55 protein-coding genes and 1 pseudogene (2 of these 56 running past the window's edge) are annotated in these 55,587 nt (G+C 70.6%); 26 read left to right on the top strand and 30 right to left on the bottom strand.

The window, feature by feature from the left end; all coding sequences use genetic code 11:
- Positions 1-1,098 carry the 5' portion of an aspartate aminotransferase family protein gene (locus MAA44156_RS18630; protein WP_009978831.1) on the bottom strand. The gene continues 234 nt to the left of window position 1, outside the view, so only the first 1,098 of its 1,332 coding nucleotides appear in the window; it begins with the start codon at positions 1,096-1,098; its stop codon lies off the left edge, out of view.
- Between the two features lie 46 nt (positions 1,099-1,144).
- On the opposite strand from MAA44156_RS18630, the gene MAA44156_RS18625 reads away from it, so the two are divergent.
- Positions 1,145-2,053: a sigma-70 family RNA polymerase sigma factor gene (locus tag MAA44156_RS18625; protein WP_029248593.1), complete on the top strand. Its 909-nt coding sequence runs from the start codon at positions 1,145-1,147 to the stop codon at positions 2,051-2,053.
- On the opposite strand, the gene MAA44156_RS18620 is transcribed toward MAA44156_RS18625, so the two are convergent.
- From MAA44156_RS18620 to sdhC, 5 genes are all read right to left on the bottom strand, one after another.
- Complete coding sequence (locus tag MAA44156_RS18620; protein ID WP_009978828.1) at positions 2,028-2,642, bottom strand: carboxymuconolactone decarboxylase family protein; 615 nt, start codon at positions 2,640-2,642, stop codon at positions 2,028-2,030. The two genes, MAA44156_RS18625 and MAA44156_RS18620, sit on opposite strands and share 26 nt — an antisense overlap.
- A 186-nt stretch (positions 2,643-2,828) precedes the next feature.
- Entirely contained in the window at positions 2,829-3,632 is an 804-nt protein-coding gene (locus tag MAA44156_RS18615) for a succinate dehydrogenase iron-sulfur subunit (protein WP_009978827.1), read from the bottom strand.
- A complete protein-coding gene (gene sdhA, locus MAA44156_RS18610; RefSeq protein WP_029248592.1) occupies positions 3,633-5,387 on the bottom strand; it encodes a succinate dehydrogenase flavoprotein subunit in 1,755 nt (584 codons plus the stop codon).
- 7 nt (positions 5,388-5,394) lie between these two features.
- Entirely contained in the window at positions 5,395-5,865 is a 471-nt protein-coding gene (locus tag MAA44156_RS18605) for a succinate dehydrogenase hydrophobic membrane anchor subunit (protein ID WP_009978825.1), read from the bottom strand.
- Positions 5,862-6,200, bottom strand: a complete 339-nt coding sequence (gene sdhC / locus MAA44156_RS18600; protein WP_009978824.1) for a succinate dehydrogenase, cytochrome b556 subunit — start codon at positions 6,198-6,200, stop codon at positions 5,862-5,864. Before sdhC ends, MAA44156_RS18605 begins: the two co-directional genes overlap by 4 nt.
- Positions 6,201-6,471: 271 nt before the next feature.
- On the opposite strand from sdhC, the gene MAA44156_RS18595 reads away from it, so the two are divergent.
- The 3 genes from MAA44156_RS18595 to MAA44156_RS18585 are packed head-to-tail and all read left to right on the top strand — an operon-like array spanning position 6,472 to position 9,253.
- On the top strand, positions 6,472-6,873 hold the full coding sequence (locus tag MAA44156_RS18595; protein ID WP_003874481.1) for a cytidine deaminase: 402 nt from the start codon (positions 6,472-6,474) through the stop codon (positions 6,871-6,873).
- Positions 6,873-8,156 carry a thymidine phosphorylase gene (locus MAA44156_RS18590; protein ID WP_009978823.1) on the top strand — a complete coding sequence of 428 codons (1,284 nt, stop codon included), beginning with the start codon at positions 6,873-6,875 and terminating at the stop codon, positions 8,154-8,156. The genes MAA44156_RS18595 and MAA44156_RS18590 overlap by 1 nt, the downstream gene beginning before the upstream one ends.
- Complete coding sequence (locus tag MAA44156_RS18585) at positions 8,153-9,253, top strand: adenosine deaminase (protein ID WP_009978822.1); 1,101 nt, start codon at positions 8,153-8,155, stop codon at positions 9,251-9,253. The genes MAA44156_RS18590 and MAA44156_RS18585 overlap by 4 nt, the downstream gene beginning before the upstream one ends.
- 151 nt (positions 9,254-9,404) lie before the next feature.
- Here the strand turns inward: MAA44156_RS18585 and MAA44156_RS18580 are convergent, their stop codons facing one another.
- Together MAA44156_RS18580 and MAA44156_RS18575 are read right to left on the bottom strand one after the other, a co-directional pair.
- Positions 9,405-9,866: a DUF2834 domain-containing protein gene (locus MAA44156_RS18580; RefSeq protein ID WP_009978821.1), complete on the bottom strand. Its 462-nt coding sequence runs from the start codon at positions 9,864-9,866 to the stop codon at positions 9,405-9,407.
- A 108-nt stretch (positions 9,867-9,974) separates the two neighbouring features.
- A complete protein-coding gene (locus MAA44156_RS18575; RefSeq protein WP_050427688.1) occupies positions 9,975-11,222 on the bottom strand; it encodes an HNH endonuclease signature motif containing protein in 1,248 nt (415 codons plus the stop codon).
- A gap of 125 nt (positions 11,223-11,347) precedes the next feature.
- Between MAA44156_RS18575 and MAA44156_RS18570 the strand changes: the two genes are divergently transcribed.
- Positions 11,348-12,355, top strand: a complete 1,008-nt coding sequence (locus MAA44156_RS18570; RefSeq protein WP_009978819.1) for a VWA domain-containing protein — start codon at positions 11,348-11,350, stop codon at positions 12,353-12,355.
- 18 nt (positions 12,356-12,373) lie between these two features.
- On the opposite strand, the gene MAA44156_RS18565 is transcribed toward MAA44156_RS18570, so the two are convergent.
- The 3 genes from MAA44156_RS18565 to MAA44156_RS18555 are packed head-to-tail and all read right to left on the bottom strand — an operon-like array spanning position 12,374 to position 15,559.
- Positions 12,374-13,357, bottom strand: a complete 984-nt coding sequence (locus MAA44156_RS18565) for a VWA domain-containing protein (protein ID WP_003878991.1) — start codon at positions 13,355-13,357, stop codon at positions 12,374-12,376.
- Between the two features lie 32 nt (positions 13,358-13,389).
- Positions 13,390-14,703 (bottom strand): protein export chaperone SatS, encoded by a 1,314-nt coding sequence (satS, locus tag MAA44156_RS18560; RefSeq protein WP_023860885.1) that lies wholly within the window; start codon positions 14,701-14,703, stop codon positions 13,390-13,392.
- Positions 14,704-14,728: 25 nt separating this feature from the next.
- Positions 14,729-15,559 (bottom strand): alkaline phosphatase family protein, encoded by an 831-nt coding sequence (locus tag MAA44156_RS18555; RefSeq protein ID WP_009978816.1) that lies wholly within the window; start codon positions 15,557-15,559, stop codon positions 14,729-14,731.
- A gap of 164 nt (positions 15,560-15,723) precedes the next feature.
- On the opposite strand from MAA44156_RS18555, the pseudogene upp reads away from it, so the two are divergent.
- A pseudogene (upp, locus tag MAA44156_RS18550) lies at positions 15,724-16,341 on the top strand (uracil phosphoribosyltransferase); the annotation flags it as partial.
- A 7-nt stretch (positions 16,342-16,348) separates the two neighbouring features.
- On the opposite strand, the gene MAA44156_RS18545 reads toward upp, so the two are convergent.
- The gene (locus MAA44156_RS18545) at positions 16,349-17,929 is read right to left on the bottom strand and encodes a phospho-sugar mutase (RefSeq protein WP_009978812.1); all 1,581 of its coding nucleotides are present in this window, start codon (positions 17,927-17,929) and stop codon (positions 16,349-16,351) included.
- A gap of 4 nt (positions 17,930-17,933) precedes the next feature.
- Complete coding sequence (locus MAA44156_RS18540) at positions 17,934-18,749, bottom strand: purine-nucleoside phosphorylase (RefSeq protein ID WP_009978811.1); 816 nt, start codon at positions 18,747-18,749, stop codon at positions 17,934-17,936.
- 137 nt (positions 18,750-18,886) lie between these two features.
- On the opposite strand from MAA44156_RS18540, the gene MAA44156_RS18535 reads away from it, so the two are divergent.
- From MAA44156_RS18535 to MAA44156_RS18525, 3 genes are read left to right on the top strand one after another with little or no spacing between them, the layout of a single operon-like run.
- A complete protein-coding gene (locus MAA44156_RS18535) occupies positions 18,887-19,504 on the top strand; it encodes a cutinase family protein (protein ID WP_003878985.1) in 618 nt (205 codons plus the stop codon).
- Positions 19,505-19,549: 45 nt separating this feature from the next.
- Positions 19,550-20,752 (top strand): M20 family metallopeptidase, encoded by a 1,203-nt coding sequence (locus tag MAA44156_RS18530; RefSeq protein ID WP_009978810.1) that lies wholly within the window; start codon positions 19,550-19,552, stop codon positions 20,750-20,752.
- Positions 20,749-21,927 carry a M20 family metallopeptidase gene (locus tag MAA44156_RS18525; RefSeq protein ID WP_009978808.1) on the top strand — a complete coding sequence of 393 codons (1,179 nt, stop codon included), beginning with the start codon at positions 20,749-20,751 and terminating at the stop codon, positions 21,925-21,927. The genes MAA44156_RS18530 and MAA44156_RS18525 overlap by 4 nt, the downstream gene beginning before the upstream one ends.
- A 22-nt stretch (positions 21,928-21,949) precedes the next feature.
- Here the strand turns inward: MAA44156_RS18525 and MAA44156_RS18520 are convergent, their stop codons facing one another.
- Entirely contained in the window at positions 21,950-22,417 is a 468-nt protein-coding gene (locus tag MAA44156_RS18520) for a gamma-glutamylcyclotransferase family protein (protein WP_003874496.1), read from the bottom strand.
- Positions 22,418-22,570: 153 nt separating this feature from the next.
- Here MAA44156_RS18520 and MAA44156_RS18515 point away from each other — a divergent pair, with 153 nt between their 5' ends.
- The 7 genes from MAA44156_RS18515 to MAA44156_RS18485 all read left to right on the top strand — a co-directional run bounded on the left by MAA44156_RS18515 (position 22,571) and on the right by MAA44156_RS18485 (position 30,271).
- Complete coding sequence (locus tag MAA44156_RS18515) at positions 22,571-23,986, top strand: NAD(P)H-quinone dehydrogenase (protein ID WP_009978807.1); 1,416 nt, start codon at positions 22,571-22,573, stop codon at positions 23,984-23,986.
- Between the two features lie 56 nt (positions 23,987-24,042).
- Positions 24,043-25,797, top strand: a complete 1,755-nt coding sequence (locus tag MAA44156_RS18510; protein WP_003874498.1) for a glycerol-3-phosphate dehydrogenase/oxidase — start codon at positions 24,043-24,045, stop codon at positions 25,795-25,797.
- Positions 25,794-26,666, top strand: a complete 873-nt coding sequence (locus MAA44156_RS18505; RefSeq protein ID WP_029248588.1) for a pseudouridine synthase — start codon at positions 25,794-25,796, stop codon at positions 26,664-26,666. Before MAA44156_RS18510 ends, MAA44156_RS18505 begins: the two co-directional genes overlap by 4 nt.
- 39 nt (positions 26,667-26,705) lie before the next feature.
- Positions 26,706-27,302: a hypothetical protein gene (locus MAA44156_RS18500; RefSeq protein WP_011725979.1), complete on the top strand. Its 597-nt coding sequence runs from the start codon at positions 26,706-26,708 to the stop codon at positions 27,300-27,302.
- Between the two features lie 67 nt (positions 27,303-27,369).
- On the top strand, positions 27,370-27,657 hold the full coding sequence (locus tag MAA44156_RS18495; protein WP_003874501.1) for a CDGP domain-containing protein: 288 nt from the start codon (positions 27,370-27,372) through the stop codon (positions 27,655-27,657).
- A gap of 231 nt (positions 27,658-27,888) precedes the next feature.
- Positions 27,889-29,025 carry a PPE family protein gene (locus MAA44156_RS18490; RefSeq protein ID WP_009978803.1) on the top strand — a complete coding sequence of 379 codons (1,137 nt, stop codon included), beginning with the start codon at positions 27,889-27,891 and terminating at the stop codon, positions 29,023-29,025.
- Positions 29,026-29,134: 109 nt separating this feature from the next.
- Positions 29,135-30,271, top strand: a complete 1,137-nt coding sequence (locus MAA44156_RS18485; protein WP_009978802.1) for a PPE family protein — start codon at positions 29,135-29,137, stop codon at positions 30,269-30,271.
- Positions 30,272-30,345: 74 nt separating this feature from the next.
- On the opposite strand, the gene MAA44156_RS23740 is transcribed toward MAA44156_RS18485, so the two are convergent.
- Entirely contained in the window at positions 30,346-30,558 is a 213-nt protein-coding gene (locus MAA44156_RS23740) for a hypothetical protein (RefSeq protein ID WP_023879509.1), read from the bottom strand.
- Positions 30,559-30,643: 85 nt separating this feature from the next.
- Positions 30,644-30,997 carry a DUF732 domain-containing protein gene (locus MAA44156_RS18475; RefSeq protein WP_009978801.1) on the bottom strand — a complete coding sequence of 118 codons (354 nt, stop codon included), beginning with the start codon at positions 30,995-30,997 and terminating at the stop codon, positions 30,644-30,646.
- Between the two features lie 191 nt (positions 30,998-31,188).
- Between MAA44156_RS18475 and MAA44156_RS18470 the strand changes: the two genes are divergently transcribed.
- Entirely contained in the window at positions 31,189-32,106 is a 918-nt protein-coding gene (locus tag MAA44156_RS18470; RefSeq protein WP_009978799.1) for an extracellular catalytic domain type 1 short-chain-length polyhydroxyalkanoate depolymerase, read from the top strand.
- On the opposite strand, the gene nei2 is transcribed toward MAA44156_RS18470, so the two are convergent.
- Genes nei2 through hglS form a run of 5 tightly spaced genes read right to left on the bottom strand, consistent with a single transcriptional unit; the run spans position 32,103 to position 41,023 of the window.
- Complete coding sequence (nei2, locus tag MAA44156_RS18465; protein WP_009978797.1) at positions 32,103-32,855, bottom strand: endonuclease VIII Nei2; 753 nt, start codon at positions 32,853-32,855, stop codon at positions 32,103-32,105. The genes MAA44156_RS18470 and nei2 overlap by 4 nt on opposite strands.
- A 2-nt stretch (positions 32,856-32,857) precedes the next feature.
- On the bottom strand, positions 32,858-37,489 hold the full coding sequence (locus MAA44156_RS18460) for an ATP-dependent helicase (protein ID WP_065370812.1): 4,632 nt from the start codon (positions 37,487-37,489) through the stop codon (positions 32,858-32,860).
- Positions 37,490-37,531: 42 nt separating this feature from the next.
- Entirely contained in the window at positions 37,532-38,191 is a 660-nt protein-coding gene (locus tag MAA44156_RS18455) for a TetR/AcrR family transcriptional regulator (RefSeq protein ID WP_009978793.1), read from the bottom strand.
- A 46-nt stretch (positions 38,192-38,237) separates the two neighbouring features.
- Entirely contained in the window at positions 38,238-39,767 is a 1,530-nt protein-coding gene (gene amaB, locus MAA44156_RS18450) for an L-piperidine-6-carboxylate dehydrogenase (RefSeq protein WP_009978792.1), read from the bottom strand.
- Positions 39,764-41,023, bottom strand: a complete 1,260-nt coding sequence (gene hglS, locus MAA44156_RS18445) for a 2-oxoadipate dioxygenase/decarboxylase (RefSeq protein WP_009978791.1) — start codon at positions 41,021-41,023, stop codon at positions 39,764-39,766. Before hglS ends, amaB begins: the two co-directional genes overlap by 4 nt.
- A 30-nt stretch (positions 41,024-41,053) precedes the next feature.
- Between hglS and MAA44156_RS18440 the strand changes: the two genes are divergently transcribed.
- From MAA44156_RS18440 to usfY, 4 genes are all read left to right on the top strand, one after another.
- Positions 41,054-41,506: an Lrp/AsnC family transcriptional regulator gene (locus MAA44156_RS18440; RefSeq protein WP_003874513.1), complete on the top strand. Its 453-nt coding sequence runs from the start codon at positions 41,054-41,056 to the stop codon at positions 41,504-41,506.
- A gap of 51 nt (positions 41,507-41,557) precedes the next feature.
- Positions 41,558-42,898, top strand: coding sequence for an L-lysine 6-transaminase (gene lat / locus MAA44156_RS18435; RefSeq protein ID WP_009978790.1), 1,341 nt, complete (start codon positions 41,558-41,560; stop codon positions 42,896-42,898).
- Between the two features lie 196 nt (positions 42,899-43,094).
- The gene (locus MAA44156_RS18430) at positions 43,095-43,478 is read left to right on the top strand and encodes a hypothetical protein (RefSeq protein WP_003874515.1); all 384 of its coding nucleotides are present in this window, start codon (positions 43,095-43,097) and stop codon (positions 43,476-43,478) included.
- Between the two features lie 60 nt (positions 43,479-43,538).
- Positions 43,539-43,850, top strand: coding sequence for a protein UsfY (gene usfY, locus MAA44156_RS18425; RefSeq protein WP_003874516.1), 312 nt, complete (start codon positions 43,539-43,541; stop codon positions 43,848-43,850).
- A 188-nt stretch (positions 43,851-44,038) separates the two neighbouring features.
- On the opposite strand, the gene MAA44156_RS23355 is transcribed toward usfY, so the two are convergent.
- Complete coding sequence (locus tag MAA44156_RS23355; protein ID WP_009978788.1) at positions 44,039-44,188, bottom strand: hypothetical protein; 150 nt, start codon at positions 44,186-44,188, stop codon at positions 44,039-44,041.
- Between the two features lie 107 nt (positions 44,189-44,295).
- Between MAA44156_RS23355 and MAA44156_RS18420 the strand changes: the two genes are divergently transcribed.
- Both MAA44156_RS18420 and MAA44156_RS18415 read left to right on the top strand, forming a co-directional pair.
- Positions 44,296-44,733 carry an ATP-binding protein gene (locus MAA44156_RS18420; protein ID WP_003878970.1) on the top strand — a complete coding sequence of 146 codons (438 nt, stop codon included), beginning with the start codon at positions 44,296-44,298 and terminating at the stop codon, positions 44,731-44,733.
- On the top strand, positions 44,730-45,518 hold the full coding sequence (locus MAA44156_RS18415) for an RNA polymerase sigma factor SigF (RefSeq protein WP_003878969.1): 789 nt from the start codon (positions 44,730-44,732) through the stop codon (positions 45,516-45,518). The genes MAA44156_RS18420 and MAA44156_RS18415 overlap by 4 nt, the downstream gene beginning before the upstream one ends.
- On the opposite strand, the gene MAA44156_RS18410 is transcribed toward MAA44156_RS18415, so the two are convergent.
- The 7 genes from MAA44156_RS18410 to MAA44156_RS18380 all read right to left on the bottom strand — a co-directional run bounded on the left by MAA44156_RS18410 (position 45,489) and on the right by MAA44156_RS18380 (position 52,030).
- Entirely contained in the window at positions 45,489-45,923 is a 435-nt protein-coding gene (locus MAA44156_RS18410) for an STAS domain-containing protein (protein ID WP_010949949.1), read from the bottom strand. The two genes, MAA44156_RS18415 and MAA44156_RS18410, sit on opposite strands and share 30 nt — an antisense overlap.
- A 184-nt stretch (positions 45,924-46,107) precedes the next feature.
- Positions 46,108-47,904, bottom strand: coding sequence for an acetyl/propionyl/methylcrotonyl-CoA carboxylase subunit alpha (locus tag MAA44156_RS18405; protein ID WP_009978786.1), 1,797 nt, complete (start codon positions 47,902-47,904; stop codon positions 46,108-46,110).
- A 123-nt stretch (positions 47,905-48,027) separates the two neighbouring features.
- The gene (locus tag MAA44156_RS18400; protein ID WP_003874522.1) at positions 48,028-48,450 is read right to left on the bottom strand and encodes a SufE family protein; all 423 of its coding nucleotides are present in this window, start codon (positions 48,448-48,450) and stop codon (positions 48,028-48,030) included.
- 10 nt (positions 48,451-48,460) lie between these two features.
- Positions 48,461-49,357, bottom strand: a complete 897-nt coding sequence (locus MAA44156_RS18395; RefSeq protein WP_003878966.1) for a sulfurtransferase — start codon at positions 49,355-49,357, stop codon at positions 48,461-48,463.
- Positions 49,358-49,503: 146 nt separating this feature from the next.
- On the bottom strand, positions 49,504-50,136 hold the full coding sequence (locus tag MAA44156_RS18390; protein WP_009978785.1) for a Maf family protein: 633 nt from the start codon (positions 50,134-50,136) through the stop codon (positions 49,504-49,506).
- Positions 50,133-50,393 carry an acyl-CoA carboxylase subunit epsilon gene (locus tag MAA44156_RS18385; protein WP_009978783.1) on the bottom strand — a complete coding sequence of 87 codons (261 nt, stop codon included), beginning with the start codon at positions 50,391-50,393 and terminating at the stop codon, positions 50,133-50,135. Before MAA44156_RS18385 ends, MAA44156_RS18390 begins: the two co-directional genes overlap by 4 nt.
- Complete coding sequence (locus tag MAA44156_RS18380; protein ID WP_009978782.1) at positions 50,390-52,030, bottom strand: acyl-CoA carboxylase subunit beta; 1,641 nt, start codon at positions 52,028-52,030, stop codon at positions 50,390-50,392. The genes MAA44156_RS18385 and MAA44156_RS18380 overlap by 4 nt, the downstream gene beginning before the upstream one ends.
- A gap of 39 nt (positions 52,031-52,069) precedes the next feature.
- Here MAA44156_RS18380 and MAA44156_RS18375 point away from each other — a divergent pair, with 39 nt between their 5' ends.
- Genes MAA44156_RS18375 through MAA44156_RS18365 form a run of 3 tightly spaced genes read left to right on the top strand, consistent with a single transcriptional unit; the run spans position 52,070 to position 55,025 of the window.
- The gene (locus MAA44156_RS18375; protein ID WP_009978780.1) at positions 52,070-53,623 is read left to right on the top strand and encodes an FAD-binding protein; all 1,554 of its coding nucleotides are present in this window, start codon (positions 52,070-52,072) and stop codon (positions 53,621-53,623) included.
- 17 nt (positions 53,624-53,640) lie between these two features.
- The gene (locus MAA44156_RS18370; protein WP_029248587.1) at positions 53,641-54,465 is read left to right on the top strand and encodes a biotin--[acetyl-CoA-carboxylase] ligase; all 825 of its coding nucleotides are present in this window, start codon (positions 53,641-53,643) and stop codon (positions 54,463-54,465) included.
- A gap of 41 nt (positions 54,466-54,506) precedes the next feature.
- Positions 54,507-55,025, top strand: a complete 519-nt coding sequence (locus tag MAA44156_RS18365) for a PH domain-containing protein (protein ID WP_009978777.1) — start codon at positions 54,507-54,509, stop codon at positions 55,023-55,025.
- On the opposite strand, the gene MAA44156_RS18360 is transcribed toward MAA44156_RS18365, so the two are convergent.
- Positions 54,980-55,587 carry the 3' portion of a GtrA family protein gene (locus MAA44156_RS18360; protein WP_003874529.1) on the bottom strand. 58 nt of this gene lie beyond the right edge of the window, so the window shows 608 of its 666 coding nt (coding positions 59-666); its start codon lies off the right edge, out of view; it ends in the stop codon at positions 54,980-54,982. The two genes, MAA44156_RS18365 and MAA44156_RS18360, sit on opposite strands and share 46 nt — an antisense overlap.

Genomic DNA, 55,587 nt, shown 5'->3' with positions numbered 1-55,587 from the left:
GCCGTAGAAGAAGCCCTCGCCGCGGACGTCGCCGACGATGGGCAGGTCGTACAGCTTTTCCAGGGTGGCGCGGAATGTCGGCGCCAGGGTCCTGACCCGGTCGTTGAGCCCCTCGCGCTCGAAGATGTCGAGGTTGACCAGCCCGACCGCCGCCGAAACCGGGTGGCCGCCAAAGGTATAGCCGTGCGGGAACATGGTGTCGCCGTCGGCGAACGGCTCGAACAACCTCTCGCTGGCGATCATCGCGCCGATCGGCGAGTAGCCCGACGTCATGCCCTTGGCGCAGGTGATCATGTCGGGCACATAGCCGAAGTCGGCACAGGCGAACATCGAGCCGATCCGGCCGAACGCGCAGATCACCTCGTCGGAGACCAGCAGCACGTCGTAGCGGTCGCAGATTTCGCGGACCCGCTCGAAATAGCCTGGGGGCGGCGGGATGCTGCCGCCCGCGTTCTGCACCGGTTCGACGAACACCGCGGCCACGGTGTCGGGGCCCTCGAACTCGATCGCCTCGGCGATCCGGTCCGCCGCCCACAGCCCAAAACCCTTGGGGTCGTTGGCGAATGCTTCGGGTGCCCGGTAGAAGTTCGTGTTGGGCACCCGGAACCCGCCGGGCGTCACCGGCTCGAACGGCGCCTTGTAGCGCGGCAGGCCGGTGATCGCCAGCGCGCCCTGGGTGGTGCCGTGGTAGGCGACCGCGCGCGAAATCACTTTGTGCTTACCGGGTTTGCCGGTGAGCTTGAAGTACTGCTTGGCCAGCTTCCACGCCGTCTCGACGGCCTCGGTGCCTCCGGTGGTGAAGAACACCCGGTTCAAATCGCCCGGGGCGTAGCCGGCCAGCCGCTCGGCGAGCTCGATCGCGGGCGGCGTGGCGTACCCCCACAGCGGGAAGAACGCCAGCGTGCCCGCCTGCCGGGCGGCGGCCTCGGCGAGTTCGGCGCGGCCGTGGCCGACCTGCACGGTGAACAGCCCGGACAGGCCGTCGAGGTAGCTGTTGCCGCGGTCGTCGTAGATGGTGACGCCGTGGCCGCGGGTGATGATCGGCGGCGTGATACCCGGGCCGTGCCGGGCGAAGTGCAGCCAGAGGTGATCCGTCATGTCGTTGGTGAGCCTAACGCCCGGCCCGATGGCCTACGCTCGCTTCATGACCTCCGCGCAGCAGGTCAGCGAGTTCGAGTCGCTGCGGCCCCATCTCATGTCGGTCGCCTACCGGCTGACCGGTACGGTCGCCGACGCCGAGGACATCGTCCAGGACGCGTGGCTGCGCTGGCACGGGCAGGACGGCGCCATCACCGATCTACGAGCGTGGCTGACCACGGTGGTCAGCAGGCTGGGCCTGGACAGGTTGCGCTCGGCCACGCACCGCCGCGAGACCTACACCGGCAACTGGCTGCCCGAGCCGGTGGTCACCGGGTTGGGCCCGCATTCCGGCGCCGATCCGCTGGCCGCCGTGGTGGCCGGCGAGGACGCCCGGTTCGCGGCGATGGTGGTGCTGGAGCGGTTGTCGCCCGATCAGCGGGTGGCGTTCGTGCTGCACGACGGGTTCGCCGTGCCGTTCTCGGAGGTGGCCGAGGTGCTGGGCACCAGCGAGGCCGCCGCCCGGCAGCTGGCGTCGCGGGCGCGCAAGGTCGTCAGCGCGCAGCCGCCACCCGAGCCCGACCCGTCGCACGACGAGGTGGTGGGACAGCTGATGGCCGCCATGGCCGCCGGCAACCTGGAGGCCGTGGTGGCGCTGCTGCACCCCGATGTGATGTTCACCGGCGACTCGAATGGCAAGGCGCCCACCGCCGTTCAGGTCATCCACGGCGCGGACAAGGTGGTGCGGTTCATGCTCGGCCTGGCCCGCCGCTACGGCCCCGGCTTCTATTCCGCCTACCAGCTGGGGCTGGTCAACGGCGAGCTGGGCATCTACACGGCGGGCCTGCCGGGCGGTGACGGCTATCGGGAGATGTGCCCGCGGATCATGGCGATGACGGTGCGCGAGGGAAAGGTCTGCGCGCTCTGGGATATCGCCAATCCGGACAAGTTCACCGGTTCGCCGCTGGGTCGCTAGTTTCCGTGTCGCCCGTGGCCCACGGGATGCGGCACGCGTCACCGGAATTGAAGCCCTGCTCGGTGATGCCCAGCGCCGCATTCACCCGCGCCCGCATGTTCTCCAGCCCGATCTGATAGGTCAGCTCGAAGGTGCCCGCATCGCCGAACCGGGCGCGCAGATCGTCGACCTGCTCGTCGGTGACAGTGTGCGGGTCGGTGGTGATCGCGACGGCGTACGCGATGGCGGCGCGCTCGTCGTCGGTGAACGCCGGTGAGGTGGCGTAGTCGTCGATCTCGGTGAGCCGCTGGATGTCCAGGCCGTCGAGGCGCTGCAGCATGGACCCGAAGTCGACGCACCACGAGCAGCCGATCTGGCGGGCGGTCCAGTACACCGCGAGCTCGCGCACGCTGGCCGGCAGCGTCTTGGACGCCCGGTCGACCAGGGTTTCGTGCACGGCGCTGGCGACCATCAGCTTGCGGTGATGCGCGGCGACGGTGAACGGTTCGGGAACCTGGCCGTAGCGCCGCTTGGCGATCCGGTACATGGCCCGGGTCAGCAGCCCGGCGCGCTGAGGGGGCAGGGGTTCGATGCGAGTTTTCTGTGTCATACCGATCAGACGAGGCAGGCCCGCGATGTGTGACGGCGCCTGGAACCTTCTGGCCGCGGCGCGGGCGTCACGCTGGCGTGACGCCCGGCGTCGACCGCCACGCTGGCGTGACGCTCGTGGGCAGAACGTGACGCTCGCGGGCAAAACGTGACGCTCGCGGGCAGAAGGGGGCAAAAGCTCGAGCGATCAGCGGGAGAACATGATGGCGCGCTTGACCTCTTGGATGGCCTTGGTCACCTCGATGCCGCGCGGGCAGGCGTCGGTGCAGTTGAACGTGGTGCGGCAGCGCCACACCCCGTCGACCTCGTTGAGGATGTCCAGCCGCTCGGCGGCGCCCTCGTCGCGGCTGTCGAAGATGAACCGGTGCGCGTTGACGATCGCGGCCGGGCCGTAGTAGCTGCCCTCGTGCCAGAAGATCGGGCAGCTGGTGGTGCACGCCGCGCACAAGATGCACTTGGTGGTGTCGTCGTAGCGGGCCCGGTCGGCCGGACTCTGGATGCGCTCGCGGGTGGGCGGATTGCCGGTGGTGATCAGGTAGGGCTTGACCGCGCGGTAGGCGTCGAAGAACGGCTCCATGTCGACCACCAAGTCCTTTTCCACCGGCAGCCCGCGGATCGGCTCGACCGTGATGGTCAGCGGCTTGCCCGGCTTGCCCTTCTTGGGCTCGGGCAGCAGATCGCGCATCAGCACCTTGCACGCCAGCCGGTTGACGCCGTTGATGCGCATGGCGTCCGAGCCGCACACCCCGTGCGCGCAGGAACGCCGGAAGGTCAGCGTCCCGTCCAGGTAGCTCTTGATGTAGATCAGCAGGTTGAGCATCCGGTCACTGGGCAGGCACGGCACCCGAAAGCTTTGCCAGCCACCGGTTTCCGCATACGCGTCGGGCTGGTCGGGGTTGAACCGGGCGATCTTGACGGTCACCATCACCGCTTCGTCGGGAACCGGCGGCAGCGGCGGTTCCAAGGTTTCGACGTCCGGCTCGACAGACATTCAGTACTTCCGTTCCTTGGGTTCGTAGCGCGTCTGCACCACGGGCTTGAAGTCCAGCGCGATGTCGCTCAGCAGATCGGTGCCCTGCTTGTAGGCCATGGTGTGGCGCATGTAGTTGACGTCGTCCCGGTTGGGATAGTCCTCGCGGGCGTGGCCGCCGCGGGACTCCTTGCGGTTGAGCGCCCCCACCACGGTGACCTCGGCCAGCTCCAGCAGGAAGCCCAGCTCGATGGCTTCCAGCAGGTCGCTGTTAAATCGTTTTCCCTTGTCGTGGATGCGGATTCGCGAGTACCGCTCCTTGCAAGCGTGGATGTCCGTCAGCGCCTGCTTGAGCGTCTCCTCGGTGCGGAACACCGCCGCATTGTTGTCCATCGACTGCTGCAGCGTGCCGCGGATGTCGGCGACCCGCTCGTTGCCGTGCTCGGAGAGGATGTCGGCGACCCAGCGCACCACCATCGCCGCCGGGTCAGGCGGCATGTCCACGAAGTCGTGGCCCCGGGCGTAGTTGGCCGCGGCGATGCCGGCCCGGCGGCCGAACACGTTGATGTCCAGCAGCGAATTGGTGCCCAGCCGGTTGGCGCCGTGCACCGACACGCACGCGCACTCGCCGGCCGCGTACAGGCCCGGCACGGTGGAGGTGTTGTCCCGCAACACTTGTCCGGTGACCGTGGTGGGGATGCCGCCCATCACGTCGTGGCACGTCGGGTACACCGGCACCAGCTCGTGCACTGGGTCCACGCCCAGGTAAGTGCGGGCGAACTCGGTGATGTCGGGCAGCTTGGACTCCAGCACGTCCTCGCCGAGGTGGCGCACGTCGATGTAGACGTAGTCCTTGTGCGGTCCGGCGCCGCGGCCCTCCAGCACCTCCAAAACCATTGAGCGCGCGACGATGTCGCGCGGCGCCAGGTCGACGATGGTGGGGGCGTAGCGCTCCATGAACCGCTCGCCCTCGCCGTTGAGCAGCCGGCCGCCCTCGCCGCGCACCGCCTCGGAGATCAGAATCCCCAATCCGGCCAGGCCGGTCGGGTGGAACTGGTGAAACTCCATGTCCTCCAAGGGCAGTCCCTTACGGAAGACGATGCCGATGCCGTCGCCGGTCAGGGTGTGCGCGTTGGAGGTGGTCTTGTACATCCGGCCCGACCCGCCGGTGGCGAGCACGACGGCCTTGGCGTGAAAGACGTGGATGTCGCCGGTGGCCAGCTCGTAGGCCACCACGCCGCTGGCCACCGGGCCGCTGGGCGTCTGCGTCAAAACCAGGTCCAGCGCGTAGAACTCGTTGAAGAACTGCACGTCGTGCCGCACACAGTTCTGGTAGAGCGTCTGCAGGATCATGTGGCCGGTGCGGTCGGCGGCGTAACAGGCCCGGCGCACCGGGGCCTTGCCGTGGTCGCGGGTGTGGCCGCCGAAGCGGCGCTGGTCGATGCGGCCCTCGGGGGTGCGGTTGAACGGCATCCCCATCTTCTCCAGGTCGAGCACCGCGTCGATGGCTTCCTTGCACATGATCTCCACCGCGTCCTGGTCGGCGAGGTAGTCGCCGCCCTTGACGGTGTCGAAGGTGTGCCATTCCCAGTTGTCTTCCTCGACGTTGGCCAGCGCCGCGCACATGCCGCCCTGGGCCGCCCCGGTGTGGCTGCGGGTGGGGTAGAGCTTGGTCAGCACCGCGGTGCGCACCCGCGGGCCGGCTTCCACGGCCGCGCGCATCCCGGCACCGCCGGCGCCGACGATCACCACGTCGTATCGATGTTGTTGGATCATGACTCGCCTATCCCGAGATGTTCGGGTCGAAGGTCAGCAGCACGTAGGTGCCCAGCACCAGGGTGAAGCCCATCGACAGCAGCAGCAGGCTGTTCAGCCAGAACCGGGTGCTGTCCTTGCGGCTGTAGTCGTCGATGATGGTGCGCAGCCCGTTGCCGCCGTGCAGCTGGGCCAGCCACAGCAGCGCCAGGTCCCAGAACTGCCAGAACGGCGACGCCCAGCGCTGCGCCACGTAGTTGAAGTCGATGCGGTACACGCCGTCGTCCCACATCAGCATGATGAACAGGTGGCCGATCGCCAGCACGAACAGCGCGACGCCGGAGAACCGCATGAACAGCCAGGCGAACTTCTCGAAGTTGGGGATGCCGGCGCGGCGCCGCGGGGAGCGGGGATTGTCCAGGCTGGCCGGGCGGTCGTAGAAGCGCTGTTTGACCGGGGCGATCTGGCCCGGGCCGAGCTGCAGGTCGGGGGTGCTCATCGGAAGTGCCCCACCATGTGGATGACGGTCACCACGCCGGCCGGGACCATCAGCAGCAGGAACACCACGCCGACGATCCAGAACATCAGCCGCTGGTGGCGCGGGCCTTCGGACCAGAAGTCGATCAGGATCACCCGGATGCCGTTCAGCCCGTGGAAGAGCACCGCGGCGATCAGGCCGTACTCCATCACCCCGACGATCGGCATCTGGTAGTCGTGGATCACCGCGTTGTAGGTCTGCGGGCTGACCCGCAGCATCGCGGCGTCGAGGACGTGCACGAACAGGAAAAAGAAGATCGTCGCGCCGCTGATCCGGTGCAGCACCCACGACCACATGCCGGGGTCGCCCCGGTACAGGGTGCGTGGTGGCCTGCGTTTGCGCGCGGGAGCCGATACCGGTGTCGCCGGATCCGCGGTTGTCGGTTGTGTTGTCACCCCTGTGTCACCCCTCACCGCCTTCTTCCGACCTTCTTGCTTGCGACGGTCACGCCGGGCACTTGAGCTTAGCTCGCACGCGGCGCGCCCCGCGCCGATGTCCGTCAAGCGAAATGCCGCTTTCCGGCTAGGGTGACTGTCGGTACAGGCCGTGGCTGAGCGGGGTTTCGTTATGCCGGACATTGACTGGAATGCACTGCGGGACAAGGCAATCGATGTGTCCGCGGGCGCCTATGCGCCGTACTCGCGGTTCCGGGTGGGCGCGGCCGGGCTGGTCGACGACGGGCGGGTGGTGACCGGTTGCAATGTGGAGAACATCTCATATGGCCTTGGTCTCTGCGCCGAGTGCGCGGTGGTGTGCGCCCTGTATGCGAGCGGCGGCGGCCGGCTGGTCGCGCTGGCGTGCGTGGACGGGCGCGGATCGGTGCTGACGCCGTGCGGGCGGTGCCGCCAGGTGCTGGCCGAACACGGCGGCCCCGAGCTGCTGATCGACCATCCGGGCGGGCCGCGCCGGCTCGGCGAGCTGCTGCCGGACGCGTTCGGCCCCGACCAGCTGGCCGCCGGGCGGGACTGATGCGGCCCGGGTTCGACGCGCCCACGGTGATCAGGACCAAGCGCGACGGCGGCCGGCTGTCCGACGCCGCCATCGACTGGGTGATCGACGCCTACACCCGCGGCCTGGTGGCCGAGGAGCAGATGGCGGCCCTGTTGATGGCGATCCTGGTGCGCGGCATGGACGGCGGCGAGACCGCCGCCTGGACGTCGGCGATGCTGGCCTCCGGCGACCGGCTGGACTTCTCCGACCTGGGTGTGCCGACGGTGGACAAGCACTCCACCGGCGGGGTCGGCGACAAGATCACCCTGCCGCTGGTGCCGGTCGTCGCCGCCTGCGGGGCGGCGGTGCCGCAGGCCTCGGGCCGTGGGCTCGGCCACACCGGCGGCACCCTGGACAAGCTGGACGCGATCGCCGGGTTCAGCGCGCAGCTGCCCAGCCGGCGGGTGCGTGAGCAGCTGCGCGAGGTCGGGGCGGCCATCTTCGCCGCCGGTGACCTGGCCCCGGCCGACGCCAAGCTGTACGCGCTGCGCGACATCACCGCCACCGTGGAATCGCTGCCGCTGATCGCCAGCTCGGTGATGAGCAAGAAGCTGGCCGAGGGGGCCGGCGCGCTGGTGCTCGACGTGAAGGTCGGCTCGGGGGCGTTGGTGAAGACCGAGGAGCAGTGCCGCGACCTGGCGCACACCATGGTCGGGCTGGGCGCCGCGCACGGGGTGCCCACCCGCGCGCTGCTCACCGACATGAACCGGCCGCTGGGCGCGACCGTCGGCAACGCGTTGGAGGTGGCCGAGGCGCTCGAGGTGCTGGCCGGGGGCGGACCGCCCGATGTCGTCGAGCTGACGCTGCGGCTGGCCGCCGAGATGCTCGCGCTGGCCGGGGTCGGCGACCGGGACCCCGCCGACACCCTGCGCGACGGCACCGCGATGGACCGGTTCCGCCGTCTCGTCGCCGCTCAGGGCGGTGATTTGTCGGTACCGTTGCCGATCGGTAGGCACTCCGAGACCGTGACCGCTCCCCGGGGCGGCACAATGGGCGATATCGACGCGATGGCAGTGGGGCTGGCGGCTTGGCGCCTCGGCGCGGGAAGATCCCGTCCGGGCGAACGGGTGCAAGCCGGCGCCGGCCTCCGGATTCACCGCCGTCCCGGCGAGCCGGTCGCCGCCGGGGAGCCGCTGTTCACCCTCTACACCGACACCCCGGAACGCTTCGGCGCGGCGCTGGCCGAGCTGGACGGCGGCTGGAACGTCGGCGACGGCGCGCCGGCGCCGCGACCGCTGATCATCGATCGGATCGTCACATGACCGCACCATTGGAGCTCGAGCAGATCCGCAAGGCGCCCAAGGCCCTGCTGCACGATCACCTCGACGGCGGGCTGCGCCCGTCGACCGTGCTGGACATCGCCGGACAGACCGGCTACGACGGGCTGCCCGCCACCGACGTCGAGGAGCTGGCGACCTGGTTTCGCACCCGCTCGCACAGCGGCTCGCTGGAGCGCTACCTGGAGCCGTTCTCGCACACCGTGGCGGTGATGCAGACCCCCGAGGCGCTGCACCGGGTGGCGTACGAATGCGTAGAGGACCTGGCCGAGGACTCGGTGGTCTACGCCGAGATCCGGTTCGCGCCCGAGCTGCACATCAACCGCGGCATGTCCTTCGACGAGATCGTCGACGCCGTGCTGGCCGGGTTCGCCGACGGCGAGAAGGCTTGTGCGGCAGCGGGCCGGCCGATCGTGGTGCGACTGTTGGTGACTGCCATGCGGCACGCGGCGGTGTCCCGGGAGATCGCCGAGCTGGCGATCCGGTGGCGGGACAAGGGAGTGGTCGGATTCGACATCGCCGGCGCCGAGGCCGGCAACCCGCCGACCCGGCACCTGGAGGCGTTCGACTACATGCGAGATCACAACGCGCGCTTCACCATTCACGCCGGGGAGGCGTTCGGCCTGCCGTCCATCCACGAGGCCATCGCGTTCTGCGGCGCCGACCGGCTCGGCCACGGGGTGCGGATCGTCGACGACATCGACGTGCTGGCCGACGGCCCCGACAAGGGCAAGGTACGGTTGGGCAGACTGGCGAACATCTTGCGGGACAAGCGAATTCCGTTGGAACTGTGCCCCAGCTCCAACGTGCAGACCGGCGCCGTCAAAAGCATCGCCGACCATCCGTTCGACCTGCTGGCCCGCACCCGGTTCCGGGTGACCGTCAACACCGACAACCGGCTGATGAGCGACACCTACATGAGCCGCGAGATGCACCGGCTGGTCCAGGCTTTCGGCTACGGATGGAGCGATCTGGAAAGGTTCACCATCAACGCGATGAAGTCCGCCTTCATCCCGTTCGACGAGCGGCTGGCCATCATCGACGAGGTGATCAAACCCCGGTACGCGGTGCTGATCGGCTGAAGCCGGCGGGTTACAGTCCGGCTGACCTACGAACTCGTGCACACTCCCTTCACTTGACGATGCCTCGACCCACGGCGAATCCGGCCGTGTGGGTGATTGTCTGATCGAAACCATTACAGAGGGGCCGGTTTGCTACCGATCCCAACAAACCTCACCCCATGTCGATCCAGACAGTCAGGGCGGCGGTCATGACGCCGACAACTGCGAGCAGGGTCGTATCTGTCATGCGGAGGCGCGGCGTTTCGGACGTGCCCATGCGCAACTCGCGGGCGATCAGGAACAGCGGAAACATCACACTGATGGCAACGAAGAATGACCCGACGACGTAAATCCAGACGAATCGCACGCTGTGCTTCGTTGCTTCAATGACCATCAGAATGACGACGCTAATGGCCAACATCAGGGCGTCGGCCGCCACGAAACGCGAGGCCGACGTGGCCTTGGCATCGCGCCAAAAGGCGCCTAAGAAGTCGGCGGCGCTGTGGACGTACGGGCCACCGTTACTCCATGTTGCAATCAGCGCGGCGAGAGCGATCGCGGCATAGACGGTGCAGAGGATCTTGCGGGACCTTGGGACCGGCGGTGTTCCGTCGGCTTGGTTGGCTGTTGTCACGCCCTTTACGCTAGAGCCACCTCAACCTCTCGGCGCCGGAATTCTTGCAAACGCATTCGATCCGTTTCTCACCCGGACGAATTTCTTGATGCCCCAGCCTGTTTGGGCTCAGTTGTTACTGGGTGGTGGTTGGGGCTGAAAGGGGTCATACCACCACCAGTCGGCGCGTTCGCCGAGGGGCCCGGGGCATGGTGGTACCGCGGGCGGGGGGTGGCTGGGAGGGCGCGCAAGCGACCCCGCGCTGAGTGGTTGCCCGTCGCTGTCGGTGACGCTGAGGGCGTCGGCGGGACCGGTGATGGTGATGATGCCGCGGTGGTGCAGCCGGTGATGGTAGGGGCAGACCAGCACCAGGTTGGCCAACTCGGTCGGTCCGCCGTCTTCCCAGTGCCGCAGGTGATGAGCGTGCAGACCGCGGGTGGCCCCGCAGCCGGGCACCGCGCAGGTGGGGTGGCGGTGCTCGAGTGCGCGGCGCAGCCGCCGGTTGATCACCCGGGTGGTGCGGCCAGCGCCGATGGGCTGACCGTCGCGTTCGAACCACACCTCGCAGGTGGCATCACAGGTCAGGTATTGGCGTTCGGCGTCGGTGAGCAGTGGGCCCAGATTCAGTGCGGCGAGGCGCTGGGCGATGTCGAGATGCATCACCACGGTGGTGTGCTGGCCGTGCGGGCGGCGAGCCGCCTCTGCGTCCCACCCGGTTTCGACCAGACGCATGAACGCATCGAGGCTGTCCGGCAACGGCGGTCGCTGATCGAAAACCCGTTCGGTGTTGTCGCGGTCGTGTTCCCACTCGGCGATCAGCGCATCCAGATGCGACTGCAACGCCGCGTCAAACTTCGCCGCCTCGTCGTGGGCAAGTGTGATTCGGTAGCAACTGCCCTGCTCGGTGCTGGTCCTGGTGAACGCGCGCTCGGGCTCACGCTGCGGTTCGGGTTCGGGGCGCGGTTCCAGCTTGACCGCGGTGCGCAGCTGGCTGACCGTGGCGACCCGCGCCAACTCCACGTAATGCTCATCAGATCCCGCCCCGCCCCGCGCCGCGATGACCCCGACCTGATCCAGCGACAGCCAGCCCTCCCGCATGCCCTGGGCGCAACGCGGGAACTCCGGCAGCCGGGCCGCGATGGTGGCGATCGTGTGCGCGTTTGCCGGCGAGCAGCCGGTCTTCCAGGCCACCAACGCCGGCACCGACCGCGCGCCGGTGATTCCGCACAGTTCGTCACGGTCGATCTCGGCCACAATATCCACGATGCGCCCATCAATCGCATTGCGTTGACCGGTCAACTCCGCCAACTCCTCGAAGAGCACATCTAGACGCCGCGGAACGTTTTCTGCCAGCGGAGGCGCTGCGGGGAAAGGCATAACGTCATAAAAGCAGGGGGGTCCGACATTTAGCGGGTAAACGCCACGCAACCTGGCTGGGCGTCGTTGCTCGCACGGCCGCCGCCATGTGCACGGTCGGTATTTGACGAATACTGTGGCTGGACATGAAGTTGCCGCTTCTGGGCCCGGTGTCGCTGGCGGGCTTTCAGCATGCCTGGTTCTTCTTGTTCCTGCTGGCCGTGCTGCTGGTGATCGGCCTGTACGTGGTGCAGCAATTCGCCCGGCGGCGCCGGGTGCTGCGGTTCGCCAACATGGAGGTGCTCGAGCGCGTCGCGCCGCCCCACCCGAGCCGGTGGCGGCACGTGCCCACCATCCTGCTGGCGACCTCGCTGGTACTGCTGACCACCGCGATGGCCGGGCCGACGTCCGACGTCCGCATTCCGCTCAACCGCGCCGTGGTGATGCTGGTGATCGACGTGTCGGAGTCGATGGCCTCCACCGATGTGCCGCCCAACCGGCTGGCCGCGGCCAAGGAGGCCGGCAAGCAGTTCGCCGACCAGCTGACGCCGGCCATCAATCTGGGGCTGGTCGAGTTTGCCGCCAACGCCACGCTGCTGGTGCCGCCGACGACCAACCGGTCCGCGGTCAAGGCGGGCATCGACAGTCTGCAGCCGGCGCCGAAAACCGCTACGGGCGAAGGCATTTTCACCGCGTTGCAGGCCATCGCGACGGTCGGGTCAGTGATGGGCGGCGGCGAGGGCCCGCCGCCGGCGCGGATCGTGCTGGAGTCCGACGGCGCCGAGAACGTGCCGCTGGACCCGAACGCCCCGCAGGGGGCGTTCACCGCGGCCCGGGCCGCCAAGGCCGAGGGCGTGCAGATCTCCACCATCTCCTTCGGCACCCCCTACGGCACCGTCGACTACGAGGGCGCCACCATCCCGGTTCCGGTGGACGACCAGACTCTGCAGAAGATCTGCGAGATCACCGACGGCCAGGCGTTCCACGCCGACAGCCTGGATTCGCTGAAGAACGTGTACTCGACGCTGCAGCGCCAGATCGGCTACGAGACCGTCAAGGGCGACGCCAGCATGGCGTGGATGCTGCTCGGCGCCGTCGTGCTGGCCGGCGCCGTGCTGGCCGGCCTGCTGCTGAACCGCCGGCTGCCCGCCTGACCAAGCGGTGCTGGCGCGCTAGGTGGGCAGGCGCCGGTTGATGAGCAACGCCAGCGCCGTCGCGATCAGGGCGGTCAGCACGCCGAGCCGCAGCCAGCCCGCGCTGCCCGGTCCCGGCACCGTGCGGTAGCCGATCTCGTTCTCGATCGCGTTGTAGCTCTTCTGCAGCTCGCCCAGATTGGTGGCGGTGTAGGACTGCCCGCCGGACAGCTTGGCGACCATCTTCATCTGGTCGGTCGAGACGGGGACGGCCACCTTCTGCCCGTCCATCTCGATCTCGCCGCCCTTGGTGCCGAACGTGATCGTCGAGATGGGCACGCCCTCGTCCTTGGCCAGGCGCGCCGCGGTGTAGACGCCGTCGTGCGGGTCGCTGGGGTTGGACGGCTTGTTCTCGCCGCCGTCGGAGAGCAGCACGATGCGGGCCGGCGGCGGTGTGTCGCCGCCGGCGACCGCGGTGGCGCTGATCGCGTGCAGCGCGGTGAAGATCGCCTCGCCGGTGGCGGTGCTGTCGGCGAAGTCCAGTTTCTTCAGCGCGTCGATGGTCGCCTGGTGTTGCGGGGTCGGCGGCACCAGCAGGTAGGGCGTGCCGGCGAAGCCGACCAGCCCGAGGTTGATGCCGGGGGTCAGCTGGCTGGCGAACTGGCTGGCCGCCTGTTCGGCGGCCTTGAGCCGGTTGGGTTCGACGTCGGTGGCCCGCATGGACTGCGACATGTCGATGACCAGCATGATCACCGCGCGGTTGCGCGGGATGCGCATGTCGTGGGTGGGGGTGGCCAGCGCGATGGTCAGCAACACCAGGCTGAGCAGCGAGACCGCGATCGGTAGATGCCGCCACGGCGACTGCGCCACCGGGGCGTCGGTGTAGCGGTGCAGGCGGCGCCGGCGGCGGGCCTGCACCACGAGGTAGAGGGCGAGCAGCGCCAGCGGCACCAGCCCGAACAGCAGCATGCCCGGACGCTGGAACCCGTAGAGGGGCAACGGGCCGATACCGGGAAGCGACACGACACCCAACCTAGCCCGTCAAACGCAGCGGGCTATTCGCGGCGCAGCCGGCCGTCGACGAATTGCTCCAGCTTCTCCCACTCGCGCACCGCCGCGGCATACGGCGGCGACGGCTTGGCCACCGAGCCGGGCTCGAGGACGGCGGCCACCAGCTTGCCCAGCGGCCGGCCGGGCTCGAGGGCCTTGTCGACGGTGGAATCCTCGGAGTAGTCACCGATGTCGCGCAGCACCTCGACGGCCAGCTCCAGTTGGTCGCGATCCACCGCGTCCGGCCCGTCGGCCAGGTCGTCGGCCAGCCCGCTGAGCACATAGATGTTGTCGTCGGTGATCTCGACCTCCAGCGAGCCGTCGGTGGCGGCGGTGCGGATGTCGTCGTAGGTGCTCAGGTCGGCCAGGTCGTGGTCGTGCTCGTCGGCCAGGTAGCGGGCCAGCGCGCGCTCGGAGGTGAAGACGCTGATGCGTCCGTTGCGGCCCAGGAAGATCGGTTGGTCATCCAGGTAGCAGCGCAGCGTGTAGAAGGTGCCCGAGCTGGTGATGATGCGGATCGGGTCGATGCCGACCTGCAGCCAGAAGTCCTTGTCGCCGCCGAGCACCACGGTGTCGCCGGCCGCGCGGGTCTCGGTTTCGTCGGCGTCGTCGTCCGGTTCGCCGTCGGCCTCGTCGTCCTCGAGGGCCTCCTCGTCCGGCTCGGTCGCGTCGGCCGGCGCCTCGGCGGCCTCGTCCGTCTCGTCGGTCTCCTCGTCGTCGCGCTCCTCGGCCAGCTCGTCTTCGGCCTTGGCCGACAACGTCTCGTCGACTTCGGGGGTGGTGGCGATGTCGTCGATCGCGCCGAGCACGTCGTCCCAGCCGCGCGCGATGATCTCGGCGATCGCATGCCAGCGTTTGGCGCCGGCCTTGCCGGTGAAGTGCTCGATCCCGCCGGACACGGTGCCCAGGGCCGGGTTGCCGTTGAAGAACTTCGACACCGCAGCCAGCTCGCACACCGACCCGATGGACGACACGATGGCCAGGACGCCGGCCAGCGCGGTCACCGACTCCTCGGTCGGCTTCTCCGACACCAGCTCCTCGACCGCGACCAGATCGAACTGCTTGTCCTTCGCGGGCTCGAACTTGTGCGCGTGCGCCGTGCGCAGCCGCGTCCACGCCGGATGGTCGGTCAGGTCGTTGTCCTCGTCCGACCGCACGAAGGCCACCAGGTCGGCGACCGAGGAGAAGACGTACAGATCCTCGTCCTTGCCCAAGAAGGCTTCCCACTCGTCGCCGGAGTCACGCCAACGCGGCGCCCACACCGTGTAGCGGTCGCCGGCGGACAGGCTCAAGCGGATGGGCACGAGGTCAGCAGCCATGCGGCACAGAATAGCGACCTGGCGCTCAGCCCCAGATGTCGGTGATGGGGGCGGCGCCGGCGGCATAGCCCGTCTTGGGCAGCCCGTACATCTGCTCGACGGTGGCAAGCACGTTGTAGTGGTTGATCTGCTCGGCGTAGTTGCCGGGGCGGACGTGGGCGCCGTAGAACACCGTGGGGATCTGGTTGCGGCTGGCTCCGACGTTGGAGTTGTCGTCCTCGTCGAAGGTGACGATCAGCAGGCTGTTGTTGGCCAGCGCCCAATTGGCGTAGCCGGACAGCTGCCGGTTCAGCCAGGCGTCGGCCTGCGCGATCGAGCCGTCGTGCATGTTGTTGTCGTTGTTCGGGATGACGAACGACACCGTCGGCAGGCTGGCGTAGTTGCCCATCGGGAACGCCGAGAACGGCAGCGAGCTCGCCGCCGGCACGTTGGTGAAGTTGGCCCACGGCACATGTTTTCGCGCGTACTTGCCCGCACTGCACACCGGTGAGCCCGGGGACGGCAGGCCCTCGGCGTAGCCGGCGAATGTGTAACCGGCGGCGAGCAATTCGGACCCCAGGTTGGGTGCGGCGCCGGCGTTGACCGGGCACAGGTCCTTGGTCACCCCGAACGTGTTGCCGGCGAACAGCGCCAGGTAATTGGGCTCGCTGGGGTGGGTTTCGGCGAACGACTGGGTCATGTTGGCGCCGGACGCGGCCAGCGCGGTGATGAAGGGCGCCGACTTGTTGCCGATGATGCCGCTCTCGGAACGGTTTTCCTCCACCACGATCACGATGTGCGACGGTTGCGGAATGGCCGCTGCCGCAAGGCTGGTGCGCGGTGTCAACGGGCTGGCCGCCAGCGCCACCGCGGCCATGGCGCCGAGCAGCCGCAGGCTTCGGTATGCGCCGCCGATCAGCCTTCTGCGACTTCGATTTTCGCGCGACACGCCCGCAGTATACGAACGGCGGTAAGGCGTTTGCGGCCGGCGGGCAAGCGTGTCAGCGGGGCTTTGCCCGATCGTTATATACGCTCGACCAGATGGACGTGTGCGTGATCGACCACCCGTTGGCCGCGGCCCGGCTGACGGTGCTGCGCGACGAACGCACCGACACCGCCGGATTTCGGGCCGCGCTGCGCGATCTGACGCTGATGCTGGTCTACGAGGCCAGCCGCGACGTGCCGCGCAAGTCGGTCCGGATCCGCACCCCGGTGGCCGCGGCCGTCGGGACCCGACTGGTCAATCCGCCGCTGCTGGTTCCGGTGCTGCGCGCCGGGCTGGGCATGGTCGACCCGGCGCAGGCCGCGCTGCCCGAGGCCGAGGTGGGCTTCGTCGGCGTCGCCCGCGACGAGCAAACCCACCGGCCGGTCCCGTATTTGGCGGCGCTGCCCGACAAGCTGGCCGGCAGGTCGGTGATGGTGCTGGACCCGATGCTGGCCACCGGCGGCTCGATGGTGCACACCCTGGGGCTGTTGCAGCGTCGCGGCGCCACCGACATCACCGTGCTGTGTGTGGTGGCCGCGCCGGAAGGTCTTGCGGCGGTTGGGGAAACGGCGCCCGACGCGCGAGTGTTCACCGCCGCGGTAGACAAGGGACTCAACAAGGCGGCCTACATCGTGCCCGGCCTCGGCGATGCCGGGGATCGCCAATTCGGGCCGAACCTGTTCACCAGCTCCGCACCGTCGCGACCAGAAGCTCCCGCAGGGCGCGGGCGCGCCGCCGCGAAGACGCCAGGTCGTCGCTCGGCGCGCAGCGAATCTCCAAGTAGCACTTCACCTTCGGCTCGGTCCCGGAAGGCCGCACCACCAGCCTGACCGACGTGTCGTCGTCGCCGCCGGTGAAGATCAGCGCGTCGGTGATGTCGGTGAGCGCCACCCCGAACCCGGCCAGCGTCTCCGGCGGGCTGGTGCGCAGCCGTCGCATCAGCTCGGCAGCCCCGTCGGTCCCGACGCGGCGCGACACCGCGGCGACGTCGTGCACGCCGTGGCGGCGGGCCAGCTCGTCGAGCCGGCCGGACACCGAACCGCCCCGCGCGATCAGGCCGGCCACCAGGTCGCACACCAGCACGGCGGCGCTGATGCCGTCCTTGTCGCGCACCGCGGCGGGGTCCACGCAGTGTCCGATCGCCTCCTCATAGGCGTACACCAGGGTGCCGCCGGGCACCTCGGCGTCGGCGCGTGCCAACCACTTGAAGCCGGTGAGGGTTTCGACGTGCACGGCGCCGTGCCGCGCGGCGATGGCCGACAACATCCGCGACGACACCACCGTGCTGGCCACCACGGGTCGGTCGGCACGCTGCGGCTGGGAGAGCAGGTAATCGCCGAGCAGCCAACCGGTTTCGTCGCCGGAGAGCATCCGCCAGCCGGAGGCGTCGGGTATGCCGACGGCGCAGCGGTCGGCGTCGGGATCCAGTGCGATCGCCACGTCGGCGTCTACATCGGCGGCCAGGGTCAGCAGCGCGTCGGTGGCGCCGGGCTCCTCGGGGTTGGGGAACGCGACGGTGGGAAAGTCCGGGTCGGGCGCGAATTGGCTTGCCACGGTGTGTATTCGGCCGAAGCCGGCGCGGTGCAGAGCGTCGACGGCCACCGTCCCGCCCACGCCGTGCAGAGCGGTGAGCGCCACCCGCGCCGAACCGGTGCCGCGCCGCACCCCGGCCGCCCGCTCGATGTAGCGCTGGACGAGGTCGGTGTGCGCCGGTGGGACGGGTGTTCGGCGGATCTCGTCGGCCGGTGGCGCGTCGGCCATCGCGGCTTCGATCTGGTGGTCGGTGGGGGAGACGATCTGGATGCCGCCGCCGTCGTACACCTTGTAGCCGTTGTCGGTCGGCGGGTTGTGCGAGGCGGTGATCTGGACCCCGGCGGCGGCGCCGGTGTGCCGCACCGCGAACGCGACCACCGGGGTGGGCACCGGCCCGGGCAGCAGCAGCACCGAAAACCCTTGGGCAGCGAGCACTTCGGCGGCCACCGTGGCGAATACCGCGGAGCCGTGCCGGGCGTCGCGTCCCACGATCACCCGCGCGCCGGCCGGGCCGCGGCGCTTGAGCACCTGCGCCAGCGCCCAGCTGGCCCGCGACACCACCGCGACGTTCATCGCGTCGGGGCCGGCGCGGACCGGGCCGCGCAGTCCCGCCGTGCCGAATCGCAAGGGCCGGGCGAAGCGGGCGGTGAGTTCTGCGGCTTCGCATGCGGCGAGCTCGGCGGCCGTGCGGGGGTCGGGATCGTGGGCGATCCATTCCTCGGGCGTCACGGTCCTAGAACCGGGGGAGTTGGCCGAGGATCAGGGCCAGCAGCGCGCCCATCCGGGTGGCCGAGGCGGCGCCGGCGGCCAGCACCTCGGTGTGGCTCAGCGGCTCGCCGCTGATGCCGGCGGCCAGGTTGGTCACCAGCGACACCCCCAGCACCTCGGCGCCGGCCGCCCGGGCGGCGATGGTTTCGTGCACCGTCGACATGCCGACCAGGTCGGCGCCCAGCGTGCGCAGCATCCGGATCTCGGCCGGGGTCTCGTAGTGCGGGCCGGGAAGGCCGGCGTAGACGCCCTCGGCCAGCGTGGGATCGGCTTGGCGGGCCAGCTCGCGCAGCCGCGGCGAGTAGGCGTCGGTGAGGTCGACGAACTGCGGGCCGACCAGCGGGGACCGCCCGGTCAGGTTGAGGTGGTCGCTGATCAGCACCGGTTCGCCGACGGCAAGGTCCGGGCGCAGGCCGCCGGCCGCGTTGGTGAGCACCACCGCGCGCACCCCGGCCGCGCAGGCCGCCCGGACCGGGTGCACGACGTGGCACAGGTCGTGGCCCTCGTAGGCGTGGATGCGGCCGACCAACACCAGCACCCGGTGCTCGCCGATACGCATCGACACCAGCTCGCCGGTGTGCCCGACCGCGGTGGGCGGGCGGAAGCCGGGCAGTTCGGCCTGCGGCAGCACCGCCGTCGGGGCGCCCAGCGCGGCGACCGCCGGCGACCATCCCGACCCCAGGACGATGGCCACGTCGTGTGCGGCGACGCCGGTCCGTTCGCCGATGACCGCGGCCGCCTGGCGCGCGAGCTCGCCTGGGTTGGACGGGGTTTCGGCCACAGCGATCGAGCCTAGCCCGGCGACGGCGAGCGCCGGCCCGGGAGCGGGTGTCGGGGGGGTGTGCCAGGATCTGGCGTATGAATCTGCGTGGGTGGCCGGTGGTTGGCCCGGCCATTGGAATTGTCGTCGCGGTCGCCTTGTCGGTGGTCGCCATCACCTGCGGCCCGGCGCCGCGGGCGGCGGCCGACGGATGTCCGGACGTGCAACTGATTTTCGCCCGCGGCACCGCCGAGCCCCCGGGCTTGGGAGCCGTGGGCGATGCGCTGTTCGCCGCGCTGCAACCGGCGCTGGGCAACCGCAACGTCGACGCCTACGCGGTGAACTATCCGGCCAGCTACAACTTCCTGACCACCGCCGACGGCGCCAACGACGCCCGCGACCACATCGCCGAGATGGTCGACCGGTGCCCGTCCACCCGGCTGGTGCTCGGCGGGTTCTCGCAGGGCGCGGCCGCGGTCTCGATGCTCGCCGGGGTACCGCCGGTCGGGCAGCGGATCGGCAACTTCGGGTCGGCACCCCCACTGGATCCCGGCCTGGCGAGCAAGATCGCGGCGGTGGCGGTGTTCGGCAACCCCGGCAACCGCTTCAACACGCCCCTGTCGACCACCGGGGCGTTCGCCGGTCGCGCCATCGACCTGTGCAGCGACGGCGACCCGGTGTGCGTCGTCGGCGGGCGGGACCGGGACGCGCACCACGTCTACGAGGACCCGCCCTACCCGGCCCAGGCGGCGGGGTTCATCGCCGGGCGGGTATAGCCAGGGGCGTTGGGCCCCGGTCGGATACTGCGACATACTGCGAGAGTGCCCCCCGTCGGATCAGACAGCCCGCTGGACAGCGTCGAGGATGTCGTGCGGCGGCGCGGTGCCGATCTCGTCGAGCTGTCGCACGCCATCCACGCCGAGCCGGAGCTGGCGTTCGCCGAGCACCGCAGCTGCGCCAAGGCGCAGGCGCTGGTCGCCGAGCGCGGCTTCGAGATCACCGCGGCCGCCGGCGGCCTGGACACCGCCTTTCGCGCCGACTTCGGCAGCGGCCAGCTGACCATCGGGGTCTGCGCCGAATACGATGCCCTGCCCGAGATCGGGCACGCCTGCGGCCACAACATCATCGCGGCGTCGGCCGTGGGCACCGCGCTGGCGCTGGCCGAGGTGGCCGACGACCTGGGCCTGCGGGTGGCGCTTGTGGGGACTCCCGCCGAGGAGGCCGGCGGCGGTAAGGCGCTGCTGCTCAAGGCCGGGGTGTTCGACGACATCTCCGCGGCGGTGATGCTGCATCCCGGGCCGGCCGACATCGCCGCGGCCCGCTCGCTGGCCCTGTCCGAGGCGATCGTGCGCTACCGCGGCAAGGAATCGCACGCCGCCGTCGCGCCGCACCTGGGCGTCAACGCCCTCGACGCCGTCACCGTCGCGCAAGTGGCCGTCGGGCTGCTGCGTCAGCAACTGGCGCCGGGCCAACTGGTGCACGGCATCGTCACCGACGGCGGGCAGGCGGTCAACGTCATCCCCGGGCACGCGTCGCTGCAGTACGCGATGCGCGCCGTCGAATCCGACTCGCTGCGCGAGCTGGAGGGCAGGATGTATGCCTGCTTCGCCGCGGGCCCAATGGCCGCCGGCTGCGAATACGAGATCGACAACCCCGCGCCCGCCTACGACGAACTCAAGCCGGACGCGTGGCTGGCCAATATCTTTCGCGAGGAGATGTGCCGGCTGGGCCGGCAGCCGGTGGCCCCGGAGTACGAAGCCGCGCTGCCGATGGGCAGCACCGACATGGGCAACGTGACGCAGGCGCTGCCGGGGATCCACCCGGTGGTCGGGGTCGAATCCGGTGGCGCCATGGTGCATCAGCGCGCCTTCGCCGACGCCGCCGCCGGACCCAGCGCCGACCGCGCGGTGATCGAGGGCGCGATCATGCTGGCCCGCACCGTCGTCGCGCTGGCCCAGACGCCGGCCGAGCGCGATCGGGCGCTGGCCGCGCACGAGCGCAGACGCGGCGGGGCGCACCCATGAGCCTGGCCGACGCCGCCACCTCCTGGCTGGCCGCGCACAACCAAGACCTGATCGAGTGGCGTCGGCACATCCACCGCTATCCCGAGTTGGGCCGCCAGGAATACGCCACCACCCAGTTCGTCGCCGAGCGGTTGGCCGAGGCCGGACTCAACCCCAAGGTGCTGCCCGGCGGGACCGGGCTGATCTGCGACCTCGGCCCCGAGCACGAGCCCCGGATCGCGCTGCGGGCCGACATGGACGCGCTGCCGATGGCCGAGCGCACCGGCGCGCCCTACGCCTCCACCATGCCCAACGTGGCGCACGCCTGCGGGCACGACGCGCACACCGCCATCCTGCTGGGCACCGCGCTGGTGCTGGCGTCGGTGCCGGAACTGCCGGTCGGGGTGCGGTTGATCTTCCAGGCCGCCGAGGAGCTGATGCCCGGCGGGGCGATCGACGCCATCGCCGCCGGCGCCATCACCGGGGTGTCGCGGATCTTCGCCCTGCACTGCGACCCCCGGCTGGAGGTCGGCCAGATCGCGGTCCGGCACGGCCCGATCACCTCGGCGGCCGACCAGATCGAGATCACCCTGTATTCGCCGGGCGGGCACACCTCGCGGCCGCACCTGACCGCCGACCTGGTGTACGGGCTGGGCACCCTGATCACCGGGCTGCCCGGGGTGCTGTCGCGGCGCATCGACCCGCGCAACGGCACCGTGCTGGTGTGGGGCGCGGTCAACGCCGGGGTGGCGGCCAACGCCATCCCGCAGACCGGGGTGCTGGCCGGCACCGTGCGCACCGCCAGCCGGCAGACCTGGGTGGGTCTCGAGGAGGTGATCCGGGAGACGGTGTCCGGGCTGCTCGCGCCGCTGGGCATCGAGCACACGCTGCAGTACCGGCGCGGCGTGCCGCCGGTGGTCAACGAGGACGTCTCGACGCGCATCCTCACCCACGCGATCGAGGCGCTCGGCCCCGACGCCCTGGCCGACACCCGCCAGTCCGGTGGCGGCGAAGACTTCTCCTGGTACCTCGAGGAGATTCCCGGCGCGATGGCGCGGCTGGGGGTGTGGCCCGGGGTGGGGCCACAGCTGGACCTGCACCAGCCGACGTTCAACCTCGACGAGCGGGCCCTGGCGATCGGGGTGCGGGTGATGGCCAACATCGTCGAACAGTCGGCGCTGTTCCAGGTGTTCTAGGCCGCTAGGCCGCGACGGAAAGTCAGGGCCCGATGTTGCGGGCCGGGCGGGTGCGCAGGTCGTGCACGTAATCGGCTGGCGCGCCGGCGATTTCGGCGGCGTCGGCCATCACCCCGAGGTAGCGGGCCGATGGCAGGCCGCCCTCCCAGGCGTCCAGGACGTACAGCCACGCCAGCACCGGGTCGGTGGTGGTGTCGGACGAGATGCGGTCCACACGGCAGCGGATCTTCTTGTGCACGCCGAACTCCGAGCCCTCCCAGCGGTCGAGGTTCTTCTCGTCCGCCGGCGTCATGTCGTAGAGCACGACGAACACCTTGGAACCCGGGTCCTCCACGACCGTGGCCAGCGCGCCCTCCCAGCCGATGTCCTCGCCGCCGAACGTCAGCCGCCAGCCGTGCAGCCAGCCGGTTCCGGCCATCGGCGAGTGGGGTGCGCGCTTCAGCATCTGCTCGGGATCCATGTTCGACCCGTACGCGGCGTAGAGCGGCACGGGGAAAGCTTAGACGTCCGGGCTGCCTCGGTCTTCCCCCGAGCCGGGCGCCGCCGCGCTGCGGCGGGCATCGTCGCCGGGCTAGGTGGGATGGCCCGCCTCCTCCTCCCGCCGCGCTGCGGCGGGCATCGTCGCCGGGCTAGGTTGGGGGTCGTGGTGACCCGCATCGTGATCCTCGGCGGCGGTCCGGCCGGTTACGAAGCCGCTCTGGTGGCCGCCTCCTCCCACCCCGACACCACCCACGTCACGGTGATCGACTCCGAGGGAATCGGCGGCGCGGCCGTGCTGGACGACTGCGTGCCGTCCAAGACATTCATCGCCTCGACCTGGCTGCGCACCGAGCTGCGCCGCGCGCCGCGGCTGGGCTTCGAGATCGACATCGACGACGCCAAGATCTCGCTGCCCCAGATCCACGCCCGGGTCAAGCAACTGGCCACCGAGCAGTCCGCCGACATCACCGAACAGCTGCTCGGCGTGGGCGTGCGAGTGGTCGCCGGCCGCGGCGAGCTGATCGACCCCACCCCGGGGCTGGCCCGCCACCGCATCAAGGCCACCGCCCCCGACGGCAGCAGCAGCGAGTACGAGGCCGACGTCGTGCTGATCGCCACCGGCGCCAGCCCGCGGATCCTGCCGTCGGCCCAGCCCGACGGCGAGCGGATCCTGACCTGGCGCCAGCTCTACAACCTCGACGCGCTGCCCGACCACCTCATCGTGGTCGGCTCGGGGGTGACCGGCGCCGAGTTCGTGCACGCCTACACCGAATTGGGCGTGCCGGTGACCGTGGTGGCCAGCCGCGACCGGGTGCTGCCCTACGAGGACGCCGACGCCGCCCTGGTGCTGGAAGAGGCGTTCTCCGAGCGGGGCGTGCAGCTGGTGAAGAACGCCCGCGCGCAATCGGTCACCCGCACGCCCGACGGGGTGCTGGTCACCCTGACCGACGGGCGCACCGTGGCGGGCAGCCACGCCCTGATGACCATCGGCTCGGTGCCCAACACCGCCGGCCTGGGCCTGGAGCGGGTCGGCATCGAGCTGGGCCGCGGCGGCTACCTGACGGTGGACCGGGTGTCGCGGACCTCGGTGCCCGGCATCTACGCCGCCGGCGACTGCACCGGCCTGCTGCCGCTGGCCTCGGTGGCCGCCATGCAGGGCCGCATCGCGATGTATCACGCGCTCGGCGAGGGCGTCAGCCCGATCCGGCTGCGCACAGTCGCGGCGACGGTGTTCACCCGGCCCGAGATCGCCGCCGTCGGCGTGCCGCAGACCATGATCGACGACGGTTCGGTGTCGGCGCGCACCATCATGCTGCCGCTGCGCACCAATGCGCGGGCCAAGATGTCGGGGCTGCGGCAGGGTTTCGTGAAGGTGTTCTGCCGCAAGTCCACCGGGGTGGTGATCGGCGGCGTGGTGGTGGCGCCGATCGCCTCCGAGCTGATCCTGCCGATCGCGGTGGCGGTGCAGAACCGCATCACCGTCAATGAATTGGCGCAGACGCTGGCGGTTTACCCGTCGCTGTCCGGTTCGATCACCGAGGCGGCCCGGCGGCTGATGGCCCACGACGACCTGGACTAACGGTTAGCCTTGGTGCAGCACGCCCTACTGACGAGTAACCGGACAGGAGCCCTGCAGTGAGCGATCCGATCCACGCACTCGGCGAGCCCGGCTCGCCGGCTTCGGCGCTGGGACCGCGGCAACGCGCGGCGGCCTGGGACAGGCTGGGCGCCGAGCAGTTCGACGTGGTGGTGATCGGCGGCGGCGTGGTGGGATCGGGCTGCGCCCTGGACGCCGCCACCCGCGGGCTCAAGGTCGCGCTGGTGGAGGCCCGCGACTTCGCGTCGGGCACCTCGAGCCGTTCCTCGAAGATGTTCCACGGCGGCCTGCGCTATCTCGAGCAGCTGGAGTTCGGGCTGGTGCGCGAGGCCCTATACGAGCGCGAGCTGTCGCTGACCACGCTGGCACCGCACCTGGTCAAGCCGATGCCCTTTCTGTTCCCGCTGACCAATCGGTTGTGGGAACGGCCCTACATCGCCGCCGGCATCTTTCTCTACGACCGGCTGGGCGGCGCGAAATCCGTTCCGGCGCAAAAACATTTGACCCGCGCCGGTGCGCTGCGGCTGTGCCCGGGCCTCAAACGCAGCGCGCTGATCGGCGGAATCCGCTACTACGACACCATCGTCGACGACGCCCGGCACACCCTGACCGTCGCGCGCACCGCCGCGCACTACGGCGTGGTGGTGCGCAACTCCACCCAGGTGGTCGCCCTGCTGCGGGAGGGCGACCGGGTGACCGGGGTGCGGGTACGCGACTCCGAAGACGGCTCGGTCACCGAGGTCCGCGGGCATGTGGTGGTCAACGCGACCGGCGTGTGGACCGATGAGATCCAGGCATTGTCCAAGCAGCGCGGGCGATTTCAGGTGCGGGCATCCAAGGGGGTGCACGTGGTGGTGCCGCGCGACCGCATCGTCAGCGACGTGGCGATCATCCTGCGCACCGAGAAGTCGGTGATGTTCGTCATCCCGTGGGGCAGCCACTGGATCATCGGAACCACCGACACCGACTGGGATCTGGATCTGGCCCACCCCGCGGCCACCAAGGCCGACATCGACTACATCCTGTCCACCGTCAACACCGTGCTGGCGATCCCGCTCACCCACGCCGACATCGACGGGGTGTATGCGGGGCTGCGGCCGCTGCTGGCCGGGGAGAGCGAGGAAACCTCCAAGCTCTCCCGCGAGCACGCGGTGGCGGTGCCCGCACCCGGCTTGGTGGCCATCGCCGGCGGCAAGTACACCACCTACCGGGTGATGGCCGCCGACGCGATTGACGCTGCGGCGCAATTCATTCCGGCCCGGGTGGCGCCGTCGATCACGGAGAAGGTCAGCCTGCTCGGCGCCGACGGCTACTTCGCGCTGATCAATCAGGCCGAGCACGTCGCGCAGCTGCGCGGGTTGCATCCCTACCGGGTGCGCCACCTGCTGGACCGCTACGGCTCTTTGATCGGTGACGTGCTGGCGCTGGCCGCCGATCGGCCCGACCTGCTCAACCCGATCACGGAGGCGCCCGGCTATCTGCGGGTGGAGGCGCTGTACGCCGTAACCGCCGAGGGCGCTTTGCATTTGGAGGACATCCTGGCCCGCCGGATGCGCATCTCCATCGAATACTCGCATCGCGGCGTCGACTGCGCCCGCGAGGTCGCCGACGTGGTCGCGCCGGTGCTGGGGTGGACGGCCGGCGACGTCGAGCGCGAGGTCGCCAACTACACCGCCCGGGTGCAGGCCGAGATCCTGTCGCAGGCCCAGCCCGACGACGTGTCGGCCGACGAGCTGCGGGCCAGTGCGCCCGAGGCGCGCGCCGAGATCCTCGAGCCGGTGCCGCTCAATTGAGACCGGTGCCGCTGCCGGTTCGCGACGGGCTGGGACCCGCCCGGGTGCGGCTGCGCGGCGGTCCGGTGCTGGCCGAGCTCACCGCCCGGTTCGGCGCCGCGGCCCGCGCCAAAGTCCTTGCCGCCGAAGTGGTTACCGCAGACGGTGCGGTGGTCGACGAGGCCACCGTGTTGCCGGCCGGGGCCAGTGTGTACCTTTACCGCGAGCTGCCCGACGAGGTGGTGGTGCCCTTCGACCTCCCGGTGCTGCACCGCGACGACGACATCGTCGTCGTCGACAAGCCGCACTTTCTGGCCACCATGCCGCGCGGACGGCACGTCGCCCAGACCGCGCTGGTGCGGCTGCGCCGGGAGCTCGGCTTGCCGGAGCTGAGCCCCGCGCACCGGCTGGACCGGCTGACCGCCGGGGTGCTGCTGTTCACCGCGCAGCGCGAGGTGCGCGGCGCCTATCAGACGCTGTTCTCCCGCGGGCTGGTGGACAAGACCTATCTGGCCCGGGCCGCCGTCGACCCGGCGCTGGTGTTCCCGCGGGTGCTGGCCGGCCGCATCGTCAAGCACCGGGGCCGGATGCAGGCGGTCTGCGAACCCGGGCCACCCAACGCGCTGACGGAGGTGGAGCTGTTGTCCCCGGACGGTCTGTACCGGCTGCGGCCACGCACCGGACGCACCCATCAGCTGCGCCTGCAGATGGCCTCGCTGGGCATACCGATCATCGGTGATCCGTTGTATCCCAACATCATTGACGTGCCGGCCGATGACTTCAGCACCCCGCTGCAGCTGCTTGCCCAGCGCATCGAGTTCGACGATCCGCGCACCGGCGCCCGCCGCGTCTTCGTCAGCCGCCGGACCCTCGACGACCCAGGTCCATGACGGAGTTTGGCGCGCCGCTGCGCGGGTACCTGGTGGCGTGTGCGACGGCAATTGCGGATTCCGGAACGGGCCAACGACGCCGAGACCGCGCTGCTGCGGTACCTGCTCTACGGGCTGCTGCCGGCCTGGTTCATCCCGGCCCTGCTGGATTGGAACCAGCACCGGCGCAGCAGGATCGAGATCACCTCGGGCACGCGGGAGTCGCTGATCCATCTGCTGATGATGGCCGAGGTGGGGGTGCCGATCACCCTGGTCCTGCTGTGCGAGATCAACCCGCTGGTGCTCTCGACGATCCTGGCGTCCATCGCCGCCCACGAGGCCACCGCGCTGTGGGACGTCACCGCCGCCGAGCGCAGCGGGCGCCGGGTCACCACCTGGGAGCAGCACGTGCACAGCTTCCTGGAGTCGCTGCCGATCATGGCGGCCTCGGCGCTGGGCTGCCTGCACTGGCGGGAGGTGCGCGAGCTCGCCCGCGGTGCCCGCTCCCGCGACGCCTGGCGGCTGCGCTGGAAGCAGAACCCGCTGCCCGGCGGCTACCTCGCCGCGGTCGCCGCCGCGGTGGCCGCCGCGATCGTCGTCCCCTACGGCGAGGAGCTCTACCGCTGCGTCACCAAGACCGACCGGACGCTGCGCTGAACGGCGACCCACCCGGGCACGGCACGCGGTAGCGTCATAGCCGGCGCCGACGTGACGGGAGGCAACCATGAGGCACGGCACCGTCGCAGCGGCGGCCGCCCTGCTGCTGGCCGCCGGGGTGATCGCCGCGGCCCCGCCGGCCCGGGCCGGCTGCCAGTACGGCGGGCCCGTGCTGAGCAAGTGTGACGGCCCCGTCCAGCCCGACGGCACCTGGCAGCGCTGCGTCGCGGTCACCCGCCTGATCCCCAACGGGGCCAGCTCCTACCTCGTGCCCGACGGGCACTGCGAACAGCTGGGACCCGACCAGCACCCGGCCGATCTCGCCTTCGCCGACCCGCCCGGCCACATCGACTGAGCCGAGACTGCCGGGCGACGGGCGGCGACCGCCGGCACGCCCGCTGGCACACCGCCAGCAAATGTGAAAACGATTTCTGTTATGGGTATAGGGTGGCCTAACATCGGCAGTCGGTCTGGGAGGGACATGACCGCAGGTGACAGGCCTCGACGTGCAGAGTTTCCGCGCTCTTCGCGGCCTGGTCAACGCAAATTTGCTGAGGCGTTCTCAGCGTGGGCATTGTGAGATGTGATGGATCTGTTTGCACCCCCCGAGGTCACCTCGACACTCATCCACACCGGGCCGGGCGCGGGCTCGCTGATTGAGGCCGCCGCCGCCTGGCAGCGCGTCGCCGTCGAGCTGGAGAACTCGGTGTCCAGCTACGCCTCGACGCTGTCGTCGCTGATCGAGTCCTGGGACGGCCCCTCGGCGATGGCGATGCTGCAATCCGTCCAGCCCTACCTGCTGTGGCTGCGCGAGACCGCGCAGCAGTCCGCGCAGCTGGCCAACTCCGCCGAGGCCGCGGCGACGGCGTTCGGCACCGTGCGGTCCACCGTGGTGCACCCGTCGGTCGTCAGCGCCAACCGCACCCGGCTGGCCCAGTTGCTGGCCACCAACCGGTTCGGCACCAACACGGCGGCGATCGCCGAGACCGAGAACGAATACCAGACCATGTGGGCGAACAACTCGGCCGCGCTGAGCCGCTACCAGGCGGCCTCGTCGCAGGCGACATCGCCGCTGACCCAGTTCAATTCGCCGCTGGCCGTCACCGACCCCGGCGGGACCGCCAACCAGCAGGCCGCGGTGATGAAGGCGTCGGTCGACTCCTCGGGTTCGTCGGTGGGCTCGGTGCTCAACGACCTCAACATGCCCGGCGGGTTCGATCCCAACGCCGGCTGGTTCAACTACTTCAGCACCTGGGGCAACCAGTTCATCTCGTCCGGCTTCCCGATCAACCTGCTGGACGTGTGGGCGCAGCTGGCCACCGCCCAGGGGGTCGCATCCGTCGGCGGCGACATCGGCTCCGGCCTGTCCGAGGGCCTGGGCGCGACCACCGCCAGCCTGGCCAACGCGATCAAGGGCATCGGCGCGGGTGCGGTGGCGCCGAGCGGCGCGATGGGCGTCGGGGTGTCGCTGGGCAAACTGACCGCGCCCCCGGCGGTGGTCGGGCTGCTGCCGGGAACCCAGACGGGCGTGCAGCTGGCCTCGGCGGCGTCGCCGCTGCCCGCGGCCGAATCGGGTTTCCCGCTGATGCCGATGATGGTGCCGCCGCCGACCACCTCGGCGGGCACCGGCTGGCGAAAACGTAAACAGCAGAAGTACGAGGACGTCGCCTACGGCCGGGAAGTCAAAGGCAAAGTGATGCCTCGTAATCCGTCGGCCGGATGAATTGACCATGGTGCCCCGCCCTCGCCGCGGACACCGAATCGCCGAACGGGCCCGCCCGCAGCGCGGCCCACACCCACGTTCTTCCCGAATGCAGCCAAGGTAAAGGTTCATGGATTTTGGGATACTGCCGCCGGAGGTCACCTCGGCGCTGATCCACGCTGGACCCGGTGCCTGGTCATGGATCGAAGCCGCCGGGGTGTGGCAGCAGCTGAGCATGGAGCTCGAACAGTCGGCGAGCAGCTACACCGCGGAGCTGGCGGCGCTGTCGACCACCTGGCAGGGGCCGTCCGCGCTCGCGATGACCCGGGCGCTCGAGCCGTACGTGGACTGGTTGCGGATCACCGCCCAGCAATGCCAGGAGATCGCCACCTCGGTGCAAACCGCCACTGCCGCATTCGAATTGACGCACTGGACTGTGGTGCATCCCTCGCTGGTCGCCGCCAACCGCGCCCGCCTGGCAATGTTGTTGGCCACCAACTTCTTCGGGATCAACTATCCGGCCATCGCCGAAACCGAGGCCGAGTACCACGCCATGTGGGTGAACAACTCCGCGGCGATGTACCGCTACGCGGCGACCTCGGCGAGCGCGGTCAGGTTGCCCCGGTTCACCGAGCCGCCCCAGGTGGCCAACCCGTCCGGGGTGAGCACCCAGGCCGCGATGGTGCCCGCGACGAACGCCGCTGATTCCGGCACCCAGACCGGTGTCGCCGGCACCCTGCAGGCCGCCTCCACCGCCTTCTTCGATCCCAACACGGGCTGGTTCAAGTACTGGAGCACCTGGGGCAACCAATTCCTGGCCGCCAGCGGATTTCCGATCAACCTGATCGGGGTGCTGGCCCAGCTGCAGACCGCCAGCGGATTCCAGTCGCTGGGCGCCGACGTCGCCGGCGGCCTGGCCGAAGGCACAGCCGCCCTGTCGGCGGCCGAGGTGCGACTGGTCAGCGCCGTCGGCGCCGCCGGATCGTCCCTGGCGCCGCGGGCGGCGCTGGGCGTGGGCATCTCGCTGGGCAACCTGACCATGCCGCCGGCGACGGTGGGAATGCTGGGGTCGCAGGCGCCCGTGCAACTGGCGTCGGCCGCCTCGCCGCTCGCGACCGGAGCCGGGCAGCCGCCGATGCTGCCGATGACGCCGATGCGCCCGGGCGGCAACGGAACCCGCCGGCGCAACGGGCGCGACTACGACGACATCGAGTACGGCGCGGAGCTTCCCGGCACCGTGATGCAGCGGCCGCCGTCGGCGGGCTAGCGGAAAGACGATGGGGCGCAGACCATTCCGGACAGCCAGGCCCGCGTGTGGCGCGGCCGCCGGTCCGCGGGCGGCTATTCGGCCGCCGGGGGAGCGGAAAGGCCTTGCCGGATGCCCTGATTCATCGCATCCCGCGGCGTCACGCCGCCGGGCGGATCCGGTTGATCGCAGGCGCAATTCAGATGGGCGAACGGGCCGGGGTCGGCGCCGGCCGGCGCCGCGGCCCCGACGGGCGGGCCGAGAGCGATTGCGACACAGGCCATACCGGCCAGCAGTCTCGGAATCATCGTGGCTCTGCGCTTCGTCACCTGAATTCGGATGTTCAGATTTTATCCGCGGTTTCGTCACGAGCCTGTCAACCGGCTGTAAATTTCAGGATCCGGCTGCCGCCGCCGCATACTTCGGGCAGTACGCCTTGATGCTGACGCCCACGAAATAGCCGGCGTGATAGCTGTCCAGGGTGCTGCTGGACAGCACGTTGTTGGCGACCTGCTCCGGGGTCTGGCCCATGTCGAGTTCGTGGCACACGGTGTGGCCGGAGTTGACCGCGGCGTCGGGGGACTCGTAGTTGATGCCCTTGGCCTTCAGCGCGGCCAGGAACGCGTCGTCGGCCGAGGTGGCATACGCCGGCGTCGTGATCACGCCGAGGAGGCCGGCCAGCGGCAGCAGGCCGGCGACCACCAGCGACCGCGGCCGGGCGCGCTTGCGTATCTGGGTGCTCGTCATTTGTGATACTCCCGTGGAACAGAAGTGCCGTTGCTTGCTGGAGGCGGGGCTAGGTCGAATGCTCGCATGTCGCGGCGGCACCGGCTGCCGTATCACCGATAATGCGGTGCGTGCCACACCAGGGTTTGCTCCGGCGTCGACTGCGCGTCACCTGCGGGCCCTGCTCGACGCGGCGCCGGTGATCTGACGAGATGGCGTACGCGCGATGGCTGTGGCTCGCTGTGCTGGCGGTATGCGTGGTCGGCTGCGGTGTGCGGCATGTGTCGGCGGCCAGCGCGCGAGACATTTCCGGCACCTTTCGTTCCGGCGGCATGGACCGAACCTACATGTTGCACGTGCCGGCGGGCGACCCCGTCGGCCTGGTGCTCAGCCTGCACGGCGGCGGCGGAACCGGCATCGCGCAGCGCGGGCTGACCGGCTTCGACGCCGTTGCTGACGCGCACAACCTGTTGGTCGTCTACCCCGACGGCTACGAGAAGAGCTGGGCCGACGGGCGCGGCGCCTCACCGGCGGATCGCCACCACGTCGACGACGTCGCCTTCCTGGTCGGGCTGGTGACCAAGCTGCAAAACGACTACCGCGTCGCGCCCGGCCACGTCTTCGTCACCGGAATGTCCAACGGGGGCTTCATGTCCAACCGGCTCGCCTGCGACCGCGCCGACGTCTTCGCCGCCGTCGCGCCGGTGGCCGGCACCCTCGGCGTGGGCGTGGCCTGCAACCCGTCCCGGCCGGTGTCGGTGTGGGCGGCGCACGGGACCGCCGATCCGCTGGTGCCGTTCAAGGGCGGGGCGGTGCGCGGCCGGGGCGGCCTCAGCCACGCCGTCTCGGCGGAAGCCATGGTGGACAAGTGGCGCAAGGTCGACGGATGCCAGGGCGATCCGTCGATGGAGCTGCTGCCCGACGCCCGCGACGGCACGGTGGTGCACCGCTTCGACTCCACGTCGTGCGCGGCGTCCACCGAGGTGGTCTTCTACCGGATCGACAAGGGCGGGCACACCTGGCCCGGCGGCAAGCAGTACCTGCCCGCCGCGGTCATCGGCCCCACCACGCACACGCTGGACGGGTCGGAGGCCATCGCGGAGTTCTTCCTGGCCCACGCCCGCGATTAGCGCTGGCAGGACGGGCACCAGTAGGTCACCCGGTCCCCGGAGTCGTCGAACTCGATGGGGGTGCCGCAGCGGCGGCACGGTTGGCCGGCCCGCCCGTAGACCCACAGCTGCCGGCCGTTGCGGGTGTCGCCGGTGGTGCACCGGTTCCAACGGAAGCGGTTGAGCCACAACATGTCCCGGGCACGCGAGACGAGCCGCCGCGGGTCGGCGACGGCGCTCACCGGCGCGGTGGGCAGTTGCCCGCTGACAAAGCACAACTCGTTGCAGTAGACGTTGCCGATCCCGGCCAGCACCCGCTGATCCAGCAGCGCCTCGGCGATCGGCCGCTGCGGGCGGGCCACCAGGTTGGCGGCGGCCCGCGCGGGGTCCCAATCCTCGCCGAGCAGATCGGGTCCCAGATGCGCGACGGCCTCGCCGTCGCGATCGCGGTCCAGGATCCGCAGCACGCCCAGATCGACGCCGACCGCGGTCGCGGAGCCGGTTTCCAGGACGATGCGCGCCCGGTGGTCGACCCGCACCCGCGGGCCGACCCGCCAACTGCCCTCCATCTTCAGGTGCGAGTGGATGCTGGCGGCGCCCACCCGGATGAACAGATGCTTTCCACGGCTGAGGATCTCGTCGACCACCTGCCCGGTGAGGTCGACGGTGGCGAACCGCGGCACCCGGATGTCGCAGCGGGTCAGCGTCTCGCCGAGCAGATGCTCGCGCAGCACGGCGGCGGTGTGCCAGACGGTGTCACCCTCGGGCATGGTCAGCGCAGCCGCATTCCGCGCGGGGTGCGGGCGAACCCGGCGTCGGCGAGCGCCGTCAGCGCGTCGTTGCCGGCGGCACCGTCGCCGCGCGGCGCCAACGCCGGCACCCCGTCGATGCGCTCCACCAGGATCGCCGCGACGCGACGGGCCGAGACCAGCCCGGCCAGCGCCGCCGCCGCGGCGTGCTGGGCGGCCGGGTCGTCGGTGAAGGTGAGCAGCGACCGGCCGCCCCGCTCCAGGAACCAGGCCAGCTCGCCGTCCACCAGCACCACCAGCGCCCCGGCCTTGCGGCCGGGCCGGGCCCCGTCCGCGCTCGAGGCCGGCCAGGGCAGCGCGGCGCCGTACGGGTTGGCCGGATCGGCGGCGGCCAGCACGATCGCCCGATACTCGGGCCGTTGCGGGTCGACCCCGTCGGCGAACCCGCGCAGCCGGTCGACGGTGGAGGCGACGGCGAACTGCGCCCCGCCCAGCGATTCGATGAAGTAGCCGCGCTGGCAGCGGCCGGCGTCCTCGAAAGTGCTCAGCACCTTGTACAGCGTGGCGAACCCGCCCGCGACGCCCTCGGCGGCCACCGCGCCCCGGGTCAGCACGCCGTGCCGGCCCAACAACAGTTCGGCCTGGAAGTGGGCGCGCACCGTGGAGTCCGGCTCGGGCGGCGGCAGCACGGACCATCGGCCGGCCACGGTCGTGTCGGCCGGACGGGCCTGCGGGTGCGCCACGCTGTACCGGCTCAGCCGCGGCGGCCGCTGCGCGCGGTGCGCCGGCGCCGAACGCCGGCGCGTTCCGCCGCCGCCGAGCAGGGCGCGCACCGGGGCGAACGTGTCGCCGGTGATCCAGCCGGCCCAAACCAGTTCCCACAGTGCGGCTTTGAGCTCGGCGTCGGACACCCCGTCGGTTGCCAGCTGACGGAAGAAGTAGCCGCCGCCACCGGCCAGCACATCCAGGATGGCGCGGTGCGCCTCGCCCAGCTCGATGTCGGCGGGCCCCTGCAGCGTCAGCGGCGCGGACTCGCTGGGGTGCAGGGCGATCCAGCCGTCGCTGCCCGAGATGGACCCGGCGCCCGACCAGGTGACCTCACCGGTGGCCAGCAGTTCGTCCAGCAGGGCGGGGGAGTAGTCGCGCACCCGCGGGGCCAGCACCAGCGGCTCGAGCGCCGAGGCCGGCAGCCGCACCCCGGCCAGCTGCTCGATCACCGACATCAGCCCGTCCAGCCCGGAATGGCCGGGCGCGCGCGAGGATTCGGCCGCTCCGACCCGGTGCCAGGCGGGCAGGAACCGCCCGTAGGCGGCGGTGCTGACCGGCTCCACCTGGGCGCGCAGCGCGGCCAGCGACCGCCGCCGCAGGATGCGCAGCACGTCGGCGTCGCACCACTGCTCGGCCCCGAGCACTCCGCCCGGCTCCGACGGCCGCGCCGCGACGAAGTCGCCGCGCACCAGCCGGCCCTGCGAAGTGGAGGGGTCGGCGAGCCGGCCCAGGACGTCGGCGGTCACCCGCAGCCCCAGACCGAACCGGGCGGCGGCCTCGGCGGTGCTGAACGGGGTGTGGGTGCGCGCATACCGGCCCAGCAGCTCGCCCAGCGGGTCGGCGACCTCCTCGGTGAACGCGGCCGGCACGCCCAGCGGAACCGCGATGCCCAGGCCGTCGCGCAGCCGGCCGATGTCCTCGATGGCCACCCACCAGCTGCGGCCGGCGAACGACACCGGCACCGCGCGCCGGGCCGCGCGCAGGCCCTCCAGCCAGCCCCTGACCTCGACGGCGTCCGCGCCACCGGCCCGGGCGACCACCTCGTCCTCGGTGAGCGGGCCCAGCAGCCGCAGCAGGTCGGCGACGGCCTCCGCGTCGCGGGCGGCCCGCTCGGGCGCCAGGTGCTGCAGCGCCCGGGCGGTGGCCGCGACCACCTCGGGGTCGAGCAATTCGCGCAGCTCCACCCGGCCCAGCAGCTCGGCCAGCAGCGTGCTGTCCAGCGACAGCGCGGCGGCCCGCCGCTCGGCCAGCGGGCTGTCGCCCTCGTACATGAACGCGCCGACGTAGCCGAACAGCAGCGAGGCCGCGAACGGCGAGGGCCGCTGCGTCTCCACCTCCAGCACCCGCACCCGCCGCTGCGCGATGCCGGCCATCAGCGCGACCAGGGCGGGCACGTCGTAGACGTCCTGCAGGCATTCCCGGACGGTCTCGAGCACCACCGGGAAGTCGGGGTATTTGCGGGCCACCTCCAGCAGCTGGGCGGCGCGCTGGCGCTGCTGCCACAGCGGCGAGCGGCGGCCGGGGTGCCGGCGCGGCAACAGCAGCGCGCGCGCCGCGCACTCGCGGAACCGCGACGCGAACAGCGCCGAACCGCCCACCTCGGCGGTGACGATCGGGTCGATCTCGTCGGCGTCGAAGACGAAAAGCTCTGCGCCGGGCGGGGTGTCGCCACCGTCGGACGCGAAATCGGAAACCGTGTCCGGCAGCCGCACCACCACGCCGTCGTCGGACGCGGTGGGCTTCTCGTCGATGCCGTAGCGCTCCCGCAGCCGGCGGCCCACTGCCAGGGCCAGCGGCCCGTTCACGCCGAGCCCGTACGGCGAGTGCAGGATCACCCGCCAGTCGCCGAGCTCGTCGCGGAACCGCTCGACCAGCAACGTGGTGTCGGTGGGCACCACCCCGGCGGCGGTGCGCTGCTCGTCGAACAGGCCGTACAGATTGTCGACGGCGTACGCGTCGAAACCCAATGCGGCACACCGGGAATCGAATTCCTCTCGGCTCAGGCCGGCGAGTTCGCCGGTGAACGCGCCGAGCGCGGCACCCAGCTCGGCCGGGCGGCCCACGCCGTCACCGCGCCAGAACGGCAACCGGGCCGGCTGCCCGGGCGCCGGGATCACCAGCACCCGGTCATGGGTGATCTCGGTGATCCGCCAGCTGGTGGCGCCCAGCGAGATGACGTCGCCGGGCCGCGACTCGTACACCATCTCCTCTTCGAGTTCGCCTACCCGAGAGGGCTTTTCGGCTTCCGAGGCGAGGTAGACGGTGAATAGCCCGCGGTCCGGGATGGCGCCGCCGGAGGTGACCGCCAGCCGCTGGGCGCCGGGGCGCGCGGTCAGCGTGCCGGTGTTGCGGTCGTAGACCAATCGCGGTCGCAGCTCGGCGAATTCGGTGGACGGATACTTGCCGGAGAGCAGGTCCAGGGTGGCCTCGTAGATGCTGCGCGGCAGCGTCGCGAACGGGGCGGCCCGGCGCACCGTGTCGAACCACCGGTCGGCGTCCAGCGGTTCCAGGGCGGCCGCCGCCACGGTCTGCTGGGCCAGGATGTCCAGCGGGTTGGCCGGCACCCGCATGGTCTCGATCTGGCCGGCCAGCATGCGCTGCACGGTCACCGCGCAGCCGATCAGGTCGGTGCGGTGCTTGGGGAACAGCACCCCGCGCGACACCTCGCCGACCTGGTGGCCGGCCCGCCCGATGCGCTGCAGCCCGCTGGCCACCGACGGCGGCGCCTCCACCTGGATGACCAGATCGACGGCGCCCATGTCGATGCCCAACTCCAGGCTGGAGGTGGCCACCACCGCCTTGAGCAGGCCGCGTTTGAGGTCCTCCTCGACCAGCGCGCGCTGTTCCTTGCTGACCGAACCATGGTGGGCCCGAGCCAGTATCGGCTCCACGCCGTAGGTCTGACCCGAGGCCATGATGTGCGCCGGGGCGCCGCCGGCCACCTTCGGATTGGCGGTCGCGGAGAGCTCGACGCCGCTGCGCTCGGCGTGAATCTCGTTGAGCCGCGCGGTGAGTCGCTCGGCCAGCCGCCGCGAATTGGCGAACACGATGGTCGAACCGTGCGCCTCGATCAGGTCGACCAGGCGGTTCTCCACGTCGGGCCAGATGGTGTTGTTCGCCAGGTTGGCCATGTCGGGCACCGGCACCTGCACGCTCAGCTCGACGGTCTTGGCCGACGGCGGGGCCACCACGGTGGTCCGGGTGCCCGGCGCCGTCCCGGACAGGAAACGGGCCAGCTCCTCGGGCGGCCGCACCGTCGCCGACAGCCCGATGCGCTGGGCGGGCCGGCCCTCGCGCAGCGCGTCCAGGCGCTCCAGCGACAGCGCCAGGTGCGCGCCGCGCTTGCCGCCGGCGATGGCGTGGATCTCGTCGACGATCACCGTCTGCACCCCGGCCAGCGTCTCGCGGGCCGCCGAGGTGAGCATCAGGAACAGCGACTCCGGCGTGGTGATCAGCACGTCGGGCGGCCGGTTGATCAGCTGGCGACGCACCGCCGGCGGGGTGTCACCGGAGCGCACCCCGACGCTGATGTCGGGGGCCGGCAGGCCGGCGCGCTCGGTGATGCGGGTGAGCCCGGCCAGCGGGGTGCGCAGGTTGCGCTCGACGTCGACGGCCAGCGCCTTGAGCGGCGACACGTAGAGCACCCGGGTGCCGGGCGCGCGCTCGGCCTGGCCGGCCAGGCTGTCCAGAGCCCACAGGAACGCGGCCAGCGTCTTGCCCGACCCGGTCGGGGCGATCACCAGCGTGTTGTGGCCGTCGGCGATGGCGCTCCAGGCCTGCGCCTGCGCCGTGGTCGGGGCGGCGAAGGTGCTGGTGAACCACTCCCGGGTAATGGCGCTGAACCGGCCCAGCGGGTCGGACGGCCGGGGCTCGGCGGGAGTGCTCACCTGTCCATGGTGCCAACGGGCACCGACATGGTCGCGGCCCGCTCAGAGCCGCGAGTTGGCCATCGCCTCGCCCAGCTCCTCGGGGATCTCGGGCACCCGGCCGATGGCGTCCAGCAGCGCGTGCGCGCAGGCGTCGGCGAGCTTGTCGGCGTCGGTGGTGGGGTCGATGATGCGCTGCCGGCAGATCTCGAAGGTGAACGCCAGCCAGCCGTGCAGGATGACCCGCAGGTGCCGCTCGACGTCGGGCTCCAGCGTGGCGGGCACCTCGGCGAGCAGCTGGTTGATCCGGGACATGATGTGTTCCATCTGGCGGTTCTTGGCGTCGTCCTCGACGCCCAGCAGAACCGGGTCGGACCGGCCCAGGCCGACGTAGGCGGCCCATGCGGCCTCCGGGTTCTGCTCGTGGTAGGCCATGTAGGCCAACACCCCGACCCGGATCTCCTCATACATGGTCAACCCGGTGACGTCGTCCATGTTGGTGTTCTCGTACAGCCGGTCGGCCTCGTCCTTGACCACCGCCGCGAAAAACGCTCGCTTGTCCGGGAAGTAGTGGTACATCAGGGCCCGCGACACCCCGGCGCGCTCCGCGATCTCGTCGATGCGGACCTCGTCGTAGGGCCGCTTGCCGAAGACCTCCGCCCCTAAAGCGAGCAGCTCAGCCCGCCGATCTTCGGGGGATAATCGCCTTCGGGCCGTCGCCATGTGTCAGATAGTACTCATACGACATGAGACACCGGCCACAATGGATTCATCCGAACTCGACGCCCTGGGCCAGGGGTAATGCACCGGAATAATTGACGGTATTGGTACTTTGGCGCATGTAGGCCTTCCACGAGTCGCTGCCCGACTCCCGCCCGCCGCCGGTCTGCTTCTCCCCACCGAACGCGCCGCCGATCTCCGCGCCGGACGTGCCGATGTTGACATTGGCGATTCCGCAGTCGGATTCGTCCAGGAAGCGTTCCGCCTCGCGCAGGTCCGTGGTGAAGATGGCCGACGAAAGACCCTGCGGCACGGCATTATTGAGCGCAATCGCGTCGTCCAGCCGGTCATAGGTCAGCACGTAGAGGATGGGCGCGAACGTCTCGGTGGCCACGATGGGCGTCTGCGCGGGCATGCGCACCACCGCCGGCGCCACATAGTAAGAGCTCGGGTGCTCGACGGCGAAGGGGTGCCTGCGGTCGCCGTCGATCACCTCGCCGCCGTCGGCGCGCGCAGACTCCAGCGCCCCCACCATGTCGCGGTAAGCGGTCTCGTGGATCAGCGGCCCCACCAGCGTGCCCGGCTCGAACGGGTCGCCGATCGGGAGCCGGCGCAGCGCCGACACCACCCGGGCGACCACCTCGTCGGCCACCGAGTGGTGCACGATGAGCCGCCGCAACGTGGTGCAGCGCTGACCGGCGGTGCCGGCGGCGGCGAACACCACGGCCCGCACGGCCAGGTCCAGGTCGGCCGACGGCGTCACGACGGCGGCGTTGTTGCCGCCCAATTCCAGCAGCACCCGCCCGAACCGGGCCGCCACCCGCGGCCCGACCGCCCGGCCCATCCGCACCGACCCGGTCGCCGACACCAACGCGACGCGCTCGTCGTCCACCAGCAGCTCGCCCAGCTCGCGATCGCCCAGCACCACCGCGCTCACCCCGGGCGGGGCACCCACGTCGGCCGCGGCCCGGGCGATCAGCGCCTGGGTGGCCAGCGCCGTCAACGGCGTCAGCTCCGAGGGCTTCCACACCACGGTGTCCCCGCACACCAGCGCCAGCGCGGCATTCCACGCCCACACCGCGACCGGGAAGTTGAACGCGGTGATCACGCCGACCACCCCGAGCGGGTGCCAGGTCTCGGACAGCCGGTGCCCGGGGCGTTCCGAGGCGATGGTGCGGCCGTAGAGCTGCCGGGACAGGCCGACGGCGAACTGGCAGATGTCGATCATCTCCTGCACCTCGCCGGCCGCCTCGGAGGTGATCTTGCCGACCTCGAGGGTGACCAGGGCGGCCAGCTCGTCGCGGTGCGCGCGCAACAGCTCGCCCAGCCGCGCCACCAGCGCGCCGCGCACCGGGGCCGGGGTGCGGCGCCATTCCGAAAACGCTTGGGCTGCTTGGGTTATCGCGTGCTCGGCCTGATCGGGTGTGGTGGGTGCGACGGTGAACAGCACCTCGCCGGTGATCGGGGTGCTGGCGGGCAGCCCGTGCGCGTCCGGCGCGCCGAGCTCGACGTGGGCTCCGAGGGAGCGCAGGGCATCGGCGGCGCGGGCGCGCAATTCGTCGGCGGTGGGCAAAGTCATCGGGGGGCCTCCTGGGCAAGCGCCTCGTACAGCGGGTAGGGGTCGTGGATCTCGCGGCCGAGCGCCCCGGCCAGCCAGTCCTGGTCGTAGCCGGAGTCGTCGACGGCAGGGGCGGCCTGGGCGGCACCGGGGGTTTCCGCGTCCAGGTTGGACCGGAAGATGCCCGCCGCCGAGGCGGGCAGGAAGTCCTCGTAGACGATCGGTGCTGACGGGTCGCCGCCGCGGTAGTAGCCCAGGCCCTCGGCCGCCATCTGCGCGTCGGTGGCGGGAAAGTAGTTGGCCCACACCGCGGCCGGGTCGTCGGCGGCCATCGCGGCGTCGTAGCGGCGGCGGCCCCGCGGGGTCAGCGCCACACCGCGCGCCTCCACCTCGCCGAAGCGCACCCGTACCGTCCCCTCGGTGATGCGGCCGTCGTCGCCGCGGAACCGGCGGGGTTCGGCCAGCGCGCGAAAAGAGGTCTGCCGCAACAACACCGCCGGCCCGCCGGTGGCCGGCGGCCCCTGGATGGCGTCGATCATCGCGATGCCGCGCCCGGTCATCCGCCGGTACAGCTCATCGATGTCCAGCACGCGCGGGGTCAGGTGGTTGAGGTGGGTGGAGCAGACACCGGCGATGTCGGCGGCCACCGCCGACACCCGCGACAGCTCGTCGTACCAGGACCGCTCGATCGGCTTGCCGGACAACGCGAATGACGCCACCGCGGCCGCGACGAACGGCCGGGCGGCATCGTCGGCGCAGCCGCCCGCGGCGGCGATGCTCCGGGCCCGGGCCAGCAACGCCGGATCGAACAGCTGCCGGTGCGCCAGGAAGTTGTCCACCCGGGCGCGCAGGTCGCGGTCGAAGTAGCGCCGGTCGCGGGTGGCCAGCATCGAGGTGAACATGCGAAACGGGTTGAGCGACAACTCGTTGCCGTCGACCGGCCGAAAAGCGGTGCACACCACCGGGATCGGCGACGCAGCGCGGCGCAGGTCGTAGTAGCCGACCGGCGCCATGCCGAACGCGGCGAAAAGATCGGCGACCGCGCGCAGTTCGGCCGGGCTGCCCACCCGGATGGCGCCGTGCCGCTCGGCGGTGACCCGGCGCAGCGAGCCCCACCGTTCGGCGTCGGGGTGCCGCGCCACGTGATCGGCGTTCACCCGCGTGCACACCTGCACCAGGGTGGCGTAGCCGGGCACCTCGGCGGCGTACATCGCCGAGAGGCCCGCGGCGAACATCGCGCGCAACCGCCAGGCGGGCAACCATTTCGGCCGGCTCAACGGGCACCGCCGCTGCGATAGTCTCCGGCCATGAGTGAGACGCTCGACGATGTCGACCGGATTCTGGTGCGCGAGCTGGTCGCCGACGGCCGCGCCACGCTGGCCGAGCTGGCCGCCAGCGCCCGGTTGTCGGTCTCGGCGGTGCAGTCGCGGGTGCGCAGGCTGGAGGCCCGCGGCGTGATCACGGGATACTCCGCGCGCATCGAACCGGAGGCGGTCGGGCACCGGCTGTCGGCGTTCGTGGCCATCACTCCTCTGGATCCCTCTCAACCCGATGATGCGCCGGCCCGCCTGCAGCACATCGAGGAGATCGAATCGTGCCATTCGGTGGCCGGCGAGGAAAGCTACGTGCTGCTGGTGCGCGTCGAGTCCGCCCGGGCGCTCGAGGACCTGCTGCAGCGGATCCGGACCGCCGCGAACGTCAGGACGCGAAGCACCATCATATTGAACACATTTTACGACAATAGGGTATATGTACCGTAAATCTTACTGTCTGTACCTCATGATTTCGTAAAGATCGGCTACCATGGCGGCATGACCGCCGCACTGGAACGCCTGGCCCGCGCCCGCTCCTGCACCGGCCCCGACCGGGTGCACGAGGTGTTGTCGCGCAGCATCCTGACCGACGGTTTCGACTTCGTGCTGGACCTGGACCGCTCCCGCGGATCGGTGCTCTATGACGCCCGGGACGGGCGGCGCTACCTGGACATGTTCACCTTCTTCGCGTCGTCGGCGCTGGGCATGAACCACCCCGCGCTGGCGCGCGATGCGGAGTTTCGCGCCGAGCTGACGGCCGCCGCGCTGAACAAGCCCAGCAATTCCGACGTCTACTCGGTGCCGATGGCCCGCTTCGTCGAGACCTTCGTCCGGGTGCTGGGCGACCCGGCGCTGCCGCATCTGTTCTTCGTCGACGGCGGCGCGCTGGCCGTGGAGAACGCGCTCAAGGTGGCGTTCGACTGGAAGAACCGGCACAACGAACGGCGCGGTGTCGACCCCGCGCTGGGCACCCGGGTGCTGCACCTGCGCGGCGCCTTCCACGGCCGCAGCGGCTACACGCTGTCGCTGACCAACACCAAGCCGGTCACGGTGGCCCGCTTCCCGAGGTTCGACTGGCCGCGGATCGACGCGCCCCACCTGCGGTGCGGGGCCGACATCGACGCCCTGGAGGCCGAGTCGCTGCGGCAGGCCCGCGCGGCGTTCGCGGCGCACCCGCACGACATCGCCTGCTTCATCGCCGAACCCATCCAGGGCGAGGGCGGCGACCGCCACTTCCGGCCGGAGTTCTTCGCGGCCATGCGGCGGCTGTGCGACGAACACGACGCTTTGCTGATCTTCGACGAGGTGCAGACGGGCTGCGGGTTGACCGGAACCGCCTGGGCCTACCAGCAATTCGGCGTGCAGCCCGACGTGGTGGCGTTCGGCAAGAAGACCCAGGTGTGCGGAATCATGGCCGGCCGCCGGGTCGACGAGGTGGCCGACAACGTGTTCGCGGTGTCGTCGCGGCTGAACTCCACCTGGGGCGGCAACCTGGCCGATATGGTGCGGGCCCGCCGCATCCTGGAGGTGATCGAGGCCGACGAGCTGTTCGAGCACGCCGCCCGGCAGGGCGCCTACCTGCTGCGCGGCCTGCACGACCTGGCCCGCGAGTTCCCCGGCCTGGTGCTCGACGTCCGCGGCCGCGGGCTGATGTGCGCGTTCAGCCTGCCCACCACGGCGGACCGCGACGAGCTGATCGGCCGGCTGTGGCGAGGCGGGGTGATCGTGTTGCCCACGGGCGACGACGGGGTGCGGTTCCGCCCGGCGCTGACCGTCTCGCGCGGCGAGATCGACGCGGCGATCGGGGCGGTCCGCGACGCGCTGCCGACCCTGGGCTAGCGTCCCGGACCGGTTTACCCGGGTTTGCCGGCGGGTATCTGATCCCGTGCGCATTGCGCTGCCACCGCGCGGCCGCCAGGGGCGGCGCGTCCGCGGGCCGCCGAGGCGCCCACCGGCCGCCGTCGGGCCGCCGTAACCATTGCGGCGCGGGCAGCGATGAAACAAGACGGGGGGCCGAGCCGGGGGAGTGAGGACGATGCAGAAGGCAGACGAGCGGTCGGGCGGTGATCGCCTGGGCCAGGAAGACCGTGAGGTGCACGCCGCCATCCGGTTCGCCGTGCTGTGCGCGGCCGGCGCCGTCGGCTTCCTGCTGATCGCCGCGGTGTGGGTGAGCACCTGCCCGACCGGCGGTGTGGACACCGTCGCGTGCGGGCCGCCCCAGCGCACGCTGCTGGCGTTCGGCGGCCCGCTGATCGCGTTGGCCGGCGGGATCTGGGCGTTCGTGCGCACCTACCGGGTGTGGAAGGCCCGCGGCACCTGGTGGGGCTGGCACGGCGCGGGCTGGTTCCTGCTGACCGTGATGGCGCTGATGGTGGCCATGGGAGTCGCCCCAATCGCCGGTCCGGTGCTGGCCCTGTAGCTTTGCCCTTCAGCTTTGCCCGGCCGCGATCTAACGTTGAGGGTGCGGTGAGGAGCAGCCATGGGAGACACCTTTCACGACCCCGTCGACCATCTGAGGACCACGCGGCCGCTCGCCGGCGAGTCGCTGATCGACGTCCTGCACTGGCCGGGGTATCTGTTAGTCGTCGCGGGCGTCGTCGGAGCCTGCGGAAGCCTTGCGGCGTTTGCCACCGGACATCATCACGAGGGCATGACGGCCGGCGTCACGGCGGTCATCGCCGCGGTGCTGGGGCTGGTCTGGCTGGCCGTGGAGCACCGCCGGATCCGCCGGATCGCCGACCGCTGGTACGCCGAACATCCCGAGGTGCACAGGCAGTGGCCGGCCAGCTGACGGCGCCGTCTTCCCCCGGTGTTTCCGGGCCTCGCCGGCCGGGTCGCCGGCCGCCGGACCAGCCGCGACGGCTGCCGCCCTGAAATTTTGCGGGATAGCCGAATCCGCGGTTACGGGCCGCGTCGAGCGGGTATCAAGGTGGCACCATGATGAGTGCCGAAACGGTCGCGTCACCTCGAAATCGAACGTCACCCCATCATCGGGGACACAATCACGAACACCCCGACATAAATGCCTGCTGCGACGACAATCAATACGTCCAGCGTGATCCCGGCGATCACCGCGACGCGTCGCAGGCGGCGCGTCGCGCCCATGTCGGTGGTGTCAGGCCCGTCCACCCCGGGCGGAACTCCCGGCGGCGATCATGACTAACCGGCTCGAACGCACGGTCCACGGTGGGCTGCAGAGCAGTAGTAGTGTCAGTCGAACATTGCCGGGAGACCATATGAAGGATGCTGGATTGCACGCTGACAAGCGTCCGCGCGGCCACCGCGCCGTCGAACTCCATGTCGCCGCGCGGCTGGAAAACCTCGCGATGCTGCGCACCCTGGTCGGCGCCATCGGCACTTTCGAGGACCTGGATTTCGATGCGGTGGCGGACCTGCGGCTCGCGGTCGACGAAGTGTGCACCCGGTTGATTCGCTCCGCCACTCCCGACGCGACGCTGATCGTCGTCGTCGACCCGCAAGACGACCAATTAGTGGTCGAGGCTTCCGCGGCATGCGACACCCACGACGTGGTGGCGCCCGGCAGCTTCAGCTGGCACGTCCTGACGTCTTTGGCCGACGACGTTCAGACTTTCCATGACGGTCGCGAACCCAACGAAGCCGGCAGTGTCTTCGGCATCACACTGACGGCGCGACGGGCGGCCTCCAGCAGGTGACAGCGCGAGCTGCCGGCGGTTCGGTTTCTCGCCCGAACGAATACGCCGATGTCCCGGACATGTTCCGTGAGTTGGCCACTGCCGAGCCCGACTCGATGGAGTTTCAGCGTCAACGGGACAAGATCGTCGAGCGGTGCCTGCCGCTGGCCGACCACATTGCGCGCCGCTTCGAGGGCCGCGGCGAGCCCCGCGACGACCTGGTTCAGGTGGCCCGGGTCGGCCTGGTCAACGCGGTGGTCCGGTTCGACGTCGACGCCGGCTCGGACTTCGTCTCGTTCGCGGTGCCCACCATCATGGGTGAGGTTCGCCGGCACTTCCGGGACAACAGCTGGTCGGTGAAGGTGCCGCGGCGGCTCAAGGAGCTGCACCTGCGGCTGGGCACCGCGACCGCCGACCTGTCGCAGCGGCTGGGCCGGGCGCCCACCGCGACCGAGCTCGCCGCGGAGCTGGAGATGGACCGCGAAGAGGTGGTCGAGGGGCTGGTCGCCGGCAGCTCCTACAACACCTTGTCCATCGACAGCGGCGGCGGCAGCGAAGAAGAGGAAGTCCGCGCGATCGCCGACACGCTGGGCGACGTGGACACCGGGCTGGACCGCATCGAGGACCAGGAGTCGCTGCGGCCGTTGCTCGAGGCGCTGCCCGAACGCGAACGCACCGTGCTGGTGTTGCGGTTCTTCGAGTCGATGACCCAAACCCAGATCGCCGAGCGGGTGGGCATCTCGCAGATGCACGTGTCGCGGCTGCTGGCCAAGTCGCTAACGCGGCTTCGTGACCAATTGCAGTAGCGGCCCGGGCGATTCGTCGTCGTTAGCCCGCCGCGGCTCCAGCAGCGGCTCGGCCTTCGGGGTGGTCACCGGCAACGTGCCGTCCGGGTCGCACAGCCGCAGTAGCCGCGCCACCGCGGGGCTGGGCGCCATGGCCCACGACGTCTGGGCCGCCGAGCAGATCACGTTGATCCGATGCAGGGCCGAAAAACCGGCGGTGCCAATGAAATTCAGGCCACGCAGGTCCAGGATCACGCGGCGGGAACGGTTGACGCTCTGTTGCACGTAGGCGGCGAGCTGATCGGCGTTGGCGGCGTCGAGTTCGCCGTCGACGGTGATCAGGGTCCCGGTCAGCCCCCACCGCGCCGTGAATTGTGCGGTGCGGCTTTGCTGCCAAGATTGGGCCACAGACATCGCTGACTCCATCCCGTGCGGAGATCGTGCTGTGGAACACGTCGGCGATGCCGGAAAAGTTCGGCGGGGGCAGGGAATTCAGCCTGCCTCCACGTCACCGACGCATCCCGGGCGGCTGTGAACTCAACCTTGCCGGTAACCCTACTCCCGGCGCCCGGGCGCGACAACGCCGTCGGCGAAATCTCTCGCCGGAGCCCTACTTGATCTCGGCGAGCACCGTGCCCTGGGTGATGGCGGCGCCGGCCTCGACCGCAAGGCCGGTGATGACGCCGTCCTTGTGCGCGGTGACCGGGTTCTCCATCTTCATCGCCTCGAGCACCACCACCAGGTCGCCGGCGGAGACCTCCTGGCCCTCCTCGACCGCGACCTTGACCACGGTGCCCTGCATGGGTGCGGTGACCGCGTCGCCGGAGGCCGTCGCGCCGCCGTGCCCGCCCCGCTTGCGCGGCTTGGGCTTCTTGCGGATCACGCCGGCCGGGTCGGCCGAGCCCCCGTTCGACAGGGCCAGATCCCCGGGCAGCGACACCTCGAGCCGGCGGCCGCCGACCTCCACCACCACCTTCTGGCGGGGCCGGGCGTCCTCGTCGTCCAGGGGCTCGCCGCCGGTGAACGGCTCGACGGTGTTGTTCCACTCGGTCTCGATCCAGCGGGTGTGCACCGCGAACCCGTTGTCGTCACCGATGAAGGCCGGGTCGCGCACCACGGCGCGGTGGAACGGGATGACGGTGGCCAGACCCTCGACGTGGAACTCGTCCAGGGCGCGGCGGGCGCGGGCCAGCGCCTGCTGCCGGTCGGCGCCGTACACGATCAGCTTGGACAGCATCGAGTCGAACTGCCCGCCGATCACCGAGCCGGCCTCGACGCCGGAGTCCAGCCGCACCCCAGGCCCGGTGGGAATGTCGTAGCGGGTGACCGGGCCGGGCGCGGGCAGGAAGTTGCGTCCCGCGTCCTCGCCGTTGATCCGGAACTCGATGGCGTGCCCGCGCGGCTCCGGCTCCTCGGTGATGTCCAGCTTGTCGCCGTTGGCGATCTTGAACTGCTGCAGCACCAGGTCGATGCCGGCGGTCTCCTCGGTGACCGGGTGCTCGACCTGCAGACGGGTGTTGACCTCCAGGAAGGAGATCAGGCCGTCCTGGCCGACCAGGTATTCGACGGTGCCGGCGCCGTAGTAGTGGGCCTCCTTGCAGATCCGCTTGGCCGACTCGTGGATCTCCTTGCGCTGCGCGTCCGACAGGAACGGCGCCGGCGCCTCCTCGACCAGCTTCTGGAACCGGCGCTGCAGCGAGCAGTCGCGGGTGCCGGCGACGACGACGTTGCCGTGCTGGTCGGCGATCACCTGGGCCTCGACGTGGCGCGGCTTGTCCAGGTAGCGCTCGACGAAGCACTCGCCGCGGCCGAACGCCGCGACGGCCTCGCGCACCGCCGACTCGTAGAGCTCGGGGATCTCCTCGATGGTGCGGGCCACCTTCATGCCCTTGCCGCCGCCGCCGAACGCGGCCTTGATGGCGATCGGCACGCCGTACTCCTTGGCGAAGGCCACCACCTCGTCGGCGTCCTTGACCGGGTCGGGGGTGCCGGGCACCAGCGGCGCCTGCGCGCGGGCGGCGATGTGGCGGGCGGTGACCTTGTCACCGAGGTCGCGGATGGACTGCGGGCTGGGGCCGATCCAGATCAGCCCGGCGTCGATCACGGCCTGGGCGAAGTCGGCGTTCTCGGACAGGAAGCCGTAGCCGGGGTGGATGGCGTTGGCCCCGGACTTGGCGGCCGCGTCGAGCAGCTTGCCGAAGTCCAGGTAGGACTCGGCCGACGTCTGACCACCCAGAGCGAACGCCTCGTCGGCCAGCCGGACGTGCGGCGCGTCGGCATCCGGTTCGGCGTACACCGCCACGCTGGACAGGCCCGCATCGCGGGCCGCGCGGATCACCCGGACAGCGATCTCGCCGCGGTTGGCGACGAGCACCTTGGAGATCCTCGAGCTGGCGTGACTGGCCACTGCGCCTCCTGTTTGGCATATCGGCAGACGTATTGCTGCGGGGCTTCTCTAAGAGAATTTCTTACTACGAGTTCTCCGGAAGTCTAAGCGCCGCACCGTTGGGCCGACGCAGGCGGTCCGGATTTAGCCGGGCGACTCGCGCAGCCTGCGCTTGATCCGGGCGAGCATCGCCGACAGGCCCCGCAATCGCAGCGGGCTGATCAGCGCGGCCAGCCCGAGGTCATCATAAAAATCCTCTGGCACCGCGAGGATGTCGGCGGCGGGCTGGCGGTCCAGACCGGTGGCCAGGATCGCGGCGAAGCCCCGGGTGGTCGGCGATTCGGCGGGTGCGGAAAAGTGCAGCCGCACCCGGTTCCGGTCGCTGGCATCGACGTGCATGAACAGCGGCGTCTGGCATTCGGGCACCGGCTCCATGGCCGCCTCCTCGAGCTCCGGCGGCAGCGGGGGGAGTTCGTTGGCGAATTCCAGCAGCAGCGCCAGCTTGTCCTGGCCCTGCACTTCGGCGAAGTCGGACACCACTTCGGCCAGCGGCGCGGGGATGCTCATCGCGCCGCCGTCACACTCCCGCCGGCGCCTGACCGGGCTCCTCGCCCGCCACTATCGGGGTGCGCACCGTGTTTCCCCATTCGGTCCACGAGCCGTCGTAGTTGCGCACTCCCGGCTTGCCCAGCAGATGCGTCAGCACGAACCAGGTGTGGCTGGACCGCTCGCCGATGCGGCAGTACACCACGGTCTTGTCGTCGGGCCGGAGGAACCCGTAGAGCTCCTCGAGTTCCGCGCGGCTGCGGAAACGCCCGCTCTCGTCGACCGCCTTGGCCCAGGGGATGGACCGGGCGGTGGGGATGTGACCGCCGCGCAGCACGCCCTCCTCGGGATACTCCGGCATGTGGGTGCGCTTGCCGGTGTACTCGTCGGGGGAGCGGACGTCGATCAGCGGCTGGCTGCCCAGGATGGCCAGCACGTCGTCCTTGAAGGCGCGGATGGGCGCGTCGTTGCGGGTGACGACGGGGTAGCCGGTGGAGGTCTTGGTGGGCACGTCCAGGGTGGTCTCGCGGCGTTCGGCCAGCCACAGGTCGCGCCCGCCGTTGAGCAGCCGCACGTCGGGGTGGCCGAACAGGGTGAACACCCACAGCGCGTAGGCCGCCCACCAGTTGCTCTTGTCGCCGTAGATCACCACGGTGTCGTCGCGGGAGATGCCCTTGCGGTCCATCAGCTCGGCGAACCGCGCGCCGTCGATGTAGTCGCGCACCCGCGGGTCGTTGAGGTCGGTGTGCCAGTCGATCTTGACCGCGCCGGGGATGTGGCCGACGTCGTAGAGCAGCACGTCCTCGTCGGACTCGACGATCACCAGGCCGGGGGCGCCCAGGTTGGCCGACAGCCAGTCGGCGGTCACCAGGCGCTCGGGGTGCGCGTATTCCTGCAGGGACGGGTGTGGATCGGGCGGTAGTGGCACGGTTTCGAGCCTACCCATCTCGTTGCTCGGGGCCCAACGTCGACTTTGTCGGTGGCACGGCGCGCCAACGTCGACTTGTTGTCGGGAATTTCGGGTTTTCGGCCCAACAACTCGACGTTGGGCGTCCCTTGGCTCGACGTTGGACGTCAGTCGGCCGCCCACAGCGCGGACACCGACAGCCCCACCCGCGCCAGCAGGGTCCGCAGCAGCGGCAGGCTGACGCCGATCACGTTGGACGGGTCGCCGTCGATCCCGTCGACGAACCAGCCGCCCAGGCCGTCCAGGGTGAAGCCGCCGGCCACCGCCAGCGGCTCCCCGCCGGCCACGTACGCCCGCAGATCCGCCTCGGCGGGAGAGGCGAAATGCACTGTGGTGCAAGCTGATTCGACTTCGCGGTGGGTGATATCGCCGTCGCGCAGCCGCAACAGGCAGTGCCCGGTGTACAGCCCGCCGGACCGCCCGCCGATGCGGCGCCACTGGCGCAGCGCGGCGTCGGCCGAGCCCGGTTTGCCGCACAGCCCGCCGTCGATGAACAGCATCGAATCACAGCCGACCACAACGCAATCGGCGGCGACGCCGGCCTGAAGCGCGCCGGCCACCCGGTCGGCCTTGGCCGTCGCCAGCGCGCACACCACGGCGCTTGGCGACGTATCCGGCCCCAGCGCGGCGATCACCGCGTCCTCGTCCACCCCGGACACCACGACCAGCGGGTCCACCCCCGCCTGGCGCAGCACCTTGAGCCGGCCGGCCGAGGCCGAGGCCAGCACCAGGCGGGTCAACGCCTCAGGTGCGTCATCTGCTGCATGGTCAGCCGCTGGTAGTTGGACATCGCGAAGCGCAGCCGGTCGACCGGAAGACCCCAGCGGGTCTTCTCGGGCTGCTCGGGCTCCGGCGCGCCGCCGACGCATCCCAGCACCGTGACCAGCGCGGCCACCTCCTCGATGGTGGGTTCACCCTTGAGGATCTGGATGTGCGGCTCGTGCGGCGCGGCTTCTGTTGCGGCCGAACCGTTTTCGTCACTCGTGGCGGAACTCATAGCGGAATGTTCCCGTGCTTCTTGGGGGGCAGATGGGCGATCTTGCGTTCCAGCAGCCGCAGCGCGGTGGCGATGTAGCCGCGGGTGTGTGATGGCGGGATCACCGCATCGACGTAGCCGCGGTCGGCGGCGACGTACGGGTTGACCAGGGTGTCCTCGTACTCCTGCTGCAGCTGCAGCCGCAGCACGTCGACGTCCTCGCCCTTCTTCGCGGCCTCGGCCAGCTGCTTGCGGTAGACGAACCCGACCGCACCCGAGGCGCCCATCACCGCGATCTGCGCCGACGGCCAGGCGATGTTGACGTCGCAGCCCATGTCCTTGGAGCCCATCACGCAGTAGGCGCCGCCGTAGGCCTTGCGGGTGATCACGGTGATCTTGGGGACGGTGGCCTCGCCGTAGGCGTACAGCAGCTTGGCGCCGCGCCGGATGATGCCGTTGTACTCCTGGCCGGTGCCCGGCAGAAAGCCCGGGACGTCGACCAGCATGATGATCGGGATGTTGAAGCAGTCGCAGGTCCGCACGAACCGCGCCGCCTTCTCCGAGGCGTTGATGTCCAGGCAGCCGGCGAACTGGGTGGGCTGGTTGGCCACGATCCCGACCGGCCGGCCGTCGATGCGGCCGAACCCGACGACGATGTTCTGCGCGTAACCGCCCTGGATTTCCAGGAACTCGTCGTCGTCGAGGATCCGGGTGATCACCTCGTGCATGTCGTAGGGCTGGTTGGGCGAGTCCGGGATCAGCGTGTCCAGCTCGAGGTCCTCGTCGGTGAGGTTGTCCTCGATGGCCCCCGCCGGGTGCGGCTCGGCGTAGCGGGGCGGGTCGGTGGCGTTGTTGGGCGGCAGGTAGCTGAGCAGGTCGCGGACCCAGTCGAAGGCGTCCTGCTCGCCCGAGGCCACGTAGTGCAGGGTGCCCGACTTGGCCATGTGGGTGTGTGCGCCGCCCAGCTCCTCCATGGTGACGTCCTCACCGGTGACGGTCTTGATGACGTCGGGCCCGGTGATGAACATCTGGCTGGTCTGGTCGACCATGACGACGAAGTCGGTCAGGGCGGGGGAGTAGACGTGCCCGCCGGCGGCCGCGCCCATGATCAGCGAGATCTGCGGGATGACGCCCGAGGCCAGGATGTTGTTGCGGAAGATGCGGCTGTAGAGGCCCAGCGAGACGACGCCCTCCTGGATGCGGGCGCCGGCGCCGTCGTTGATGCCGATCAGCGGGCGGCCCGTCTTGATGGCCAGCTCCTGCACCTTGACGATCTTCTCGCCGTACACCTCGCCCAGGCTGCCGCCGAACACGGTGGCGTCCTGGCTGAAGATGCACACGTCGCGGCCGTCGATGGTGCCGTAGCCGGTGATCACGCCGTCGCCGAGCGGGCGGTTGTTCTCCAGGCCGAAGTTCTTGCTGCGGTGCCGGGCCAGCGCGTCCAGCTCCACGAACGAGTCCTCGTCGAGCAGGGCCAGGATCCGCTCGCGGGCGGTCAGCTTGCCCTTGGCGTGCACCTTCTCGACGGCCTCTTCACCCACCGGGTGCAGCGACTCCTCGCGGCGCTTGTGCAGCTCGGCCAGCTTGCCCGCGGTGGTGTGGATGTCGATGGAGTGTTCCGCGGCGGGTTCGGCGGTGTGGTCGGTAACGCTCGTCATGGGAGACGAGCTTAGCGGCGCGGATAGGCTGCGCTGACTATGGGCACGGTGCAGTGGACCGCGGAGTGCGACGTGCTGGTGGCGGGATCCGGTGCCGGCGGCGTCACCGGCGCCTACACCGCGGCGCGCGAGGGCCTCGAGGTGCTGCTCGTCGAGGCGACGTCGAAATTCGGTGGCACGACCGCCTATTCGGGCGGCGGCGGTGTCTGGTTCCCGTGCAATCCGGTGCTGATCCGCGCGGGCACCGACGACACCATCGAGGACGCGCTCACCTATTACCACGCCGTGGTCGGCGACCGCACCCCGCGCGAGCTGCAGGAAACCTATGTGCGCGGCGGGGCCCCGCTGATCGAATACCTGGAGGCCGACCCGCATCTGGCGTTCGTGCCGTTGCCCTGGCCCGACTACTACGGCAAGGCGCCCAAGGCGCGGCTGGACGGCCAACGCCACATCGCCGCCAAGCCGCTGCCGGTGGCCGCCGCCCCCGAATTCCGGACGCTGATCCGCGGGCCCTTGGACACCGACCGGCTCGGCGCCGAACCGCCGTCCGACTACTACCTCGGGGGCCGCGCCCTGATTGCGCGATTCCTGCGGGCCATCGGCGAGTTCCCGACGGCCACGCTGCGGCGCGACACCGCCCTGGTGGAGCTCGTGCGCACCGACGGCCGGGTGGTCGGCGCGGTGGTCGAGACCGGCGGTGAGCGCCGCGCCGTCCGCGCCCGGCGCGGGGTGCTGCTGGCCACCGGGGGCTTCGAGGCCAACCCGGACTTGCGCCGCGCCTACGGGGTGCCGGGGCAGGCGCGAGACACCATGGGCGGCCCGGGAAGTCGCGGCCTGGCGCTGCAGGCGGGCATCGCCGTCGGCGCCGACACCGACCTGCTGGACCAGGCGTGGTGGTCGCCGGGCCTGACCCATCCCGACGGCCGCTCGGCGTTCGCGCTGTGGTTCACCGGCGGCATCTTCGTCAACCAGTCCGGCGACCGGTTCGTCAACGAGTCCATGGCCTACGACCGGGCCGGCCGGCAGATCCTGGCCCAACTGCGGGACGGGTCGCTCAGGCTGCCGTACTGGATGATCTACGACGACAAGGAGGGTGCGGTGCCGCCGGTGAAGGCGACCAACGTCTCCCCCGTCGAGACCGAGAAATACGTCGCCGCCGGCTTGTGGCACACCGCGGACAGCCTGCCCGAGCTGGCCGCCAAGATCGGCGTTCCCGCGCAGCGGCTGACGGCAACGGTGTTGCGGTTCAACGGGTTTGCCGCCGCCGGCGTCGACGAGGACTTCGGCCGGGGCGACGAGGCGTTCGACCGGGCCTTCTCGGCGGGCGCCTCCCCGCTGGTGCCCATCGACACACCGCCGTATCACGCCGCCGCGTTCGGCGTCTCCGATCTGGGCACCAAGGGCGGTCTGCGCACCGACACCGCGGCCCGCGTGCTGGACACCGCCGGCCGGCCCATCCCAGGGCTGTACGCGGCGGGCAACACCATGGCCGCCCCCAGCGGCACCACCTATCCCGGCGGCGGCAACCCGATCGGAACCAGCATGCTGTTCAGCCATCTGGCCGTGCTGGACATGCGCGACCGCCGGCCGTGAGTTCTAGGCTGGGTCCGGTGACCGACCGAGACCGGCTTCGAGCCCCGTTGGACGCGGCCGCGCTGCGCGCCGAACTGATCGGCACCGGGCTGGGCTGGCGCCGGCTCGACGTCGTCGAGCAGACCGGCTCCACCAACGCCGACCTGCTGGCGCGCGCGGCGGCGGGCGACGACGTCGCCGGGGCGGTGCTGATCGCCGAGCACCAGACCGCCGGGCGGGGGCGGCACGGCCGGGGCTGGTCGGCCACGCCGCGCGCCCAGGTCACCATGTCGGTCGGGGTCAGCGTCGTCGACGTCCCGGCCGCCGGGTGGGGCTGGCTGCCGCTGGCCACCGGGGTGGCCGTGGTCGACACGGTGGCCCCGTTGCTGCAGCCGGCGGGGGTGGCGGTCGGGCTGAAGTGGCCCAATGACGTGCTGGCCGGGCCGGCCGGCTCGCCGGGCAAGCTGGCCGGAATCCTCGCCGAGGTGTCCAAGCCGGTGGTGGTTATCGGCTTGGGGCTCAACGTGACTCAGTCCGCCGACGAGATCGACGGCCCCGGCGCCACCTCGCTGCTCGACCTCGGGGTGGCCGCGCCGGACCGCACCGCGCTGGTGTCCGGGCTGTTGCGCGAGCTCGGCCGGCGCATCGTCAGCTGGCAGGCCGCGCGCGGGGCAGACTGGGCGCTGGCCGCCGACTACCGGGCCCGCAGCCTGACCATCGGCACCCGGGTGCGCGCCGACCTGCCCGGCGGCAAACACGTCGAGGGCACCGCCAGCGGCATCGACGACCAGGGCCGGCTGTGTCTGGACAGCGGCGGGCAAACCGTCGTCGTCGCCGCCGGCGACGTGGTGCATCTGCGCTAGCCGCACCCGCGCGGCACCGGGCCCGGCTAAGGTCGGCGGGCATGGGCTACCCGGATAACGTTCTGGCCGCCGGCGAACACGTCATCGTGCACCGCCACCCGCACTGGAAACGGCTGATCGGCCCGGTGCTGGTGCTGATCCTCGGCACCGGGTTGGCGGCGTTCGGCTCGGGTTACCTCGACTCGACGCACTTCGAGCAGCTCGCCAAGAACATCATCCACGGCGTGATCTGGGGGATCTGGCTGGTGATCGTCGGCTGGCTGACGCTGTGGCCCTTCTTCGGCTGGCTGACCACCCATTTCGTGGTGACCAACCGGCGGGTGATGTTCCGGCACGGCGTGGCCACCCGCACCGGCATCGACATTCCGCTGGCCCGGATCAACAGCGTGGAGTTCCGCGACCGGATCACCGAGCGGATGCTGCGCACCGGCACGCTGATCATCGAGTCGGCGTCACAGGATCCGTTGGAGTTCCACGACATTCCGCGGCTGCGCGAGGTGCACGCGCTGCTGTATCACGAGGTCTTCGACACCCTGGGTTCGGAGGAATCGCCCAGCTGAGTCAGCCGGCCGGCCCGGTTGCGCCAGGCCCGCAACAGCGTGACGTTGCCGCCGTCGTCCTCGAACGCGTCCTCGAAGATCTCGGCGATACCGCCGGCGGTGAGGGCGGACTCCAGCGCCTTGTCGGGGTCGCGGGCGAACTGGTCGGGGAATACCCAGCGCCGGAACGCCCAGAACCGGAACGCCATCTGCAGCAGGTTGCCGATGATGTAGGCCGAGATGAAGTCGGCCACGTTCTCCACCGTCAGCGACACCGTGGGCTGGCGCAGCTGCAACACGTAGCTGGAGAACCACAGCGGCGCCATGGACAGCAGCACCCCGACCCCGCTGAACGCGAAGAACAGCAGCGCCTCGTGGTGACGCTCGCGGCCGCCGCGATTGCGGAAGCTCCATTCCCGGTTCAGCACGTAGGACGCGATGACCGCCACGATGCCCGCGATCACCTTGGCGGTCACCGGTTTGGGCTCCAGAATGGTGAGCTTCAGCGTGTAGAAAATCGCCGAGTCGATGACGAATGTGGTGCCGCCGACGATGGCGAATTTGATCAGCTCGTGGTGGCGTA

It is taken from the genome of Mycobacterium avium subsp. avium, from assembly GCF_009741445.1.
In the GTDB taxonomy this organism is placed as follows: domain Bacteria; phylum Actinomycetota; class Actinomycetes; order Mycobacteriales; family Mycobacteriaceae; genus Mycobacterium; species Mycobacterium avium.
Note: the sequence above shows the minus strand (reverse complement) of the source record. Positions and strands in the feature narration are given on the sequence as shown.

Bases quoted from the DNA above. Each gene is read 5' to 3' on its own strand.
- MAA44156_RS18525 (WP_009978808.1), top strand. From the start codon at position 20,749: ATGAGCCTGGCCGACGCCGCCACCTCCTGGCTGGCCGCGCACAACCAA.
- MAA44156_RS18410 (WP_010949949.1), bottom strand. From the start codon at position 45,923: ATGGAGTCAGCGATGTCTGTGGCCCAATCTTGGCAGCAAAGCCGCACC.
- MAA44156_RS18620 (WP_009978828.1), bottom strand. From the start codon at position 2,642: ATGACACAGAAAACTCGCATCGAACCCCTGCCCCCTCAGCGCGCCGGG.
- amaB (WP_009978792.1), bottom strand. From the start codon at position 39,767: ATGACTTTGCCCACCGCCGACGAATTGCGCGCCCGCGCCGCCGATGCC.
- MAA44156_RS18375 (WP_009978780.1), top strand. From the start codon at position 52,070: ATGGGCACGGTGCAGTGGACCGCGGAGTGCGACGTGCTGGTGGCGGGA.
- MAA44156_RS18575 (WP_050427688.1), bottom strand. From the start codon at position 11,222: ATGCCTTTCCCCGCAGCGCCTCCGCTGGCAGAAAACGTTCCGCGGCGT.
- MAA44156_RS18470 (WP_009978799.1), top strand. From the start codon at position 31,189: ATGGCGTACGCGCGATGGCTGTGGCTCGCTGTGCTGGCGGTATGCGTG.
- MAA44156_RS18555 (WP_009978816.1), bottom strand. From the start codon at position 15,559: ATGGCCGCGGTGGCGCTGGCGGCCAGCCCGTTGACACCGCGCACCAGC.
- MAA44156_RS18605 (WP_009978825.1), bottom strand. From the start codon at position 5,865: ATGAGCACCCCCGACCTGCAGCTCGGCCCGGGCCAGATCGCCCCGGTC.
- MAA44156_RS18455 (WP_009978793.1), bottom strand. From the start codon at position 38,191: ATGGCGACGGCCCGAAGGCGATTATCCCCCGAAGATCGGCGGGCTGAG.
- satS (WP_023860885.1), bottom strand. From the start codon at position 14,703: ATGGCTGCTGACCTCGTGCCCATCCGCTTGAGCCTGTCCGCCGGCGAC.
- MAA44156_RS18440 (WP_003874513.1), top strand. From the start codon at position 41,054: ATGAGTGAGACGCTCGACGATGTCGACCGGATTCTGGTGCGCGAGCTG.
- MAA44156_RS18585 (WP_009978822.1), top strand. From the start codon at position 8,153: ATGACCGCACCATTGGAGCTCGAGCAGATCCGCAAGGCGCCCAAGGCC.
- MAA44156_RS18365 (WP_009978777.1), top strand. From the start codon at position 54,507: ATGGGCTACCCGGATAACGTTCTGGCCGCCGGCGAACACGTCATCGTG.
- MAA44156_RS18595 (WP_003874481.1), top strand. From the start codon at position 6,472: ATGCCGGACATTGACTGGAATGCACTGCGGGACAAGGCAATCGATGTG.
- MAA44156_RS18475 (WP_009978801.1), bottom strand. From the start codon at position 30,997: ATGACGAGCACCCAGATACGCAAGCGCGCCCGGCCGCGGTCGCTGGTG.
- MAA44156_RS18400 (WP_003874522.1), bottom strand. From the start codon at position 48,450: ATGAGCATCCCCGCGCCGCTGGCCGAAGTGGTGTCCGACTTCGCCGAA.
- MAA44156_RS18430 (WP_003874515.1), top strand. From the start codon at position 43,095: ATGCAGAAGGCAGACGAGCGGTCGGGCGGTGATCGCCTGGGCCAGGAA.
- lat (WP_009978790.1), top strand. From the start codon at position 41,558: ATGACCGCCGCACTGGAACGCCTGGCCCGCGCCCGCTCCTGCACCGGC.
- MAA44156_RS23740 (WP_023879509.1), bottom strand. From the start codon at position 30,558: ATGATTCCGAGACTGCTGGCCGGTATGGCCTGTGTCGCAATCGCTCTC.
- MAA44156_RS18495 (WP_003874501.1), top strand. From the start codon at position 27,370: ATGAGGCACGGCACCGTCGCAGCGGCGGCCGCCCTGCTGCTGGCCGCC.
- MAA44156_RS18615 (WP_009978827.1), bottom strand. From the start codon at position 3,632: ATGTCTGTCGAGCCGGACGTCGAAACCTTGGAACCGCCGCTGCCGCCG.
- MAA44156_RS18420 (WP_003878970.1), top strand. From the start codon at position 44,296: ATGAAGGATGCTGGATTGCACGCTGACAAGCGTCCGCGCGGCCACCGC.
- MAA44156_RS18590 (WP_009978823.1), top strand. From the start codon at position 6,873: ATGCGGCCCGGGTTCGACGCGCCCACGGTGATCAGGACCAAGCGCGAC.
- sdhC (WP_009978824.1), bottom strand. From the start codon at position 6,200: ATGTGGTCGTGGGTGCTGCACCGGATCAGCGGCGCGACGATCTTCTTT.
- MAA44156_RS18485 (WP_009978802.1), top strand. From the start codon at position 29,135: ATGGATTTTGGGATACTGCCGCCGGAGGTCACCTCGGCGCTGATCCAC.
- MAA44156_RS18490 (WP_009978803.1), top strand. From the start codon at position 27,889: ATGGATCTGTTTGCACCCCCCGAGGTCACCTCGACACTCATCCACACC.
- nei2 (WP_009978797.1), bottom strand. From the start codon at position 32,855: ATGCCCGAGGGTGACACCGTCTGGCACACCGCCGCCGTGCTGCGCGAG.
- MAA44156_RS18570 (WP_009978819.1), top strand. From the start codon at position 11,348: ATGAAGTTGCCGCTTCTGGGCCCGGTGTCGCTGGCGGGCTTTCAGCAT.
- MAA44156_RS18385 (WP_009978783.1), bottom strand. From the start codon at position 50,393: ATGAGTTCCGCCACGAGTGACGAAAACGGTTCGGCCGCAACAGAAGCC.
- sdhA (WP_029248592.1), bottom strand. From the start codon at position 5,387: ATGATCCAACAACATCGATACGACGTGGTGATCGTCGGCGCCGGCGGT.
- MAA44156_RS18380 (WP_009978782.1), bottom strand. From the start codon at position 52,030: ATGACGAGCGTTACCGACCACACCGCCGAACCCGCCGCGGAACACTCC.
- MAA44156_RS18625 (WP_029248593.1), top strand. From the start codon at position 1,145: ATGACCTCCGCGCAGCAGGTCAGCGAGTTCGAGTCGCTGCGGCCCCAT.
- usfY (WP_003874516.1), top strand. From the start codon at position 43,539: ATGGGAGACACCTTTCACGACCCCGTCGACCATCTGAGGACCACGCGG.